Annotated in this window: 49 protein-coding genes (2 of these 49 cut by a window edge); 26 read left to right on the top strand and 23 right to left on the bottom strand. The window is 53.2% G+C overall.

The window, feature by feature from the left end; translation table 11 throughout:
• The 10 genes from VB712_RS16235 to VB712_RS16190 all read left to right on the top strand — a co-directional run.
• A protein-coding gene (locus VB712_RS16235) for a CHAT domain-containing protein (RefSeq protein WP_323256597.1) crosses the window boundary here: on the top strand, positions 1-2,207 show its 3' portion. The gene continues 349 nt to the left of window position 1, outside the view; the window shows 2,207 of its 2,556 coding nt (coding positions 350-2,556); its start codon lies off the left edge, out of view; the stop codon is at positions 2,205-2,207.
• A 10-nt stretch (positions 2,208-2,217) separates the two neighbouring features.
• A complete protein-coding gene (locus VB712_RS16230) occupies positions 2,218-2,634 on the top strand; it encodes a XisH family protein (RefSeq protein WP_323256595.1) in 417 nt (138 codons plus the stop codon).
• A complete protein-coding gene (locus tag VB712_RS16225) occupies positions 2,622-2,957 on the top strand; it encodes a XisI protein (RefSeq protein ID WP_323256593.1) in 336 nt (111 codons plus the stop codon). The genes VB712_RS16230 and VB712_RS16225 overlap by 13 nt, the downstream gene beginning before the upstream one ends.
• A 36-nt stretch (positions 2,958-2,993) precedes the next feature.
• Positions 2,994-3,344: a hypothetical protein gene (locus VB712_RS16220; protein WP_323256591.1), complete on the top strand. Its 351-nt coding sequence runs from the start codon at positions 2,994-2,996 to the stop codon at positions 3,342-3,344.
• Positions 3,341-4,873 (top strand): hypothetical protein, encoded by a 1,533-nt coding sequence (locus tag VB712_RS16215; protein WP_323256589.1) that lies wholly within the window; start codon positions 3,341-3,343, stop codon positions 4,871-4,873. Before VB712_RS16220 ends, VB712_RS16215 begins: the two co-directional genes overlap by 4 nt.
• 92 nt (positions 4,874-4,965) lie before the next feature.
• Positions 4,966-5,397, top strand: a complete 432-nt coding sequence (locus VB712_RS16210; protein ID WP_323256587.1) for a VOC family protein — start codon at positions 4,966-4,968, stop codon at positions 5,395-5,397.
• Between the two features lie 95 nt (positions 5,398-5,492).
• Positions 5,493-6,380 carry a DUF928 domain-containing protein gene (locus VB712_RS16205; RefSeq protein WP_323256585.1) on the top strand — a complete coding sequence of 296 codons (888 nt, stop codon included), beginning with the start codon at positions 5,493-5,495 and terminating at the stop codon, positions 6,378-6,380.
• A gap of 75 nt (positions 6,381-6,455) precedes the next feature.
• Positions 6,456-8,714, top strand: coding sequence for an adenylate/guanylate cyclase domain-containing protein (locus VB712_RS16200; RefSeq protein ID WP_323256583.1), 2,259 nt, complete (start codon positions 6,456-6,458; stop codon positions 8,712-8,714).
• 155 nt (positions 8,715-8,869) lie between these two features.
• Positions 8,870-9,124 (top strand): hypothetical protein, encoded by a 255-nt coding sequence (locus VB712_RS16195; RefSeq protein ID WP_323256581.1) that lies wholly within the window; start codon positions 8,870-8,872, stop codon positions 9,122-9,124.
• Between the two features lie 115 nt (positions 9,125-9,239).
• On the top strand, positions 9,240-9,506 hold the full coding sequence (locus VB712_RS16190) for a hypothetical protein (protein ID WP_323256578.1): 267 nt from the start codon (positions 9,240-9,242) through the stop codon (positions 9,504-9,506).
• A gap of 181 nt (positions 9,507-9,687) precedes the next feature.
• Here the strand turns inward: VB712_RS16190 and VB712_RS16185 are convergent, their stop codons facing one another.
• Entirely contained in the window at positions 9,688-12,390 is a 2,703-nt protein-coding gene (locus VB712_RS16185) for a DNA methyltransferase (protein WP_323256576.1), read from the bottom strand.
• A 272-nt stretch (positions 12,391-12,662) separates the two neighbouring features.
• On the opposite strand from VB712_RS16185, the gene VB712_RS16180 reads away from it, so the two are divergent.
• Positions 12,663-12,920: a DUF2281 domain-containing protein gene (locus VB712_RS16180; protein WP_323256683.1), complete on the top strand. Its 258-nt coding sequence runs from the start codon at positions 12,663-12,665 to the stop codon at positions 12,918-12,920.
• On the opposite strand, the gene VB712_RS16175 is transcribed toward VB712_RS16180, so the two are convergent.
• A complete protein-coding gene (locus VB712_RS16175; RefSeq protein WP_323256575.1) occupies positions 12,844-13,173 on the bottom strand; it encodes a hypothetical protein in 330 nt (109 codons plus the stop codon). The genes VB712_RS16180 and VB712_RS16175 overlap by 77 nt on opposite strands.
• Positions 13,174-13,356: 183 nt before the next feature.
• On the opposite strand from VB712_RS16175, the gene VB712_RS16170 reads away from it, so the two are divergent.
• Entirely contained in the window at positions 13,357-14,679 is a 1,323-nt protein-coding gene (locus VB712_RS16170; protein WP_323256573.1) for a hypothetical protein, read from the top strand.
• Here VB712_RS16170 and lipA read toward each other — a convergent pair.
• On the bottom strand, positions 14,665-15,558 hold the full coding sequence (gene lipA / locus VB712_RS16165; protein WP_323256571.1) for a lipoyl synthase: 894 nt from the start codon (positions 15,556-15,558) through the stop codon (positions 14,665-14,667). The genes VB712_RS16170 and lipA overlap by 15 nt on opposite strands.
• Before the next feature lie 213 nt (positions 15,559-15,771).
• On the opposite strand from lipA, the gene VB712_RS16160 reads away from it, so the two are divergent.
• From VB712_RS16160 to VB712_RS16150, 3 genes are all read left to right on the top strand, one after another.
• The gene (locus VB712_RS16160; RefSeq protein ID WP_323256569.1) at positions 15,772-18,009 is read left to right on the top strand and encodes a putative bifunctional diguanylate cyclase/phosphodiesterase; all 2,238 of its coding nucleotides are present in this window, start codon (positions 15,772-15,774) and stop codon (positions 18,007-18,009) included.
• Between the two features lie 88 nt (positions 18,010-18,097).
• Positions 18,098-18,214: a photosystem II reaction center protein I gene (locus VB712_RS16155; RefSeq protein ID WP_323256567.1), complete on the top strand. Its 117-nt coding sequence runs from the start codon at positions 18,098-18,100 to the stop codon at positions 18,212-18,214.
• A gap of 421 nt (positions 18,215-18,635) precedes the next feature.
• On the top strand, positions 18,636-20,915 hold the full coding sequence (locus tag VB712_RS16150) for a DUF3769 domain-containing protein (RefSeq protein WP_323256565.1): 2,280 nt from the start codon (positions 18,636-18,638) through the stop codon (positions 20,913-20,915).
• Between the two features lie 33 nt (positions 20,916-20,948).
• Here the strand turns inward: VB712_RS16150 and VB712_RS16145 are convergent, their stop codons facing one another.
• On the bottom strand, positions 20,949-21,419 hold the full coding sequence (locus VB712_RS16145) for a CRR6 family NdhI maturation factor (RefSeq protein WP_323256564.1): 471 nt from the start codon (positions 21,417-21,419) through the stop codon (positions 20,949-20,951).
• Between the two features lie 147 nt (positions 21,420-21,566).
• Between VB712_RS16145 and VB712_RS16140 the strand changes: the two genes are divergently transcribed.
• The gene (locus VB712_RS16140; RefSeq protein ID WP_323256562.1) at positions 21,567-22,520 is read left to right on the top strand and encodes a LysR family transcriptional regulator; all 954 of its coding nucleotides are present in this window, start codon (positions 21,567-21,569) and stop codon (positions 22,518-22,520) included.
• On the opposite strand, the gene VB712_RS16135 is transcribed toward VB712_RS16140, so the two are convergent.
• Positions 22,498-24,072, bottom strand: coding sequence for a tetratricopeptide repeat protein (locus VB712_RS16135; RefSeq protein ID WP_323256560.1), 1,575 nt, complete (start codon positions 24,070-24,072; stop codon positions 22,498-22,500). The two genes, VB712_RS16140 and VB712_RS16135, sit on opposite strands and share 23 nt — an antisense overlap.
• A 267-nt stretch (positions 24,073-24,339) precedes the next feature.
• Between VB712_RS16135 and VB712_RS16130 the strand changes: the two genes are divergently transcribed.
• The 3 genes from VB712_RS16130 to VB712_RS16120 all read left to right on the top strand — a co-directional run bounded on the left by VB712_RS16130 (position 24,340) and on the right by VB712_RS16120 (position 27,972).
• The gene (locus VB712_RS16130; protein WP_323256558.1) at positions 24,340-25,392 is read left to right on the top strand and encodes an anthranilate phosphoribosyltransferase family protein; all 1,053 of its coding nucleotides are present in this window, start codon (positions 24,340-24,342) and stop codon (positions 25,390-25,392) included.
• Positions 25,393-25,604: 212 nt separating this feature from the next.
• Complete coding sequence (locus tag VB712_RS16125; RefSeq protein WP_323256556.1) at positions 25,605-27,236, top strand: adenylate/guanylate cyclase domain-containing protein; 1,632 nt, start codon at positions 25,605-25,607, stop codon at positions 27,234-27,236.
• A gap of 61 nt (positions 27,237-27,297) precedes the next feature.
• Positions 27,298-27,972, top strand: a complete 675-nt coding sequence (locus VB712_RS16120) for a lysophospholipid acyltransferase family protein (RefSeq protein WP_323256555.1) — start codon at positions 27,298-27,300, stop codon at positions 27,970-27,972.
• Between the two features lie 33 nt (positions 27,973-28,005).
• Here the strand turns inward: VB712_RS16120 and VB712_RS16115 are convergent, their stop codons facing one another.
• From VB712_RS16115 to cysH, 5 genes are all read right to left on the bottom strand, one after another.
• Positions 28,006-28,656, bottom strand: a complete 651-nt coding sequence (locus VB712_RS16115) for a glycosyltransferase family A protein (protein ID WP_323256553.1) — start codon at positions 28,654-28,656, stop codon at positions 28,006-28,008.
• Positions 28,657-28,659: 3 nt separating this feature from the next.
• Positions 28,660-29,592 (bottom strand): beta-carotene hydroxylase, encoded by a 933-nt coding sequence (gene crtR, locus VB712_RS16110; protein WP_416236374.1) that lies wholly within the window; start codon positions 29,590-29,592, stop codon positions 28,660-28,662.
• Between the two features lie 163 nt (positions 29,593-29,755).
• Positions 29,756-30,592, bottom strand: a complete 837-nt coding sequence (locus VB712_RS16105) for a PEP-CTERM sorting domain-containing protein (RefSeq protein ID WP_323256549.1) — start codon at positions 30,590-30,592, stop codon at positions 29,756-29,758.
• Positions 30,593-30,770: 178 nt separating this feature from the next.
• Positions 30,771-31,679: a tRNA (adenosine(37)-N6)-dimethylallyltransferase MiaA gene (gene miaA / locus VB712_RS16100; RefSeq protein WP_323256547.1), complete on the bottom strand. Its 909-nt coding sequence runs from the start codon at positions 31,677-31,679 to the stop codon at positions 30,771-30,773.
• Between the two features lie 3 nt (positions 31,680-31,682).
• A complete protein-coding gene (gene cysH, locus VB712_RS16095; protein ID WP_323256545.1) occupies positions 31,683-32,438 on the bottom strand; it encodes a phosphoadenosine phosphosulfate reductase in 756 nt (251 codons plus the stop codon).
• Between the two features lie 606 nt (positions 32,439-33,044).
• Here cysH and ldpA point away from each other — a divergent pair.
• From ldpA to VB712_RS16070, 5 genes are all read left to right on the top strand, one after another.
• Positions 33,045-34,109, top strand: coding sequence for a circadian clock protein LdpA (gene ldpA / locus VB712_RS16090; RefSeq protein ID WP_416236368.1), 1,065 nt, complete (start codon positions 33,045-33,047; stop codon positions 34,107-34,109).
• Between the two features lie 85 nt (positions 34,110-34,194).
• Positions 34,195-35,907, top strand: coding sequence for a R3H domain-containing nucleic acid-binding protein (locus tag VB712_RS16085; protein WP_416236373.1), 1,713 nt, complete (start codon positions 34,195-34,197; stop codon positions 35,905-35,907).
• A gap of 221 nt (positions 35,908-36,128) precedes the next feature.
• Complete coding sequence (trpE, locus tag VB712_RS16080; RefSeq protein WP_323256538.1) at positions 36,129-37,646, top strand: anthranilate synthase component I; 1,518 nt, start codon at positions 36,129-36,131, stop codon at positions 37,644-37,646.
• Positions 37,647-37,736: 90 nt separating this feature from the next.
• On the top strand, positions 37,737-39,407 hold the full coding sequence (locus VB712_RS16075) for a CTP synthase (RefSeq protein WP_323256537.1): 1,671 nt from the start codon (positions 37,737-37,739) through the stop codon (positions 39,405-39,407).
• Positions 39,408-39,419: 12 nt separating this feature from the next.
• Positions 39,420-39,851: a hypothetical protein gene (locus VB712_RS16070; protein WP_323256535.1), complete on the top strand. Its 432-nt coding sequence runs from the start codon at positions 39,420-39,422 to the stop codon at positions 39,849-39,851.
• Between the two features lie 103 nt (positions 39,852-39,954).
• Here VB712_RS16070 and VB712_RS16065 read toward each other — a convergent pair whose 3' ends face one another.
• The 7 genes from VB712_RS16065 to purC form a co-directional block, all read right to left on the bottom strand.
• A complete protein-coding gene (locus VB712_RS16065; protein ID WP_323256534.1) occupies positions 39,955-41,088 on the bottom strand; it encodes an acyltransferase family protein in 1,134 nt (377 codons plus the stop codon).
• 132 nt (positions 41,089-41,220) lie between these two features.
• A complete protein-coding gene (gene lpxB, locus VB712_RS16060) occupies positions 41,221-42,384 on the bottom strand; it encodes a lipid-A-disaccharide synthase (protein ID WP_323256533.1) in 1,164 nt (387 codons plus the stop codon).
• A gap of 91 nt (positions 42,385-42,475) precedes the next feature.
• The gene (lpxA, locus tag VB712_RS16055) at positions 42,476-43,294 is read right to left on the bottom strand and encodes an acyl-ACP--UDP-N-acetylglucosamine O-acyltransferase (RefSeq protein ID WP_323256531.1); all 819 of its coding nucleotides are present in this window, start codon (positions 43,292-43,294) and stop codon (positions 42,476-42,478) included.
• On the bottom strand, positions 43,291-43,815 hold the full coding sequence (fabZ, locus tag VB712_RS16050) for a 3-hydroxyacyl-ACP dehydratase FabZ (protein WP_323256529.1): 525 nt from the start codon (positions 43,813-43,815) through the stop codon (positions 43,291-43,293). Before fabZ ends, lpxA begins: the two co-directional genes overlap by 4 nt.
• A 40-nt stretch (positions 43,816-43,855) precedes the next feature.
• Positions 43,856-44,746 carry a UDP-3-O-acyl-N-acetylglucosamine deacetylase gene (gene lpxC / locus VB712_RS16045; protein WP_323256527.1) on the bottom strand — a complete coding sequence of 297 codons (891 nt, stop codon included), beginning with the start codon at positions 44,744-44,746 and terminating at the stop codon, positions 43,856-43,858.
• 26 nt (positions 44,747-44,772) lie between these two features.
• Complete coding sequence (locus VB712_RS16040; RefSeq protein ID WP_323256525.1) at positions 44,773-47,028, bottom strand: BamA/TamA family outer membrane protein; 2,256 nt, start codon at positions 47,026-47,028, stop codon at positions 44,773-44,775.
• Positions 47,029-47,088: 60 nt separating this feature from the next.
• Positions 47,089-47,826, bottom strand: a complete 738-nt coding sequence (purC, locus tag VB712_RS16035) for a phosphoribosylaminoimidazolesuccinocarboxamide synthase (RefSeq protein WP_323256523.1) — start codon at positions 47,824-47,826, stop codon at positions 47,089-47,091.
• 251 nt (positions 47,827-48,077) lie between these two features.
• Here purC and VB712_RS16030 point away from each other — a divergent pair, with 251 nt between their 5' ends.
• Both VB712_RS16030 and glgB read left to right on the top strand, forming a co-directional pair.
• Complete coding sequence (locus tag VB712_RS16030; RefSeq protein WP_323256521.1) at positions 48,078-48,512, top strand: DUF2996 domain-containing protein; 435 nt, start codon at positions 48,078-48,080, stop codon at positions 48,510-48,512.
• 421 nt (positions 48,513-48,933) lie between these two features.
• Positions 48,934-51,270: a 1,4-alpha-glucan branching enzyme gene (gene glgB / locus VB712_RS16025; protein ID WP_323256519.1), complete on the top strand. Its 2,337-nt coding sequence runs from the start codon at positions 48,934-48,936 to the stop codon at positions 51,268-51,270.
• A 156-nt stretch (positions 51,271-51,426) separates the two neighbouring features.
• Here glgB and VB712_RS16020 read toward each other — a convergent pair whose 3' ends face one another.
• The 6 genes from VB712_RS16020 to VB712_RS15995 all read right to left on the bottom strand — a co-directional run.
• Entirely contained in the window at positions 51,427-52,584 is a 1,158-nt protein-coding gene (locus VB712_RS16020; protein WP_323256517.1) for a tetratricopeptide repeat protein, read from the bottom strand.
• Between the two features lie 98 nt (positions 52,585-52,682).
• A complete protein-coding gene (locus tag VB712_RS16015) occupies positions 52,683-53,618 on the bottom strand; it encodes a GDP-L-fucose synthase (RefSeq protein ID WP_323256515.1) in 936 nt (311 codons plus the stop codon).
• Positions 53,619-53,654: 36 nt separating this feature from the next.
• The gene (gmd, locus tag VB712_RS16010; protein WP_323256513.1) at positions 53,655-54,734 is read right to left on the bottom strand and encodes a GDP-mannose 4,6-dehydratase; all 1,080 of its coding nucleotides are present in this window, start codon (positions 54,732-54,734) and stop codon (positions 53,655-53,657) included.
• A gap of 130 nt (positions 54,735-54,864) precedes the next feature.
• Positions 54,865-55,602: a sugar transferase gene (locus VB712_RS16005; protein WP_323256510.1), complete on the bottom strand. Its 738-nt coding sequence runs from the start codon at positions 55,600-55,602 to the stop codon at positions 54,865-54,867.
• A 72-nt stretch (positions 55,603-55,674) separates the two neighbouring features.
• Positions 55,675-56,835 (bottom strand): glycosyltransferase, encoded by a 1,161-nt coding sequence (locus VB712_RS16000; protein WP_323256509.1) that lies wholly within the window; start codon positions 56,833-56,835, stop codon positions 55,675-55,677.
• 346 nt (positions 56,836-57,181) lie between these two features.
• A protein-coding gene (locus tag VB712_RS15995; RefSeq protein WP_416236372.1) for a YqeG family HAD IIIA-type phosphatase crosses the window boundary here: on the bottom strand, positions 57,182-57,671 show its 3' portion. It continues 41 nt past the right edge of the window; only the last 490 of its 531 coding nucleotides appear in the window; its start codon lies beyond the right edge, outside the window; it ends in the stop codon at positions 57,182-57,184.

Raw genomic sequence — 57,671 nt, 5'->3', positions numbered from 1 at the left:
ATAATCCCGAAGCTTGGGCAATGACCCAACATAACTTGGGAAATGCTTACTATAATCGCCTGCGGGGAGAGCGTGGGGAGAACATCGAGGAGGCGATTCGCTGTTATCAGGCGGCTTTAGAAGTGAGAACCCGCACCGCCTATCCTGAATATTGGGCGATGACCCAAAATAACTTGGGAAATGCTTACAGCAATCGCCTGCGGGGAGAGCGTGGGGAGAACATCGAGGCGGCGATTCGCTGTTATCAAGCGGCTTTAGAAGTGTATACCCGCACCGCCTATGCTGAAGATTGGGCAATGACCCAAAATAACTTGGGAACTGCTTACAGCGATCGCCTGCGGGGAGAGCGTGGGGAGAACATGGAGGAGGCGATTCGCTGTTATCAAGCGGCTTTAGAAGTGTATACCCCAGAAGCTTTCCCCCTCAAGTGCCTCCAAACTGGACGCAACCTCGGCAACCTCGCCTACGATCGCCAAAACTGGGAAATTGCGATCGAAGGCTACGACAACGCCATCCGCGCCGTCGAACAAAGCCGCGACTGGGCCACCAACCCCCAAACCAAACAACAACTGATCGCCGATGCCCTCCCCCTCTACGGCCGCATGATCGAAGCCTGCTTCCACCTCCAACGCTACGAACAAGCCCTCCTCACCGTCGAACGCAGCAAAGCCCGCACCTTCACCGAACTCCTCCACAACGCCAACCGCCTCCCCCAAAACGCCACCCCCGCCCAAATCCAACAATACGAACAACTCAACCGCGAAATCGCCGCCCTCCAATACACCCTCGACGACCAACCCCCCACCGACCCCACCAACCCCCAACCCGGCCACCGCAACCTCAACCTCCCCAACCCCGCCCCCCAAACCACCCCCCTCCTCACCCTCATCCAACAACGCAAAACCCTCCTCGCCGAAATCAACGACCCCACCTTCAACGCCTTTGAAACCGTCAAACCCCAACTCCCCGACTTCGCCCAACTTCTCAACCCCACCACCGCCATCCTCCAATGGTTCCTCCCCCAAGACCCCGACCTTGGAGCCTACGCCTTCCTGATCACCCACCAGAACAGCCAAACCCACATCCACCCCCACCGCTACAGCCCCGCCCAACGCCAAGCCCTCGACCAATTCAACCAAACCTATAACCACGACTACCGCCAAAACAGTTGGTACGAATCCCTCGATCAACGCCTCGACCACCCCGCCCAACTCCTCGACCTCCCCCAACTCCTCACCCACCGCCCCAACCCCTGCCATCACCTCATCCTCATCCCCCACCTCTACCTCCAGCTCTGCCCCCTCCACGCCCTCACCGTCCCAATCCAAACCGCCACAAATCTGGAGGGCGCAACGCTTGCGCCCCTACAGGATTGTTTTGAAAAAGGGGTACGCTATGCCCCCAGTTGCCAAATCCTCGCCTACCTCCAAAACCGCCCCCGCACCCAACCCACCGCCCCCTTCTTCGCCATCCAAAACCCCACCCAAGACCTCCACTACGCCGATGTCGAAATTGACCTGATCCGCCGCCGCTTCGACCCCGCCCACATCCTCAAACACGCCGCCGCCAATAAACCCGCCTTCGAGCAACCCACCACCCGCGCCCAACTCCACAACAGCGAGATCATCCATTTCGCCTGTCATGGCGGCTTCGACAGCACCAACCCCCTCAACTCCGCCCTGATCCTCGCTGGAGACAAACCCGCCCCCCTGGACGGCGAGCGCACCCTCACGCTCCGAGATGGCCGCCGCTTCAACATCGAACACCAATGCCTCACCGCTGCCGAAATCTACCGCAACCTCAAACTCGCCTGCCGCCTCGTCATCCTCTCCGCCTGCGAAACCGGCCGCCTCGACAGCCGCACCACCGATGAATACATCGGCCTCGCCAACGCCCTCCTCTACGCCGGAAGTAACACCGTAGTTGATACCCGTTGGTGTGTGGATGACTTCGCCACCGCCTTTCTCACCATCTGCTTTTACCAAGAACTCAACCACAATCAACCCATCCCCCAAGCCTTAAAAGTCGCCCAGACTTGGTTCCGTACCACCACAAAGGCTGATTTTCTAGACTGGTGTGCCAAAACTCTACAAATGTCCGAAAATGACATCAAGGCATGTCGGCTTGAACTGTTTGACTATGCTCAAGATCCACCCTTCGCCCCAAAACGCTACTGGGCCGCCTTCAGCGCCAGTGGACTCCCCTAGGAAACTGCCTATGCCTGCAAAAGATCAATTTCACGACATTGTTAAAGCCGCATTAATACAAATCGGCTGGACAATTACCGATGATCCCCTAACCTTAGAATTTGACAATACCGTTGTACAAATTGATTTAGCGGGGCAGCAATTAATTGGTGCAGAGCAAGGGTTAACTAAAATTGCCATCGAAGTTAAAAGTTTTCTATCCCCTTCCACGATTTATGATTTTCATTTGGCCATCGGTCAATGTATGAGTTATCGCGTCGCCCTCAAAATGAAAGATCCAGATCGCAAGCTTTATTTAGCGGTTCCTGTTTTTATTTATCAAGATTTCTTTCGTCGCCCTTTCGCACAACAAGTCATTCAAGAAGCCCAGATTAATCTATTAACCTTTGAACCAGGTCAGGAGGTCACTTTAGAATGGATAAACTAACAAAATATCGGCAAATTATTGAATCCGTTTTGCGCGAACAGGCACAAATTAAGCCCTCCTATGGTGAAATAGAAGTCTATACCGCCTTTGATTACCAACAGGATCACTATCAACTTGTTCATGTTGGCTGGAGTGGAAATCAGCGCATTTGTGGTTCCCTGATTCATATTGATGTGATTAACGATAAAATCTGGATTCAATATGATGGTACAGAAATAGGCGTAGCCAATCAATTGGTAGAATTGGGTATTCCTAAACAGGATATTGTCTTAGCCTATCATGCCCCCATTATGCGCCAGTATAATGGTTTTGCCGTTGCTTAATGAACTTGCAGAAATACCTTAACACCCGCAAAAGCCATGCCAGACTATATGCCCCCCCGCGCCGCCAAGACCGTTAATAGTTTTTTGCAGGTCTTAGCAAAACTCAAAGCAGATCCAACCCTCAATACAAAAATTCAGCAATATTTACCTGAACTTGAACAGCGTCTCACCCAGACCGCGAACGACCCTCTAGACTTAGCGATCTGTATTAAAGAGTGGTGCAGTCACCATCAAATTGATATCGCTAAATTGAAAACTCGTTTAGAAATTGGCGAAGATGATGATACGGATACTACATTAGCAGGGGAAAGCGTGGATTGTGTGATTAATAAAACGATGATTATGCAGGCCATTCAAAATAGCAAACCGGATCAGCCGTCAGCATGAATAATTTCTCATCTCCGATTTATGCGCCAAGCCTTTATTGGTTTTCCTATTATGTTTATGATGGGTTAAACATTGCCATTGACAACAATGATCCAACTGCTTCAAATGCCGAACCATCACCAGCTATTAATTTAAAATGGGTACAGGATGAGTATCAACGTATTTTAGGCGCATTTTCTTTAAATATCACGCTGGATTTGGTTAACCCACCCAGTCCCCAATCCTACAATCTTTTAGAGTCAAATTATCCCACTAAACCTAATCAAAAACGTAAGCGACAACAAAACTTTAAAACAGAAAATGGATTAAAGGGATTCATTTATCCCCAAGCCATTCATGACACCTATGCTCTGAATTTGCGGGTTGCCTTTCCAGAACAATATGGTGCTGATCAATATAGTTGTGAAGATTTACAAAAACTCAATCCTAACAATTGTTTTAAAGTAGACATTCATGATCGAGCCGAGTTTTTAGGGCAAACCCTGCTGCTGACGGTTTACTTAAACCAGGCCCCTCCCTCCAATCCTCGCGACTTGGATCAAGCAGCAAAAGATTGCTGGTATGCCTTTTTTGACATTCCACCTGCCGACATTGCTCAATTCCCTCAATTATATCGGGTCGCTTCCTGCTGCAATGGCTATCTTTATGAGTTTGGCAATCCAAGGGAAACAGTGAAGGAAAATCCCTACGGACATTTGCTTATTTTGTTCATGTTTGATCGATCCACAACTGAAACTTTAAATAAATTCTATTGGTCTCTGCCAAACTTATTGCTCTATCGCCACAAAATGAGCAACACTTTTAGACAAAGCCGTCTCTTTTATGAAAAAGCAGATAAAATCGTCAACGATCATGAGCAACAATTCAACACATTGAAACAAGGGCATTTAAAACGCAAAGATAATCAGCTTTTGACCGAAGCAGCATTGAAAAATTTAAAAGATGAAATCAAAGAGCTTTTGGGAATTTCTCTTTCCTATTCCCACCAATTGCGGAATCTCGAATATGCCCGCAATACGATCGCCATCAACCATCGGAACTACCTGGCTACCCTAGAGCAGATGGAGCAATTGGCCGCTGAAGAGAAGATGGGGCAATTGATCCCAAGACCTTTAACCGCGCTGCGGGTGTTTGGGGAAAAAGAAGCTGTTACGTTTCAAGACCAAATTACTGCCGATTTGAACTATTTCCGCCATGGATCGGGGTTGCTGGATACGGCGATTAATTCGATTCGCGGTTTGGTGGAAATTGACCAAGCGGAAAGCGATCGCGCCCGTCAAGCCCAAGAAATCGAGAGCGATCGCACGCTGCAAAACATGATCAGCGCCATCGGTGGCGGCCTAGGGGTTGCAGGCGTTACCGCCACCGCTTACCCCTACTACAAAGACCCCGAACCCACCCCCTCCCTCGGCCCCATTGCGGAAGTTGTCGGCGTGAGTTTGGGGCTGGGACTTTTGGCCGCCGCCATCCTGTTTGTTCTGCCCCAAAGCCTGCGATCGCTGCTTCACCGCAAAGACTCCAAGGACTAGGCTGGCCTCAGGGGTGGGCAATGCAACCCTTGCGCCGGTCTTGCCCCCTAGGGATAGCATCAAGAAAAGCACATCGTTGCCACCGAGGGAAAATGCTTCATCATGTTTCGATTCGCACCGCAGATATTCACCGCGCCATTGATTTCTATCAATTGCTCGGGTTTGAAGTGAGCGATCGCTTCTCCACGGGCTACACCCTCGCCTGCTGGCTCGAAGGACAACAGGGCCGCCTCGAACTGATCCAAATTCCCCAACCGGCTCCCGCCCCCGATGCCTTCGGAGATGAGCATTATGTGGGCTATTATCACCTCTCCTTTGATTTGGGGGAAACGGGGCAAACTTTGCCCCAATGGTTAAGGCAGTTTGAACAAGCATTAGGCCAGATCGGCCATAGCCTCAAAATCCTCCTCCCCCCCGAACAGCAAATGATCGGCGATCGCCTCTACGAAGTTGCCTTCATTGCCGACCTCGACGGCCTCCCCATTGAATTGATTCGCCCCCTGCCCCGTCAGCCCAACCCCTAAGCAGCAGCCGTGATCAATGAACTGTCCCAAGGCTTGTTTGCTTAAAAAATCAGCAGGTTATCCTAAGAAAACCCCATTTACCGATCACGAAAATTATGCCTTTACCCAATGCGCTCCGTCTTCTCGCCACAATACCCGCCCTCCTGAGCTTGACCCTCACCCAGGTTGCCGTTCAAGCTCGTCCTGCTTCCCTGTTGGCGGTTAACTTTCCCTCCGCCACCCCTGGCGGCGGTAGCGCTCCCCAACGCACCGCTGGCGGCGCACCCCGTCGCGGCAGTGAGGAGGAATGTGTGGCAAAATTTGCCGATCTCAATGGGGATGGGGAGGTGGAGCCGCTCACGCCCCTCACTGCTTTAATGCCCGCCAGCAACATTGGCACAAGCCTCAGCCCCGATCCCACCTTGAGTTTTTATGTGCCTCGCACCCGAGCAACAGCGGTGGAAATTGTCGTCCAAAAACGGATTCCAGTGATGACCGCTGGGGGAGCCACCCGTTATCAGTACGAAGAAGTTTATTTTAACGATGGCCTTGAGGTTCCCCCCGGTCTGACGGATGGCCCTCGGATTGTTAGTTATGGTTTGGCGGATGCCAACCTGGAGCCGGGGGCGGTGTATGAATGGAGCTTTTCGCTGTTGTGTGAAAGCAATGGAGGGGGTGAAGAGGTGGTGAGCGGTTTGCTCAGTTGTAGCGAAGCCGATGGTAGCCCCTTGGGTTGTAGTGCAACGGCGACGATTCCTGACCCCAAAACCCTGGCCCCCGCTGCCCTGGAAGCGAATGCGAGCCGCTTTGCGGCCAATGCCTATTGGAATGAGGCCTTGGCGTTTACAGCCCAGTTGCGCCCGGTGGATCGTCAACAGTGGAAAACGCTGCTAGAATCCCAAGGATTGGGGTGTTTGGCGGATGTCCCCTTTGCGGAGGAGGCGATCGCCCCCAATAGCCCCCAAGCCCAACCCCATTGGGATCCTCAATGTTTTGTCGAGTAGGCTAGATCCCCCCTGCCCCCCTTAAAAAGGGGGGTTCGAGATTAACCCCCATTGATTCCCGTTCCCCATTCCCCCATGAACCTCTCCCAACCCCTTCAGCAAAAAATCTGGCAATGGCGCGGCGTAGTCGTGGCTGTGCCTTCTGTCTCGTTGTTGGTGATTTTGCTGCGGTGGTTGGGGTTGATGCAGGGGTGGGAATTGGCGGTGTATGACCAGTTTTTGCGGCTGCGGCCGGCGGAACCGAGGGATGAACGGGTGGCGATCGTCGGCATGACGGAGCAAGATTATCGCAACCTAGGGCGGGTGATCATCCCCGATGGGATGTATGCAGAGGTGATTGAGAAGCTCAAGGCCCAGAATCCCCGCGTCATCGGTTTAGATGATTATCGGGATTTCCCCATTGAACCGGGAACAGCAGAACTGATTGAGCAGTTTGAAACCACGCCCAATCTGATCGGGATTCGGAAAGTGGCGGGGAAGAGTGAGTTAGAAACCATTGGCCCGCCGCCAGCTTTGGCGGAACGGAATCAGGTGGGGGCCAATGATGTGATTGTTGATGCTGATGGGGTGGTGCGTCGGGCCTTGATTAATATGAAAACTGAGGATACGGGCTTGATCCCGACGCTCAGTATGTTTGTGGCGGCTAAATATTTAGAGGCAGAGGGCCAGGGCATTAGCATTGTCCCCGATAGCGATGATTGGTGGCAGTTGGGGGATGTGCCACTGCGGCCCTTCCAACGCTATGACGGGGGCTATATTCGCACCGATGATGGCGGCTATCAGATCCTCCTGAATTACCGGGGCGGTGTGCGGGCCTTTGATTGGCTCTCGTTTTCCGATGTGTTGGAAGGGCGGATGCCGGAGGGTTGGGCGACGGATCGGGTGATCTTTTTGGGGGCGATTGGCGATAGTGCGCGGGATCTGTTTATGACCCCCTATGGCAATAGTTTAGTGGGTTCGCCGCAACCGATGCCGGGGGTGGAGGTTCACGCCCACATGGCGAGCCAGTTACTCAGTGCGGCGTTGGATGGCCGGCCCTTGATTCGCAGTGCTTCTGAGCCGGTGGAAATGGCTTGGATTGTGCTGTGGACGGCGGTGGGGGCGGTGACTGTGTGGTTGCTGCGTCATACGGATCAGAATCGGTGGGGGGCGGTGAGAATGTGGGGGGTTTGTGGGGGGGCGATCGCCCTCCTCGTCGGAACCAGTTATCTTGCTTTGGTCTATGCCTGGTGGATTCCGGTGGTTCCCCCGTTCTTGGGTTTCCTGGGGGCTGCGGTGAGTATTACCGCCTATGTGGCCCGCACAGCGGGGGAAATTCGCCGCACGTTTGGCCGCTATCTCACCGCTGAGGTGGTGGCGAGTCTTTTGGAAAGTCCTGAAGGGTTAAAAATGGGGGGGGAGCGACGCAAAATTACGATCCTCACGTCGGATCTGCGGGGCTTTACGGCCCTTTCGGAACGGTTGCCCCCTGAGGAGGTGGTGAAAATTCTCAATTTTTACCTGAGTTATATGGCGGACATTATTAGCCAATATCAGGGGACGATTGATGAATTTATGGGGGATGGGATTTTGGTGTTGTTTGGTGCGCCGACGCAGCGGGAGGATGATCCCCAGCGGGCGATCGCCTGTGGGATTGCGATGCAGCGATCAATGGCGGAAATTAACCAACAGATTGAGGCTTGGGGGTTGCCGAAGTTAGAGATGGGGATTGGCATCAATACCGGCGAGGTGGTGGTGGGCAATATTGGCTCGGAGAAGCGCACGAAGTACGGCGTGGTGGGTTCTCAGGTGAATTTAACCTATCGCATTGAGTCCTACACGACGGGGGGCCAATTGTTAATTTCTGAATCGACGCTTCAGGGGGCCAATGCAGAGATCCACATTGATGATCAAATGGAGGTGATGCCGAAGGGGGTGAAAAATCCGATTACGATCTATGCGGTGGGAGGGATTGGTGCGCCTTACCATTTAGAATTACCGAGGGAGGTGGAGCATTATTTCCCGTTAGCAAAACCGTTAACGGTGCAATACACGATTCTGGATGGCAAGCATATCAGCACGACGCAAACTGCTGGGGAGTTATGGCAAATTTCGGAGAAGGGGGCGGTGATTCGGCTTGCAACCGATGCGGTTTGTCCTGAGCCTTTGAATAATCTCAAGTTGGCGGTGTTGGATTTACCGGATAATCCGGCGGGGAGTGATGATATTTACGGGAAGGTGATTCAATCTCCAAAGGCAGAGCCGGGTAGTTTTTATCTCTTATTCACGGCTCGCCCTCCGGCGGTTTTAACGGTTTTTGAGAGGATGTATAAATTCGCCAAAATGGACGCATAAACCATCAATTTTGTGATCCCATTACAGCCTGCCAATTGCTTAACACATTGCCCTCACCCTAAATCCCTCTCCCAGAGCGGGAGAGGGACTTTGAAAACCAATCAGATGATTTCTGAACAAGCTGTAGTTCTTTTTATGAATAGGAAAAACTCATCATGCTAAAGACGTTTAAGGCTTTTTTACAAAATGGGCGTTTAGAATGGATTGAGGATCACCCTAGTCTTGAGAATGAACGGTTGCAGGTCTATGTCACCCTTTTAGAGGGTGATACTGAGCCGGTGCTGAAAACAGGTGGTCAAAAGATGGCGGAACTTCTCCAGCAGCTTGCCGCTACTTATGAAGGCGATGGGATTGATCCGGTTCAGTGGCAACAGGAAATGAGATGCGATCGCTCATTACCGGGACGATAACCAATGCTTTCCGTACTCTTTGGACATGGTTTGTCATAAGGGAAAAATGGTAGGGGTGGCGGACTAATCGTTAAAAGCTTACTATAGAGCAGTAAATAGGTTCCGTTGAGTCACCATGATTAAGGTCTTTAAAGAAGGAAATGTAACTGTTCCTATGTTTGTTTGTGACATTTGCAACAAGCCGATCACAGATGGAGAAATGGCGGTCGCCGTTTTTCAAAACTTACCTCTATTAGATGGAATTGAAACTGCGGAAGTTTTGCACGCTCACAAAGGACGTTGCCATGATGTAGCCGAAAAGCGATTAGGTAAGACAGCAGGTTTTGACGAATTAACTAATCACTGCCGCTATTTACTTAACAACGCATCAATCAAATTATGATGCTGGTAGGTATAGCAGTAGTTAATATTGTTAGGACGTTTCAGAAATCCGAAACCCTCTCTCCTGGTGGGCATTGCCCACCCTACGCGATATCCTAAATTGAATGGATAGGCTATCAATTTTGTTATCCCATTAATCGGTTGTAGGGGCGAAAAATTTTTCGCCCTCCGGCAGGCTTACGCTATTTCGGGGGGCGATCGCCTGCCCATGGCCCAATGATGGGTTCTTTGCGTTGTTCTTTGGCGGCGAGTTCTAGATTGAGGGTGAGGAGTTTTTCGAGGATGTCGTCGTTGGGGGTGAAGCCGTAGGCTTTCATGACGAGGTTATCGAGTTTTTGATGATGTTTTGAGAGTTTGCTGGTGGGTTCGTGGAAATAGTTGTTATACAGGGTGGTGATGCCACAGTTTTCTTTTTCCATGCGATCGCTCCGATATTCGTGGAGGGCGATCGCTGCTTGGCGGATTTGTTCGGTTAGTTTGGGGGGGGCGGTTTGGGGAAAGGGGAAGGTTTCAAAGCAGGTGTTAGGGGTGTAGCGGGTTCGGTCTTCTAGGGTAGAGCTTTGGGCTTTGACCCATTGGCGGTGTATGCCTGAAGTGAGAATGCCAAGAATATAAAAATCATCAGATGCTACTACTGTTGTAGAATTATTAGGAATCCAATCTTTTTCAACTGGCAAACCTATGAACCATTTTGAGTGTGATGGGATTGCAAAATAGTGAGATAGTGGCGCGATTGCTTTCCGCATAGCCGGCCGCTTCTCTCCAAACTTCCACCAATTTTTACGAGTTATAGTTCTACGATTATGATCACGTTTTGGCTTTACATGAATTTTAATATACTCAAACGGAGCTTTATAAAACCTTGCATCTTCTATCAACATATCATTAAAATCAATAATCATGCGTTTAGGATAGCCATTAATGCAATCTGTTAAATCACTAGCTGAAACTGAAAGCTTCAAAACTTCTCGATTTTTTAAATCATCATCTATCCAAGTTTGTGCAAGTTTCGGATTAATATAAAAACCTTTTCCAACCGGAATTATTCCTTGAAAAGAAAAATTTTGATTGCTGTTGAGTCGTATTGCTCCTGTTACGTCAATCAGATCAGTCAATGATGTATTGATGCACTTGACAATTTCCTGATTAAGTCGATACTCTGCTGGCTTTTGCTTCACCCAATTTACTAAACTCACATGAACGGATGCGGCTCCACTCCATTCTTGAGTTGAAATTGCATTATGAATATAACCACCATTAGCAGCAATGTATTCTAGAGATGCGGCCCGGCTTTTCCCTTGACTAATCGAATTTGTACCAACTAATCCTGCACGACCATCCACAGTTATATGATCATGGGCTAATTGAAACCAATATGAACAAAAATCCACAGAATCTTTAATTTTTGGAAATTGCTTAAACACTCGATTAATGTATTCATCACCTAACGTTATACGAACATTTTTACCTCCTAAAAAAGGCGGATTGCCAATCACTGCATCCGCCGCTGGCCAATCCGTAAACAACGCATCTGCACAAACAATATTTTCATCCAACTGACTCAACGGTAAAGCATCCTCATTCATCCCCCACTCATCAATCGCCACCTTCCGCGCAATCATCAACGTCACCCGCGCCAACTCCACCCCAAACGGATTAATATCCATCCCATAAAACTGCAACGGAGAAACCAACCCTTCACCAAGCTCACCCCCATACTCCCGCATCTTCTGCCCCAACTCAAACTCAATCCGCTTCATCTCCTGATACGCCATATAGAGAAAATTCCCCGAACCACAAGCCGGATCAAGAACACGATAATTGGAAAGAGCGATCGCAATCCTCTCCAACTCCGCCAAACTATTCGCCTCCTCAATCTGCTCCTCCCAAAAACGGTTAATCGTCGGGCCAACAATCTTCATAATGTCCCCCTCCGATGTGAAGTGCATCCCGTGGGCGTGACGCTCCACCTTATCCGCCGTATTCTCAAAAATACTCCCAAAAATAGCCGGTCTTACCTTACTCCAATCCTCCTGAGCCGAAGCATAAAGCAGAGCTAACTCCCGCTCCTCCAACTCAATGGGATGAATCGTCGCAAATAACCCACCATTAAAATAATTTACCCCCCGATAACGTCCCGCAGGAGTGATACCAGGACGACTCATTTCATTAAATAATCCACCAATAATATCGTAAGAACTACCACCATTCTGACAATCCTGCACACAAGAAATAAACAAATTAGGCGGCAATAAACCCCGATCTTCCGCAAACATCGCCATCACACATTGCAACACAAACCGCTGCGCCGTCAGCCGATCAAACTGCTGCGTTCGCTCCCCCCGTTCCGCCAAAGCATTGAACAATTCACCCATCCGTTGCCCTGCTTTAGCAGTGACAGCCACTTGGTTATTGTCAAAGATAGGGGCCAATCCCTGGCCATATTCCATAAATGTGAATGCCCCAAGCCGGTTGGGCAACTCCACCAATGGCACACGAGCCATCGGTTCATTCACCTGCTGCTCAAAATCGTAAATCCAAAACTCATCAAAATTGCAAAGAATCACATAACGGGGGCGATCCGGAACCAAATTAAACCAATATTCACGGGCTTGGGCAAAATGTTCCTTAAGATCCACCCCCCGGCTCTTCATCTCAATCAACACCTTCGGCTTCCAAACCAAATCTGCAAACCCAGTGTTTCCGCGTTTGCTCCCAGAGGCGATCGCCTCCTCATAATGCGCCCCCGCCTCCATCGCCCCCTCATGGCCAAACGCCCGAAAAAAGCGGTCTAAAAACGTTTGCGCCTCACTGCGCTCCCGTCCCGTAATGCGGTCTTCGCAAAATTTAACAAACTTCTGAAGCGATTCAGGTGTAGCGGTCATGACAATTCCCGTGAGTAACTTTTGCTGAAAAAACAATTCCCTCAGCGTACACCATACACCATCAACCCTGCCATAAAATTTAATGCCCTCCGAGAACCAAAACCCTCAGCACCCCAGAACTCACCAACACCGGAGCGATCGCCCTCCTCACCAACCAACCCAATCTGATATCTGCCATTGAAACCTGGTTAGAGGAGATTTGATCAACCAAGAAACCGGGTTTCTGAAATTTTAAGTTAAAATATCCTTACCTATTTGAAAACTGCCAATTAATAGTAACGAACCATGTTACTCTAGAAATAGCCATCCAAAAAATTCAAAAATTGCCCCCTGAACAATGGCAAAAATTACTTGAATTCATAGAATTCTTAGAATACCAATCTAGCCATCAGCCAACAGCACCGAAAACCCTAAAAACCCCTGAAGTTTCATTCACAGAAGCAGCGAAAGAATTTATTGGCTGCCTCGATAGTGACCTAGAAGATCTATCCCATAATGCTCAATATCTAGAAAGATTAGGTCAAGAATGAGATCAAATATCATCGTAGATACTGGGGTTTTAATTGCCTTTCTCTTGCCCAAGGTTATCGAGTTTTTGATGATGTTTTGAGAGTTTGCTGGTGGGTTCGTGGAAATAGTTGTTAAGGCAGTGGGCTGTTGATAAGCCGGGGGAGCGTTGCCCTCAACGACAGGGCGAATTTTGGCCGCAAAGATTTCGCTGGTCAGTTCCCCGGCTTGAATTTCCGGTCTAGGCTGGCAGTAGTCAAAAATAGAGGGCAACATGGGACAGTTCCTTTAAGCCTTCAGGGATAAGCACTGGGCGATCGCCCCAATCATCCCCTCTAGCCTAGCGAAGAATTCCCCCATCCTCCAAAATATCCCCACCGTTCCCCGTTGCCCATTCCCCGTTCCCCATCCCCCATCCCTTTGATCTACGATAGAACTATCCCCCCATCACAACGGCCCATGGCAACCCCCACCGCCCTCCTTGAGGCGATTCCCCAACTGGATTACCGTGTCACCCCTGGAGATGTGGCCACCAAAACCGGCTTAGATCTCCAGGTAGCCCAGCAGAGTTTAGTCACCCTCGCCGCCGATGCGGGCGGCCATCTGCAAGTGAGTGAAAGCGGGGATATTGCCTATGTTTTCCCCCCCAACTTTCGCACCATTCAACGCAATAAATATTGGCAAATTCGCGCCCAGGAAATAGCGGGGAAAATTTGGCGGGGGATTTTTTACCTGATCCGCATTTCCTTTGGGATTTTATTGATCCTTTCTGTTGTGATCATTGCGATCGCTATCCTGGCGATGATCATCGCGATCAGTTACAGCAGCCGCAGTAGTAGCGATAATCGTGGTGGGAGCAGCATTTCTTTTCCTCGGATCATGGTGATTCCCAATTTTGGGCGGCTGTTTAGTCCCTCCTATTACCATCGTTCATCCCGGCCAGGCAGGCGCAAAAGCAAGCCGGTGCAACAACGGGGAGAGATGAGTTTTTTAGAATCGGTGTTTTCTTTTTTGTTTGGCGATGGTGATCCCAATGATGATTTAGAAGAGCGACGGTGGCGCACAATTGGCCAGATCATTCGTCAGCATCGCGGCGCGGTGGTGGCGGAGCAGATCGCCCCCTATTGGGATCGCGTCGATGAGGATGAAGATTTTATGTTGTCGGTGTTGGCGCGGTTTAATGGTTATCCGGAAGTCTCTGAATTGGGCGCACTGGTGTACTATTTCCCGGATTTGCAGGTGACGGCTCAGGAGGAAGGAGAAGATCATTATTGGGAGGAATCCCAATATCTGCGCGAAGAGCCTTGGCAGTTTAGCCGCGCCACGCAAGGTCAACAGACCTTGGCCCTAGGGTTGGGTTTGCTCAATTTGGGGGGGGCGTTGGGCTTGGGCTATCTGCTCCTCTCCCAACGGGCGATCGCCTTTGAGCTATTTGTGCGCACGTTGGGGATTGCCTGGCCAGCGGTTTGGGGGATCTATGGGGTGTTGTTCGCCTACGGCCTAGGCTTTTTACTGATTCCGGGGGTGCGCTCCCTCTGGCTCAAGGCCCGCAATCCGAAGCTAGAACAACGCAATCAGGAGCGGTGCGATCGCGCCCAACGGCTCACCAACCCCAGCCCTGAACTCACGGCCAAATTGCAATATGCCCAAACCTTTGCCACCCAAAAGGTATTAGGCCGTGAGAACCTGATCTACACCACCGAAACGGATTTGTTAGATCAGGAATTGAGCCAGAGCGATCGCATTGATGCAGAATGGCGCAAACGCCTAGAAGGTGAGTGAGCCAACCCGCTGGCGGGGGTATTGGGCCATCAACCGCTGCACCTCCCCCGCATGGTAAGAACTGCGGGTGAGGGGAGAAGACACCACCTGTAAAAAGCCCAAGGATTCCCCATCGACCCGCCAAGCCTCAAACTGGGCCGGCGTGACAAACTCCACCACGCCCAAATGCTTTTGACTGGGTTGCAAATATTGGCCAATGGTGAGGATATCGCAATCCACAGCCCGTAGATCCGCCATCACTGCCCGCACTTCAGCATCACTTTCCCCTAAACCCACCATAATCCCCGATTTCGTATAGCTCCAGGGGGCGCGGGCGCGGGTTTGGCGCAACAGTTCAAGGGAGCGGTGATAATCCCCTTGGGGGCGGACACGGCGATAAAAACGGGGGATCGTTTCGGTGTTGTGGTTCAACACTTCCGGGCCAGCATCGAGGATGGTTTGCAACGCTTCCCAGTTGCCACAGAGATCAGGAATTAAAACCTCAATGGTGGTGTGGGGGGAAACCTGACGCACCGCCTCAATACAGCGGAAAAACTGCGATGCACCCCCATCGGGCAAATCATCCCGATTCACCGCCGTAATCACCACATGGCTTAATTTCAGCCGGGCCACCGCTGCCCCCAGACGTTCCGGCTCTGTGGGATCGAGGGCTTGGGGTTTTTTCTCAAAATCAATATCACAGTAGGGACAAGCCCGCGTACAGGCCGGCCCCATGATCAAAAACGTGGCGGTTCCGGCTTGGAAGCATTCACCAATGTTCGGGCAGGAGGCCTCCTCACAAACGGTATTGAGGGCTAAATCCCGCAAAATGTCTTTTACCGTCCCCACCCGTTCCCATTGGGGCGCTTTGACCCGTAACCATTCCGGTTTGACGACCACGTTAATTCACCTATTTTTCGCGTAACGGCAGTCTTTATCCTATCAAGAAGGGGTGGAATGGGGGCTGTCTCCCCACCCTGAAGCTTCCTTTGCGGTGAAGAATCGCAAGGAACTAGATTAAGATTGGAACCAAAAGGTTAGCGTTAAACTTACCCTTGGATTGCCCGCCTGCCATTCCCTATGCTCCATAGCCGCCGTGATCATCAGCACACCTTGCTACGCCTGATTGGGGGATACCTCGGTTTGGGAATGGTGGCGATCGCAATCATCTTAGCCCTTTCACCCCTTCCCCTCGATTTTCAACATCTATTTCTGGGCTGGGGGATTATTGGCGCGAGTGGGGCGTTAGGCTATGGGCTAATGGGTCGATGGGTGCAGCAATTGAATCAACAACAGAACTATATTGACTATCTCTTTGGGGAAAATCCCTTTCCCGTTTGGGTCTGTCATCGAGACACAGAGCAATTTTTAGCGGTCAACCGGGCCGCCATGGCCACCTATGGCTATAGTGAGGCGGAGTTTCTCCAACTGCGGTTAGGGGATCTCAATGGCGATCGGTATAGCGCGGATGGATACGCGAACGCGGATCATCCCCCCCAGCTTTACCACCGCACCCGCACCGGCCAAGAACTCACCGTTGAACTCACCCAAATTGCCTGTTACTACCAAAATCAGCCCGCCCAACTGATGATCGTCCAGGATGTGACGGTACAGCAACAAACCGCCCTCGCCTTGCAAAATCAAAAAGTCCAGTACCGGATTTTGGCCAACAATGTCCCCAGTAGTGTGGTGTTACTCTTTGATCGCGATCTCTACTGCACCTTTGCCGCCGGGACAGATCTGCAAAGTTTTTCGCGGGATCACCACAGTTTAGAGGGGCGCACCCTCGCCGAAGCCCTCCCCCCGGAGATCCAAGCCTGCTTTGAACCGCTCCATCACCGCGCCCTTGAGGGGGAATCCTTTACGCTGGAATTACCCCTCCACGATCGCATTTATTTAATGTCCCTCCTCCCCATCTACGATGCTCGCGGGGAAGTCAGCCAAGCCATGAGCATTGCCCAAGACATTACCGAACGCAAACGCCTTGAAGCCCAACTCCACCGCTCCGCCTTTTACGATCCCGTCACCCAGTTACCCAATAAAACTTGGTTTTTAGAGCATCTCCAATTGCAGTTAACCTGTTGCCAAGCGGGGAAAACGGGGTTCTTTAGTGTCTTTTTCCTGGAATTGGAACGGTTCAACAGTGTGAAATATAGCCTGGGTCACAGTTGGGCGGTGCAGATGATGGTGGCCACCGCCGAGCGGTTGGTGAGTTGCCTGAATTTAGCCGATCCGGTGGCGCGGGTGGGGGATCACTCCCTCGCCCTATTGTTAACGAACCTTTACACCCCTTTAGATGCAACGGCGATCGCCGAATATATCCACCAACAACTTAACCAACCCCTCGAAATCGACAGCCAAGAATTATTCTCCAGTGTCGCCATTGGCATTGCCGTCATTGACACCCCAGATCGGACGGAACAGTCCCCGGAGGATGTGCTCCAAGCCGCAGATACAGCGATGAACTACGCCCGCACCCAGGAAGGGGTCAACCATGCCATCTTTGCCCCCCAAATGTCCGAAGCAGCGGCAGCGCGATTTGTGTTAGAGGCGGATTTACGGGGGGCGATCCAATCCCAAGCCTTTGAGGTGCATTATCAGCCGATTATTGCCCTGGAAAATTTGAAACTGATCGGGTTTGAAGCCTTGATGCGGTGGCAACATCCCCGCCATGGCTGGATTGATCCCAGTCGGTTTATTCCGGTGGCGGAGGAAACGGGGTTAATGGGGTTGATTGATTGGTGGATTTTGGGGGAGGCCTGTCGTCAATTGGCCCAATGGCAAAAACAATGGCATGGCCCCCAACCGTTACTCTTGAGTGTGAATGTGTCGGGGGCATTGTTGAATCAATTTGGCCTGCGCGATCGCCTCCGTCAAGTGATCCTCACCAACCATATTCCCAGGGGCAGCCTCAAGCTGGAAATTACCGAGCCGGTGTTAATGCAACACCCCAGCGCCATTCAAACCATCCTCGACCCGATCCATAATTTGGGGATTAAATTAGCCGTTGATGATTTTGGCACGGGCTATTCCTGTCTCGAATCCCTGTACCATCTGCCCATCGACACCATCAAAATTGACCCTTCCTTTATTCGCGATATGGAGCATAACGCCGATCATCTCGAAATGATTCGGATGATGCTCAACCTGGCCCAAAGCCTCAATATTGAAGTCACCGCCGAGGGGATTGAAACCCCAGGGCAATTGGCGGGCTTGCGATCGCTCGCCTGTCGTTATGGCCAGGGGTATCTCTTCCATGCCCCGGTGCCGGCGGCTCAGGTGTTGGGGTTAATCGAGCGCGATCGCCTCTGGGGTTGGCAGAGCGATAACTCCCCCTTTCCGGTAGAATGATGCTAATAATTCTGGCATTTTGCAAAGATGCCAACCCGCTGCCCTTGGGCAGTTTGCTTTTGCCCTTTTAACATCCGGAGTATTATCCATGGTCGCGCTCAAAATCGTTGTTTTTGCCGTTGTTGCCTTCTTCGTCAGCCTCTTTGTCTTTGGCTTCCTGTCTGGGGATCCCTCCCGCACCCCTAGCCGCAACAACATGGAATAAAGTTTCCTGTTAGGAACCTGCATTCGGGGGTAATGGCGCAACCGTTGCCCCTTTTTTGTGTCTTTGATGGGGCATGGGGGCAGGAAAGTAAAATTTTCGCCCTGACAGAATGTTGATCATCTCACCGGATTGGCTAACCTAGACCTGCAAAATAAAGCAGGGTGTTAAGACCCCTGGCAACGTTTTGCCATTTGCGATCGCCCACGGATCGGAAATCCGCTTGTAGCGCTGATCTGTGTAGGGGCGCGAATTTTTTCGCCCCTACAGCACCGACAGCTTCGCAGGATCTGATTCAGCAGATTGCAGATTATCCGCGATCGCGAACTTATCGCCCAAGGTCAACATCATCTAACCTGGGGTTGCCTGATTTTTCTGGTATTCTGCCCCCATTGCCTCCTTGATGCGGTTATTGTAAATCTCTATGCCTCAACCGAGTGTCCCCCCGCCATCGCCCTATCTTCCCCCCAGCCCCATCGCGGCCGAGGTTCAGCCCCTTGACGGGCCAACGGTTGAAGCCACCCCAGCGGTAAGCTTGACAGTGACCCCCGACATTGCGCCCCCCGCTTTCATTGCGCCAAACCCCCTAGACACGGCTCCCTTGCCAGCCATTGCCCTCGAAACGGCTCCTCGCCTTGATGAATTTTTGACCCCTGGGGAAAATACCACCGGGGGGGCGCAAAATCTTTCCCCCGCTTCACCCCCCATCCCCCCTTCCCCTCCGACCCATTTGCGCGTCCAAGCCCGGGATGGGGAAACCGTTGAATTTGAGATCACCGCCCCGGAGGCTGATCCCGAATTAGGCTCTGATCCCGCGCCGGCCCCCATCCCCCAAACCAAGCCCAGCCCCGATCCCCTCGATGTGGTGGAGATTAACGCCGATCATCAGGAATATGATCAAGTGCGGCAAATTGTCACGGCGACGGGGAATGTGATTGTGCGGTTTGCGCGGGGCGTGCTGACGGGCGATCGCCTGCGCGTCAATCTCCGCAATCGGGTCATTGTGGGGGATGGGGATGTGGTGATGCGTCGGGGTGAGCAGGTGTTTCGCGGTGAAGCCTTTGAGTACCAAATGGTGCAGGATCAGGGCGTGATCTACCAAGCCCAAGGGGAAGTCAACCAACGCACCTCAGCCCGAGATTGGGAACTGACCCGCGAAACGGCGGCCCAACTGGCCGATCGCCCCTTGAGCGATCGCCTCATCTCCCAGCAACCGATCCAAGGGGTAGAGCCTGATGGCAGCTTAGACTTCACCGTTGGCGGCGGTGGTGGCGGCGTGATTGGGGCTATCCCTGGGGTGCGGGGCAGTGTCGATCGGTTCCGGTTTGAAGCGGAGCGGGTGGAGTTTGATTCCCAAGGTTGGCAGGCCCAAAATGTCCGCCTCACCAATGACCCCTTTTCCCCTCCAGAGTTAGAAATCCAGGCGGAACAAGCCACATTTTCCGCCCTCACCCCCTATAGCGATGAACTACGGATTCAAAAAGGCCGCTTGGTGTTTGATCAGGGTTTTTCCCTGCCCACGTTCCCGAATCGGGTTGTTTTTGACCGTCGCGAACAGGCCAACCAGTTTGGTTTGTTTAACATTGGTTTAGATGACAGTGAGCGGGGGGGGTTGTTTATTGAGCGGCAATTTACGCTGTTTAATAATGGCCAATTTCGTTGGACAGTAACACCCCAATATTTTGTCCAGCGGGCGATTTTTGATGAGGGTTTTGTGGATCCCGATTCCTTTGGGGTACGCACGACAGTGACGGGTCAGTTCGATGAGCGCACAACGCTCACCGGCTCGGCGGCCCTCACCAGTTTAGATTTCGGTAAGCTGGATTCCCGCCTGCGGGCCAGTGTGCGGGCGAACCATTTAATCGGCCCCCTTGAGCGGCCCCATCGGTTAGCGTTGGAATATAGCTATCGCGATCGCCTCTTTAACGGCTCCCTTGGTTTCCAAACAGTGCAGAGCAATATCGGTCTGGTGATCACCTCCCCCACCTATACCCTTTGGGATACGGGGATCACCCTCAGCTACCAAGGGGGCATCCAAACGATCAACGCCGACACCGATCGCCCGGAACTGATCCGCCCCAATCGCAACAATAGCCGCACGATCCTCACCCGCACCCAAACCGCCGCCTTTTTGGGTAAAGCCTTCCCGCTCTGGCAGGGGAAAGCTTTACCGGCCACGCCGGATCTGGGGTTACGGTACACGAGTCGCCCGGTACAGCCTTTTGTGAGTTTGAGTACCGGCTTAAATGGGGTATCAAGTTTTTATAGCAATGGCGATCGCCAACAATCCATCAGTGGCGGTGTCACGCTCCAAGGGCAATTTGGTCAATTTTCCCGCCCTTGGCTGGATTACACCGGCTTTAATATTGGCTATGGCCAAACCGTCTTTGGCGGCCAATCTCCATTCCTTTTTGATCGCATTGCCGATGCCAAAACCCTCTCTTTTGGCATCACCCAACAGATCTATGGCCCCTTCCGCATTGGCATCCAAAGCTCGATCAACCTCGACACCAGCCAAGAGATCAGCACCAATTACACCCTCGAATACAGTCGCCGCACCCATAGCGTTGCCATCATCTATAACCCGGTAGTCGGTTTGGGGGCGTTTACGTTACGGGTGGGGAGTTTCAACTGGATTGGCTCCGGCGATCCCTTTGGGGGCAGCGGCGTGCGGCCCGTAACCGATGGCGTGGTGGGGGATTAATCCGCCCCCGGGATTGAGAATGAGCGGTACAGCCTACAACTGCGCCAAAAACTGATCCTCAAGACCATAGCCCAGCGTTTGCGTCATCGCTTGGAGCTTGCCATAGTTTTTAACCCCTTTACCCTCTAGCCAATGGTGGATCGTGAAAATTTTCGTCGTGATAAAAATTTCCAACGCCTCCGGATTGAATTGAATCCCCTCTGTGCGACTGAACTGATGGGGAACCAACATCGCCGTATAACGGGCCAACTCCTGCGACCAATCCACACAAAACGGCAACCAAGGATAACGGGCATCCAAACGGAGAAACCACAGCCGGATTTCCGGGATTTCCGACAACTCACGGGGATCGGTGGGGTCGCGGGGAAAGTCAATGGTGAAGCGGATTTGATTGTGGTAGGGTTCGGGATTGGGAGCGGTGAGGATAGGGGCGATCGCCTCCACCGCCGGAGACAGATCCAACTGGGTTAAATGGGCAAGATTAAGGGCGATCGTTATGGTCATGGGGGAATCCTCGGAAACAAACCTATAATTGATCATCCCATAGGCCGCCTCCTTGAGAGCGCACCCATCTCCCCCACCGTATCTTGATGGACATTTTGGGGAGAAAAAAGTCGCTATGCTCTCTCTAATGCTGGCTTTGGGATCAAAATGCGCATTGAGCAAATACAAGGATTTTTAGCCGTAGTCAAGACGGGGAATTTTGGCCAGGCGGCGCGGGAATGTGGCATTACTCAATCGACGATGAGCCGCCAAATCCAAGCCCTCGAAACCGAAGTCGGGTTGCCCCTCTTTCACCGGAGCAATCAGGTTAAGCTCACCCTCGCAGGGGAACGGTTTTTGCCCAGGGCGCGGCGGATTGAGCAGGAATGGCGCAATATTCTCAATGAGTTGGGGGAGTTGCGGGAGGGGAAACAATCGGAACTCTGTGTGGCGGCGATCCATTCCGTTTGCTCCACGTTAATCCCCCCCGTTGTCCAACAGTTTTATCGCACCTATCCAGCGGTGCAGTTGCGGGTAACGGCCTTGGGGAGCGATCGCGCCCTCAAGGTGTTGCGGGATAATCTCGTCGATTTGGCGATCGTTATGCACAACCGCTTCCTCACCACGGGAGCGGAGATGGTCGTCGATCCCCTCTATGAGGAATCGATTCAGGTCTTGATGGCGAAAACCCATCCCTTAGCAGCCTATGGGGAAATTCCCTGGTTAGAATTGGTGCGGTATCCCCAAGTGGTGTTTAAGGATGGCTATGGGATGCAGCGGTTGGTACAGGAGCGGTTTGGGGAGTTGGGGGTGGAATTGAAAGCGGTGTTAGAACTGAATACCCTCGATGCCTTTCGGGGGGTGGTACGCCAAGGGGAATTAATTGCCCTCTTGCCCCAGTCGGCGTTATGGGATGTGGAGCAGGATCCGACATTGGCGGTGCGGGGAATCGGCGAGCTTACCCCCCATCTCCGCAAAGAGGAGCGGCTCCTCACCCGTCAAGTCGTCTGTGTCACCACCCAAGACCGCCTTGATATTCCCCCCATTGCCTATTTCCGCCAATTGGTGCAACAGTTTGCCCCGGTTTGTCGTGCGGCCCTCAACCCATCGGTGGAGGTTTAATGGTTGGCCGATACTTGGCCCCTGATTTTTCCTCCCCCCCATGCGGCGCCTGCAAATCCGGGTGTTGACGGAGAATTTGGACTTGACGGAGGAGATCATCACGACGCACCGGGTCAACGGTGGCCCACTGCTCTAGGACGGCAATTTGGGGGATTAAGAGGGGGATACTTTCGTAAGTGGTGAAGGCCTGTTCATAGGCAGCGGCGGCGGCGTTGTTGTCCCCTTGGCGGCGATACACCTCCCCCATGGCGGCCCACACCACCGCTTGATCAGCAAGATGGTTCGTGGCAAAGAGGACTGCGGCTTCCTCGTAGGTGGTTAAGGCGGTGCGGTAGGTGGCGAGGGCTGCTGTATATTGTCCCGCCTCTCGTTGGAGAGTGCCTAGCCGTTGGAGGGCGGTGGCGGTGTTTTCGGGCAGGTGCATGGCTTGGGTGATGGCGATCGCCTTTTCCTGGTAAGGAATCGCCCGCTCCGGTTGCCTTGCTTGGGTGTAGATTTTCACCACCTGACCAATAATTGTGAGGGGATCATAGCCCGTATTGTAGGATTGCTCTGCTATGGTTAACGCTTCCGTAAAATAGGCTTCCGCCCGTTCCCCTTGATCCAAATCCAGATAAAACTTGCCCAATTCCACGATCGCCAACCCTAAACCCAACGGCCCCACATTGGGGGAATCACTCCAATACCGGCGGGGATCACCTTCAGCGGCAATCAGTTCCGCCCGTTGCGCCTTAGCATCCTCAGCAATGGGGGCCAGATTATCTAAAGTCATGATCTGATACATCACCCTGAGGCGCGGCTCCATTACCGTAGCCGCTAGGCTGAGGGCTTCCTGATAGCGGGCTTGGGCTTGGGTGGGATGGCCTTGGGCCTGATGAATGAGGGCGATCGCATTCAACACCGGCAACTCCTCACCCCCACTCTCCACAGCCTGATATTGGGCTACTGCCTGCTCATAGGTGGCTAGGGCTGCGGTGAGTTGCCCTTGACGGTGTTGGAGGATCCCTTGATGAAACAGGGTAGTAGCGGTGGAGAAGGGATCGGCAGGTTGCTTCAGTGTGGCGGTATAGAGATCAGCAGCGGCTTGCCATTCCCCTTGGTTTTGATAAACGGCCCCTAAGGCTTGGGCCAGTTGATGGATGCGGTGGGGGGAAATTTGGGGCGTGATACGGTGGATTGCTTGGGCTTGGCGGTAATAGCGGAGGGCGAGGTCAGTTTGGCCTTGGTGATAGAATTGGGCGGCTAAACCTTCGGTAAATTCCACGGCTTCTTGATAATCCCGGCGCAGCACCATCCCATCAATTTCGTGATCATAGATGCGGAGGCCATCCTCCACAAGCCCAACGGTGATCAGAAATTGCGCCCAGAGAATCCGTTGCGCAAAGGGGGTGGTGATGTCGGGGAAGATTTGAGCCTGAAGTGGGGGGCGTTGCTCCCCTTGGGCGCGTAATGGCCACAGCAGCAATCCCAGCCCCAACAGCCCCGTCAGGAGCGCCCGTGATAGCGCACCGATGGCCACCCCCGAAACCTGCCGCTTCCTCATCTGTGCCATCCCCTTAACCTTCCTTTTTGCTTGGGGTGGGGGCAAAAAATTTTTTGCCCCTACAGGATTAATCTACTCTACAACCAGATTTTGGAATATCGCGATCCTTAATCAATCCTGGAGTTAGCCCTCACCCCCAACCCCTCTCCCAAGTTTGGGAGAGGGGAGTCGGACGCTTCAACAAAATTATCGCGAATTGCGATACCACCGGATTTTTCATTGAATTTTCATCGGATTTGGGGTTAGGATGACAGCTTGGTTTTACTGGCATTGTCTATGAGCGCATCCTCTTTCCGTCCTCTCCTCCAAAAGATCGGTAGTGGCCCCCACACCAGCCGCGATTTAACCCGCAGTGAAGCAGCGGCAGCGGCGGAAATGATGCTCAATGGTGAGGCGACACCGGCCCAAATTGGCGCATTTCTCATTGCCCATCGGATTAAACGCCCCACCGCTGAAGAGTTGGCGGGGATTCTCGATACCTATGAGCAATGGTGTCCCCCTCTGCCGGATTTGGGGTTAGGGCGGCCGGTGGTGGTGTTGGGCAATCCCTACGATGGGCGATCGCGCACGGCTCCCCTCGTCATCCTCACAGCGTTGATCCTTTCAGCGGCCGGTGTGCCGGTGTTGCTCCATGGGGGCGATCGCCTCCCCACGAAATACGGGCTACCGTTGATCACGATCTGGCAAGGTTTGGGGCTGGATTTCACGACGTTAGACCGTTCCCAAGTCTCAACGCTGTTGCAAACCACAAACCTCACTTTTTTCTACACGCCCCGCCATTTCCCGGCCCTCGAACCGATCAACGCATACCGGGATCAAATCGGCAAACGCCCCCCTTTAGCCACGGTGGAATTGATCTGGCTGCCCTATGCTGGCCCGGCTCATCTGGTGGCGGGCTTTGTCCATCCCCCCACGGAGCAATTTATTCAGGGTGCTTTGGCGTTGCGGGGGGTGAAGGATTATACGTTGGTGAAGGGTTTGGAGGGCAGTTGTGATCTACCGCGCGATCGCACGGCCATTATCAGTTATAGCGATGCTGAACAGTCGGAACCCCAACGGCTAAAGCTCCACAGTCGGGATTATGATTTGGGGGGGAAGGAGGTTCCGTTGGTGACGGAGGCGGATGTGGTGGGGGGCATTTTGGCGACGTTGAAGGGGGAGCAGGGGGATTATCAACAGGGGGCGATCTGGAATGGCGGGTTTTATCTCTGGCGCTGTGGGGTTTGTCCCTCTTTAACCGCAGGCTTGGCCACAGCCCAAGACCTCCTCACCAACGGCTCCGCCGCCGCCCAATTGGCTCAGATCCGCAACGCTGCGGTATGGCCATGATTCCCACAATGCTCACAAGTTTCCCGGCGGGCAATATTTTCAGAATGCCAAAAACCCTTATCAATAGGGTGTTTAAGATACTTTTCGAGGACCAAGCCTGAAGCCATTGGGTTAGGATCATGACCGGATCCGCAATCCTCCGGCTCTAACGGGAGGTTTCCCGTAAGATTAAAAGAGCAATACTCTCCCCCTCTTTTGTTGGTGGTTGATCTATGGCGGAACTCAAACTCCGTATCCATGTTGAAGGTAGCCCAGAACGAGTTCTCAACCTCACCCACGGGGAGTTGGTGATCGGTCGTTTGCCGGAATGCGATCTCTGTTTACCTTTCTCTGAAGTATCCCGCCACCATAGTCGGATTTATCAAGACCGCGATGGCCGGTGGATGATTGAAGATTTAGGCAGCACCAATGGCACTGTTGTCAATCAAATGCTGATCCAAGGGCCCCAGGCCCTCCAAAACAATGATGCTATTCAGGTGGGCAACACCTTTCTGATGGCTTACATCAGTCAGTTAATCACGGCAAAACGGACGCAAAACATTGCCAGCGGGCGGACAATCCTACGCAGCGCGGAGGAATTGCAACAGCAATGGCTCCAAATGGATCTATCCGATGAAACCTTCACCACCCAACAGCGGATGATCGCCCGTCTGCAATATCTGGTGGAAATTTCCAAGGGCCTCAGTTCAGCGGAATCCATTGATGCCATTTTTGAAAAAGTCCAGACGATTATTTTCAAGGAACTGAATGAAATTCAGCGGTTAGCGCTGCTGGTGGATGTGGAGGGCAATGGCACATTGCGCCTCGTTGATGCGGCGGCCCGCTATGCCGTCAACCCCTCCGAAACCCATAGCCAAAGCTGGATTAGTCGCAGTATTTGTAAGCGGGTTTTTGATGAAAAGGTGGCGATTAAAACCGTTGATGCCCAGGAGGATCAACGGTTTGAAGGGGAGAATAGTATTTTAGCGAAGGGGATTCGTGGCGCTCTAGCCGTGCCGCTGTGGGATAAAAATCAGGTGGTGGGGGTGCTCTATGCCGATGCCAGTTTACGGCTGAAGGAATCAGTGGATGCGGCGGAAGATGAGGAAGACCTCAGTTTTTTCTCGACGTTGGCGAATTTGGTGGCCTACAGTGTGCAGCGGTGGCTGTTGCGGCGCAAACTTCAGGGGGAAGAGCGGATCCGTCAACAGTTGGAGCGGTATCATTCTCCGGCGGTGGTGCAGCAATTAATTTCCGTGGGGGCGGTGGATCATGGCCGAATCAAGCCCATTGAAGCAGAGATTAGTATTATTTTTGCCGATATTGTTGGCTTTAGTGCGATGTCGGAGCGGATGACCCCAACGCAAATTGCTCAGATGCTCGATCGCTTTTTTGAGGAGATGTTGCAGTTTGTCTTTGCCATGGGGGGGACGCTGGATAAATTTATTGGCGATTGCATTATGGCGTTTTTTGGCGCACCGGAACCTCAGGAGGATCACGCCGATCGCGCCGTGCGGGCGGCCCTGGGAATGCTCAAGCGTTTGGATCAACTCAATGCGGTCAATACCTGGGAGCAACCCTTAGAACTCCATGTGGCCATTAACAGCGGTAAGGCAGTGGTGGGGGATGTGGGCAGTTCCCAGCGGGTGGACTATACGGTATTGGGGGCAACGGTAAATTTAGCTGCCCGAATGGAGGGGATTTGTCCCCCCAGTGAATGCGTGATTTCTGGGGATACCTACCACCAGCTTTCCAAATCAGAGGGCTTTTTTTTACTGGGCGATCGCACCTTCAAAGGCATTAACCGCCCCGTCCCCGTCTACCAAACCCGCCGCCGTAAACCCACCATTCAACGGCCCCTCTAGCCCGATTCCCTCCTATGCGACAATAGGGGCTGATCTTCCCCCTTCCCACTTCCCAACCCCTATGCCTTCCGTCGAAACTACCTCTGATGCCCTAGAAACACGGCGCGATCGCGAACCCCTCATCAGCCTAGCCCTCTATTCCGGGTTGAAATGGTCAATCATTGCCCCCGTGTTTAACACCTATTTCCGAGGACGCATCCACAATGTTGAGCGCGTCCCCCGTTCTGGCCCCCTGATCGTTGTAGCTAACCATGCCAGCCATTTTGATCCCCCCCTCCTTGCCACGGCATTACAGCGGCCCGTGGCCTTTATGGCCAAGGAAGAACTGTTTAAAATTCCAGTATTTGGGCCAGGAATTGCCCTCTATGGAGCCTATCCCGTCAATCGTAAATCCGCTGACCGCAGCGCCATCAAATCCGCCATCAAATCCAGTCATCAAGGCTGGGCTGTGGGCATTTTCGTTCAAGGTACACGCACCCCTGACGGTCGCGTCACAGAACCCAAACTCGGGGCGGCGATGTTAGCGGCCAAACTCAATGCCCCCTTGTTGCCAGCTAGTCTTTGGGGCACAGAAAAAATTCTCGTTAAAGGCTCTGCTTGGCCCCAGTCGGTTCCTGTGACAATCCGTGTCGGCGAAGTTCTGCCGCCGCCGGCCTCAAGCAAGCGGGCAGATTTGGAAGCGACGACGGCGTTATGTACGGAAAAAATCAATGCGCTCCATGGGTTAGGGCGGTAGGAGTCAGGGGGCGAAAAATTTAATTTTTCGCCCCTACATTTCCCGGAGGGCAGCGTTGGTGATGCTGTTGGCGGTGCGGATGTAGCGGTAGGTTTGGGGCTGGGTGATTTTGGCAACCTGGAATTGTTGGGCGGCCCGTTCCCATAAATCTGTATCCTCCCCATAGTTTAAATTTTGGAAACCCCCTAAGGCCATAAACACCTGACGTTTCCCGAAAAACGTGGCTCCCGTCACACAATCATAGAGATTAATTTTTTGCCCCGGTTGATAGTAATCTGCCACCCATTCATCCCCCTCAACTCTAAAACCGCCGCTGATTAAATCTACTTCGGGATGTGCGTTTAAATAGCTGAGGCGTGAACTGAGGTGATGGGGAAGATAGCGATCGTCACTATCAATAAAGGTAATATATTGCCCCCAAGCGGATTGAATCCCGGCATTGCGGGAAAATCCGGTTTTACGATTCTGGTGTTTTTGGTAGCGGATGCGGGCATTTTTTTGGAGAAAGGTGTTGGCGATCGCAAAGGATTCATCCTCACTGCCATCATCAATGATTAACAATTCCCAATCAGTAAAATCCTGAGCCAAAACACTTTGTATGCAATCGGTTAAATAGGCAGCGCGGTTATAGGTGGGGAGAATAATTGAAACGGTGGGAATGGGGGCAAAAGCAAGGGATTCCATGGGTTAAGGCTCAGGGATAACGGGGTTTTCTAGAGGTGCAGACTTGGCTTTCCGTTGCAGCCAATGGGGGAGGCGAATCCCGATCAACACATCATAAATAAACCCCCAAAAATCCCGCTGACTCTCCAAAATCCCCAAGGAAAGGGGGCTACCCTTCGCCTCTAGCATCGGCTTGGTGAGTTGGTAGGCGGCTTCGTATTTATACCAAGGGATCGAGGGCCAAAGGTGATGAACGAGATGGTAATTTTGGCCTAAAATGAGCAAATTCAAGAGGGGACTGGCATAGACGCGGGCATTTTTCCAGCGATCGCGCTCCTCAAAAGGGCGATGGGGCAAATAGTCAAAAAATAACCCCAGGGCAATCCCCACAAAACCAGCGGGCATAAACCAATAGGTGACGATATAGGAGAAAAAATCGTATTGCAGAGATAGCCAAACAATCCCCAATAAAAACGCCCGACTCAAAAACCATTCCAACAATTCATACTTGCGCCACAGCCGCCGCTGAAAGAAAAACATCTCATGGTAAAAAAAGCGCGGGGCAATTAACCACAGTGGCCCGCCGGTAGAAACCCAATGGTCGGGATCATTTTCGGGGTCATTCACATGGGCATGGTGTTGGAGGTGAACGCGGGTAAAGACGGGATAGGCGAACCCCAAGATTAAGGCGCTGATATGGCCCAGGGTGGCGTTAACAATGCGGTTGGCGTGGGCCCCATTGTGACAGGCATCATGGATAATTGACCCGGAAACATGGAGGGCGAGGAGCGTGCAACAAAAACAGAGCCAATGGGGCCAACCCCAGAGCCAAAACCCACAGTTTGCGCCAATCATCAGGGCGATCGCCCCCCCACAGAGCCACACATCCAAATTCATGCCCCCCGGTGCTTTCAGCAATTCACGGGGTACAGTAATGGCGATCGGTGCAGTGGGCAATGTGACAGGGGCGGGCATGGTGGCTTGATGAAGAAGCTTAAAGTTGTTTTGCGTATTGTATCCCCCTTTGTGGAGTCTGGGATGCGCCTGCAATGACAAAAGCCCCCAAGCGGGGGCCTTTGGTTGTGGCTTGTGGGAGAGCCAGCGGATTGCCAATCAGGATCTATTCTACTTCCGTCGCGCTAGAGCGGCGTTTGAGGAATGTAGACCCCAATGCGCCAATGCCTAACAAGGCCAAGAGCGTACCGGGTTCGGGAACAGCTTTGGCAACGGTCATATCATCAAAGGCAAACTGATCCCCTGGCACGCCATTCATCCGAAACTTAATCTGATCAAACCGTTGGTTATTGTTGCCCAATAACCCGAAATAAAATGCCGAGCCGTCAGTGCTCCCATTAATCCCTTGGGTGAAGGGAATATCAATTAAACTCAGGGCCTCACCATTGAGGAACAGTTCTAAAGCCACCGTCCCGCCATAATCCCCAAGATCATAACCATAGAACCCAAAACCTCCCACAGCTTGATCAAAATTCACCGTAAAATCAGCAACAGCATTGGTCAGCCAATATTGGCTCCCGGAAGCAGCATTGCGTCCTAGAGCAATTTCCCGCACAATGTCCTTTTTAATAGCTTCATTGGTATCGGGATCATTCAATAAATCGGTGTTAATGGTGCGGATTGAGGAATTGGGGCCGCCGCCGCTGAGGGTAGCAGTGGCAATGTCACCAAAGACGAGATCTAAATCTGCGGGGGTGAAGATGGCAAAACTTTCAAAATCTTCTGTGGCTGAACCATTGGTGAGGGCGGCGAGGAAAGCCGCTTCGGCGGCCCGGGCGTTGGTGATATCACTAAACAGCAGCCCTTCGCCCGGATTAGGGTTAATATCTTCACCAAAAAAGAGTTGGTAAGCACGGGCCGGGGCGGTTAACGTTGCCGTTACTAAGGTTGCGCCCAAGAGGCTCAGGATGGCTTTATTGTGAAACATAAGAGTTTGAACCATGAATTCAATGTGATGATTGGGGGAGGATGCTGATGCAACTCCACCTCTAGGGTAATCATTAACTTTGAATTCGACAATACTCTGATGGGAGAATTTTAAGTTTTTCCCTATTTTGTCGGTCTTTTCTCATCATTTTTGCTATGATTGTGATTTTATTTGGTCATATTTGTGATATTCATCACCATTTGCTCAAGTGATGTTGCGATCGCCACGCCTCCACCGTTTCCCATGCCTGTGCGACTAAATTTTCCGCTTCCATATCAAACCAATGGATGTGGGGGTTGGCTCGGAACCAGGTGCGCTGGCGTTTGGCGAATTGGGCAGTATGGCGGATGATCAGATCCTTTGTAGTTTCAAGGGCGATCGCCCCTTGTAAATATTGGCAAATTTCCCCATAACCCAAGGTTTTCAGCAAAGGGAGATCAAACCCGTAGCGATCGCCTAATCCCTGCACCTCCGCCACCAATCCCGCCGCAATCATCGCCTCCACCCGTTGGGCAATGCGGGCTTTGAGGCGATCGCCATCTAACCCCAGATACAACACCGGATAGGGGGGCGGGCATTCCCCCTGTTGCGCGGACATCCGCCGCCCCGTCACATAAAACACCTCTAGAGCGCGGATCGTGCGCGTACTATCGTTGGGGTGAATTTTCGCACTGGCCAGGGGATCAACCTGTTGCAACAGCGGATAACAATGGCCTTGGCCCAAGGTTTGGAGTTGGGCGCGGAGTTCCGTCTGGGGAGGGACGCGGGGGATTTTCAGGCCCTGGGCGATCGCCTTAATATACAGCCCCGTTCCCCCCACCAAGAGGGGAATATCATCCCGTTGGGCCAAAATGGCTTGGGCCTGGCTTTGATAGTCCGCTAGGGTCAGCGTTTCCGTCGGCTCGCAAATATCAATCAGGTCGTGAGGAATCAAGGCCAACTCCGCCGCCGTCGGTTTCGCCGTGCCAATATTCAACTCCCGATAGACTTGGCGGGAATCCGCACTGAGGATGATCGTGTTTAACCGGGTGGCTAAATCCAGAGCCAGACGAGTTTTTCCGCTGGCGGTCGGGCCACAGAGGACAATTAACCCCGCAACCATTACCTACAGCGCACTGGAATCTAAACTATCCGCCTCGCCAGGGGTTTGGGGCAGATGGAGGCCACATTCTTGCTTCACACCATGGAATCGCGTATCCCGTTCGTGGTCATCGTCCGCCATCAAGGGACGGCTCGAATGCCAATCACCCACGGTGGTATAGCCCAGATCAAAAAAGGGGTGATAGGGGAGGTTGTGCTGGCTGAGATAGGTGTAAATATCCTTGGCGTTCCAGGTCAGGATCGGGAGAATTTTGTAGAGATCGCCTTGGCGATTGAAGAAGCCTAAGGTGCGGCGGTGCTGAGTTTGATCACTGCGGAGACCGGCGAGCCAAGCCGTGGCTTGCAGTTCCCGCAATGCCCGTTGCATTGGCTCCACTTTGCGCAGTTGATCATATTGGTTGAGGGCTTCAACGGTTTTCTTTTCCCAGAGCTTGCCGTAGAGGGCCTCCATGCGGGCGGGGGTAAGGTTGGATTGATAAACCTTGAGGTTGAGATCGAGGCGTTGACTCAGTTCGTCGGCAAAGCGGTAGGTTTCCGCTGGGAGGTAGCCGGTATCAATCCAAATCACGGGAATATTGGGAATAATTCGGGTGACGAGGTGGAGCATCACCGCCGCTTGAATGCCAAAACTGGTACTCATCACCAGGCCACTGCCAAAGGTTTGATGACTCCAGGTTACGAGGTCGGCAGCGGTGGCCCGTTCAAATTGGGCATTGAGATGATCAAGATTGAGGTCGGGCGATGCAACAGCAAAGGTCATAAGCAGTTAGGGGGATGGTCAAGGCTGAGGATTTGGGGCGCGGGATTCGCTTGAGGGGACAGATCCCATGGAGCGCATGGATCGCCCTGAGGCAGCGGCGGGCGAGGCGAATCTGAGGATTTTCAGATGGAATTCTAAATTCATCCCAGTGTACAACGATTCTCCAACTTGCCACTAGGGGGAAAACCGTCGTCACTGGATTGCCATCGGGAATCCGATTCCAGAGGCGGTTCCCCCCAGTCCGTCGAGGATTGCAATCCCCGCCTCAGAGCGAAAACCTGTTAAAACGGGTTCCACCCTAAGCTCTAGCCCCCTTGCGCGATGAGCCAAGGAATTCAGTTCTTGGCGGATCAGGGTTCGGCAAAGGCATCCCCACGCCTCTTGAATTTTGCCTGACCGGATTTCCTCTCCTCTGAACATCGCAATGGGGAGGCGATCGCCTTTTGCCAAAACTCGCTATACTACAAAAATGTTACATCTCCACTCCCCGCAGCCATGACCCTAACTGAAGCGTGATTGCTCCCCCCATCCCCCCAGATATAGCAGTGCCACCCCATGACCCAAAAAAAGTAACAATTTTGGCAACGAAACCTTTAGCATAAGAGTGTGATTCAACCCCATTCGCCTTTGCATTCCTTAACCTCTGGGCATTGGTTTAAGCTGATCTGTGGTGCAAGTTTCCAAGACTTGCCCACCATCCGCAACTTAACCCTTGCCTACAGTTTAGCCGGTGCAGATTGTATTGATGTGGCCGCCGATCCGGCGGTGATTGCCGTTGCCCGTGAGGGGTTGGCGGTGGCCAGTCAGTTAGAGCCAACCGCTGCACCCTTACTGATGGCCAGCCTCAACGATGGCGTTGACCCCCATTTTCGTAAAGCCGAATTTGATCCCCACCGTTGCCCCCCGGATTGCCCGCGCCCCTGCGCTCAGATCTGCCCCACAGAGGCGATTCCCGCAACCCCGGCAACGGGGGTAATCGATGCCCGTTGCTATGGTTGCGGCCGTTGCCTGCCCATTTGCCCCCTGGGATTGATTGAGGAGCGGGCCTATGTTTCCGCGCCGGAATTGGTGGTTCCGCAACTGTTTGCCGCTGGCATTGATGCCTTGGAAATTCATACCCATTGCGGCAATGAGGAGGGGTTTGCACGACTATGGCGGGCAATTCAACCTTGGGGTCATCGCCTCCAATTGCTGGCCATCAGTTTCCCCGATCACCCCGATCTGATCCCCTACCTCCAAACCCTCACAAGGATTTTAGACCCCCTCCCCTGTCCCCTCCTCTGGCAAACCGATGGCCGTCCCATGAGTGGCGACATTGGCAAAGGCACGACCCACGCCGCCATTGCCTTAGCCCAAAAAGTCCTAGGGGCCAACTTGCCCGGCTTTATCCAATTGGCGGGGGGAACCAATGGGGCAACGGTGCCGAAGTTGCAGCAGTTGGGGCTGCTGTCGGGTCAGCCTTCCCCCATTGCTGGGGTGGGTTACGGGAGCTATGCCCGGCGGCTATTGGCCGGCCCCCTCGAAGCGGTAATGAGTCGATGCCCTCCCCACCTCGAAGCCCATCCCCATCTGCTGCGGGCTGCCATCGCCCAGGCCGTCACGTTAATTCGGCCCCTCAAGGTGGGTCAATCCTCCCGCGCTAGTCCCCCAAGGAACCCCTTCCCGGCTTAGTCCCCTGTTTGATGATCGTTCACCCCTATAACCCATCGTGTCTTTAACCCCTTTACCTGGATCGAATGCGCCCCACGGGGCAGCCCTGACCGCCACGACCCGCACGGAAATCACGGATAACTTGGATCAACTGTTGCAAATTTTCCCGCCCCAATTGGGGGAGGCGATCGCCCAACACCCCGAAAAGGACACGATGATTGAGGTGGTGATGGATTTAGGCCGCCTGCCGGAGGCCCGCTTTCCCACGGGGGCGCAGTTTTTAGGCGATCGCCCCATTACCCGCGAAGATTTGGCCTATAGCGTCCAAAATGTCGGCCTCTTTAGTGGCGATAACCGTGCGGGGATTGAGCGCACCTTGCATCGGATCAGCGCGATCCGCAACCGCCAAGGAGATATTATCGGCCTCACCTGCCGGGTGGGGCGGGCGGTGTTTGGCACGATTGGCTTAATTCATGATCTGGTGGAAACGGGCCAATCGATCCTGTTATTGGGTCGGCCAGGGGTGGGCAAAACCACCGCCCTCCGGGAAATCACTCGTGTTTTAGCCGATGATCTGCAAAAACGAGTGGTAATTATCGACACCTCCAACGAAATTGCCGGGGATGGCGATATTCCCCACCCCGCCATTGGTCGGGCGCGGCGGATGCAGGTGGCCCATCCGGAATTGCAGCATCAGGTGATGATTGAGGCGGTGGAAAACCATACGCCGGAAGTGATTGTCATTGATGAAATTGGCACGGAATTGGAAGCATTGGCGGCCCGTACCATTGCCGAGCGGGGCGTGCAGTTGGTGGGGACAGCCCACGGCAACCAGATCGAAAACCTGATTAAAAATCCCACCCTTTCCGATTTGATTGGCGGCATTCAAGCGGTGACATTGGGGGATGATGAGGCCCGCCGTCGCGGTTCCCAAAAAACCGTCCTGGAGCGGAAAGCACCTCCCACGTTTGAAATTGCCGTGGAAATGTGGGAGCGGCAACGGTGGGCGATTCATACCGATGTGGCCACGACGGTGGATCAACGGTTGCGGGGTCTTGAACCGCAGCCGGAGGTGCGGATGGTCAACGGTGAAGGGGAGGTGGAAATTGTTCAGGCCGCCGTTGTTCCCCAACCCAAACGGCCCAAAACCCCCGTTAATCCCCCCATTCAACTCCAGGGCTGGCGGTCTTCCGGGCGGATGCAGCCGGTTCCCACTACCCCCACAACGGCCTTTGATCAACTCTTGGAGCAGTCCCTCGATTTTGAGGAGGAATTTGGCGAAAAAGAGCGGTTTCCTGGCCCCAATGGCGAGGAATTTCCTGTTTATGTCTATTCCTATGGGATTGGGCGATCGCAACTTGAGGAAGCCATTGAACGGCTGAATGTGCCGGTGGTGATTACCCGGGATATGACCGGGGCGGATGTGGTGTTGGCGTTGCGATCGCAGGTGAAAAACCATACGAAATTGCGCCAAATTGCCAAGGCCCGCCAAGTGCCGATCCATGTGGTCAAAGCCAGCACATTACCCCAAATCACCAAAGCATTGCGGCGAATGCTCGATATGGATGATTACGATTCACCGGAAGCGATGGATCTGCGCCTGTTCAGCCACAATGGCAGCGATGACGAACTGGAAGCCCTCGAAGAGGCGCGGCTTGCTGTCGAGCAGATCGTCATCCCCAAGGGTCAGCCGGTGGAATTACTGCCCCGTTCCTCGAAGGTGCGCAAAATGCAGCACGAATTGGTCGAACACTACCGCCTCCAATCCGACAGTTTTGGCGAAGAACCCAACCGCCGCCTGCGGATCTATCCCGCTTAGTTGCCCTCATCCCCCAGCCCCTTCTCCCAAACAGGGCAAAGGGGAGCCGCATTCAAAGTCCCTCCCAACAGGGCGAAGAGGAACCCAATTCAAAGTCCCTCTCCCAATTTTGGGAGAGGGATTTAGGGTGAGGGCATAGGGGAAAAGCAAAGGATTCTCTCCTTCGTGTTTTACACTTGGAAAGAGGCATTTTGTGCGTTTTCCCCTCCTTTCTGGCGACAATGATCTTTCCTGAACTGTCTGAATTTCAAGCTCTGGCCCAACGGGGCAACTTTATTCCTGTCTATCAGGAATGGGTAGCGGATCTCGAAACGCCGGTTTCTGCTTGGTATAAGGTCTGTGGGGGACAGCCCTATAGTTTTCTCTTGGAATCCGTGGAAGGGGGGGAAAGTATTGGCCGCTATAGCTTTTTAGGCTGTGATCCCGTTTGGGTGCTTTCCACCCAAGGAGAGCAGACCCGCCAAACCCATCGCGATGGCACAATTCAGGACTACGAAGGCAACCCCTTTGATATTCTTACCCAATGCCTCGCCCCCTACCAGCCGGTAACATTGCCGGAATTGCCCCCTGGCATTGGCGGCCTGTTTGGTTTTTGGGGCTATGAGCTAATTCATTGGATTGAACCCCGCGTCCCCATCCATCCCCCCCAGCCGGAGGATCTCCCCGATGGGGTGTGGATGCAGGTGGATAATTTGATTATTTTTGATCAGGTGAAGCGGAAGATTTGGGCGATCGCCTATGCCGATCTGCGCGATCCGGAAGTGAATCTAGAGGCAGCCTATCAAGCCGCCTGCGATCGCATCACCAAACTCGTTTTAAAACTGCAACTCCCCCTCCCCATCGAAGCCAGGGCGATCGAACTGGCCAGCAGCAACAGCCCCGAACTCCCCTACACCAGCAACACCACCCCCGAACAATTCTGCGCCAACGTCGAAACCGCGAAAAACTACATCCACGCGGGAGATATTTTTCAAGTCGTCCTCTCCCAACGGCTCCAAACCCCCTACCACGGCGAACCCTTCAACCTCTACCGCTCCCTCCGCTTGGTCAACCCTTCCCCCTACATGGCCTATTTCCAGTTTGAGGACTGGCAAATCATCGGCTCCAGTCCGGAGGTGATGGTGAAGGCGGAAAAAGGCCCCGATGGCAAAACCCAAGCCATTGTCCGCCCCATTGCCGGAACGCGACGCAGAGGCAAAACCCATCAAGAGGATCTCGCCCTAGAGCAGGATTTGCTTGCAGATCCCAAGGAAATTGCCGAGCACGTTATGTTGGTGGATCTGGGGCGTAACGACCTGGGCCGGGTCTGCCGGTGGGGAACAGTGCAGGTTAACGAGTTGATGGTGATTGAACGCTATTCCCATGTGATGCACATTGTCAGTAATGTGGTGGGGGAATTAGCCGAAGATCAAACCGCTTGGGATCTGCTCAAAGCCACATTCCCCGCCGGAACCGTCAGCGGTGCGCCGAAAATTCGCGCCATGGAAATTATTCACGAACTGGAACCGGAAAGGCGCGGCCCCTATTCGGGGGTTTACGGTTACTACGATTTTGAGGGGCAATTGAATAGTGCGATCGCCATCCGTACCATGGTCGTGCGGCCCCAAGGGGTAGATCAGCACCTCGTTGCCGTCCAAGCGGGCGCGGGCCTCGTTGCCGATTCCGTCCCCGCATCGGAATATCAAGAAACCCTCAACAAAGCTAAGGGCCTCCTCGAAGCGATCCGTTGTCTGCGTTAGACCCCCCACAGGGGGGAGAGCCGGCTATGGCACAATGGACAAGATCACAAACATGAACCGATCACGCTAAAATCGCCCAATTAAATTTTTATGTCTAAATTCGTATTTGTCACCGGAGGTGTGGTCTCCAGCATTGGTAAAGGCATTGTGGCAGCGAGCTTAGGTCGCCTGCTCAAATCTCGCCACTATTCCGTTTCGATCCTCAAGCTCGACCCCTATATCAACGTCGATCCGGGAACCATGAGTCCCTTTCAACATGGGGAAGTGTTTGTCACTGAAGATGGAGCCGAAACGGATTTAGACCTGGGCCACTATGAACGGTTTACCGATACCTCCATGTCCCGCTTTAACAGCGTCACCCAAGGCTCCGTCTTTCAATCGGTGTTAAACAAAGAGCGGCGAGGAGATTACCACGGCGGCACGGTGCAAGTGATTCCCCACATTACCAACGAAATTAAAGAACGGATCCGGCGAGTGGAGAAAAACACCCATTCTGATGTGGTGATTACGGAAATTGGCGGCACGGTGGGGGATATTGAATCTCAACCTTTCCTGGAGGCGATTCGCCAGTTCCGTAAAGATGTGGGCCGCAAAAATGTCATCTATATGCACGTCACGCTTTTGCCCTGGATTGCTGCCGCTGGGGAAATGAAAACGAAACCGACGCAACATTCCGTTAAAGAACTGCGCTCCATCGGCATTCAGCCGGATATCCTCGTTTGCCGCACTGAGCGCCCCATTGAGCGGACGATGAAGGAAAAGATTTCCGAATTTTGTGATGTGCCGGTGGAATCAGTGATTACCGCCCAGGATGCCAGCAGTATCTATGAAGTGCCGCTGATTTTGGAGCGGGAGGGCCTGGCCCGACAAAGTTTAGACCTCCTCCACATGGAGCAGCGGGAACCGGATTTAAAACAATGGCAAACCCTCGTTGAGCGGATGCAAGCCCCCACCCATCATTTAGAGGTGGCGCTGGTGGGGAAATATGTCAAACTTAGTGATGCCTATTTATCGGTGGTGGAGGCCTTGGGCCATGCGGCGATCGCCGCCGAAAGTGCCGTGAAAATCCGCTGGATCAGTGCCGAAGACATCGAAACCAAAGGGGCCGCCCATTACCTCCGCGATGTCCATGCCCTGATTGTTCCCGGTGGGTTTGGGATTCGGGGGGTGGATGGGAAAGTGCAAGCGATTCAATACGCCCGCGAACAACAGATTCCCTTCCTCGGCCTCTGTTTAGGGATGCAATGCGCGATCATCGACTGGGGGCGGCATATTGCCCACCTGGAGGGAGCCAACAGTGCCGAATTCGATGAAACCACCCATAATCCCGTGATTAACCTCCTCCCGGAACAACAGGATGTGGTAGATCTGGGGGGAACAATGCGCCTGGGTCTGTATCCCTGCCGCGTTGCCCCCAACACGATCGCCGCCCGTCTTTACGGCCAAGAGGTGATCTACGAACGTCACCGCCACCGCTACGAATTTAATAACGCCTATCGCAACTTGTTTTTAGAAACCGGCTATGTGATCAGCGGCACGTCACCGGATAGTCGTTTGGTGGAAATGATTGAATACCCAGAGCATCCATTTTTTGTGGCCACGCAATTCCACCCCGAATTTAGCTCCCGTCCCAGTCGTCCCCATCCCCTCTTTCGGGGTGTGATCCATGCAGCCCTCGATCGCGCCACCCCAGGAACTGCGAAAACCAGCTACGGGCTACCCAAAACCCCAGAACCAGTGGTGGAATTATCAAATCCCTAGGAGTTTAAAACGGTGGCAGATTGGGTCAAAATTCCTGAACATCGGCAGATTTATCTGGTAGATCTTGAACAAATCACTGCGTTTATCCATGGACGCAATGGCCGGCTCAGTTTTTGGTTGCCCAATTCTGCGATTCCGATTGTCCTCACCCAGGCCAGCAATCCGGACACCTATGCCCGCATTGCGGCCTATACGGAACACCTGTTAAACACCACTGAGCCGCAACAGTGGTTCAATCTCGACTACGACCGGAGCACCTATGTGGTCAATCTGGCACGGGTGAGTAGTTTTTGCTATGGGCCAGGGCGAAAGGTGACGTTTTGGCTACCGGATGCGGGGTTGCCGGTGATTCTCACGCCCCAAAGTAATGGCCCGGATTATCAGGCGGTTTGTGATTTTGTGGAAGGCTACACCGGCTATGTTTTAGGGGCGGAAGAGGGTTGAGGAGGCTGTAGGGGCGAAAAATCTTTCGCCCTTCCCCTCCCGTAGGGGCGAAAAATCTTTCGCCCCTCTATAATTTTTTCGCCCCTCTATGGTCTTCTCGGCCTTAAAGTTTAAGAAACCAACCCCGACGATAGCAGCCGTAGAGAATGACAAACCAGAGGAGGATATTGGCGATCGCAAACAAGAGCGACCCATTCAACAACCCCGCCCAACTGGCAAACAGGTTTTCATACAACCAACGGTAAAGATTGGGGGCCTCCTCACCACTGCCGATTTTAATGAAGTTCATCAACCGCACCACAATCCCCGAACCAACAAACAGAGCGATCGCATTTAACCCCATCACCCGCAGGGGAAAACTCCACCGTTGCCACCCCCGCACCTCGATCAGTTCATAGCAACCCGCGAGGAGCAACAACGACCAGCCGCCACTATAAAGTACATAGGAACTCGTCCAGAGGGCCTTATTAATCGGGAACAACAGCCCCCACAATCCTCCTAAAATCACCGCCATTAACCCAAACATCGCCAAGCCTAAACTGGTGCGAGAACTGCGGGGTTGATCCCGCAGCCAGTCCCCCGTGAAATAGCCCCCCAAAAGCGTCACCATCGCCGGAATGGTACTGAGTAGACCTTCTGGGTCAAAGTTGGGGGTGTAGAGGTGGGTGGGGGGGAAGAGCGTGCGATCGAGATAGCCGACGAGGTTGCCCTCTGGGGAAAGATCGCCAATGCCAAATCCTGGGACAGGAACGAAGCTGATTAGGCCCCAATAGAGTAACAACAGGCCCCCAGCGGTGAGCCAGAGCCAGCGGCGTTGGAGGTGGAGGACAAGGAGCGAACCGCCGAGGTAGGCAAGGCTGATCCGTTGCAGCACGCCGAAAATGCGCAGATTGGCAAAATCGGGGCTGGGCCAATTGCGGAGGATGAGGCTGAGGCTATTCAGCCCTAAACCGATGAGGAAGAGGAGGGCGCAACGGCGGGCAAGGCGCAGATAGACGGCCCGGTTCAGCGTTGCCCCTTCCTGATATTTGTGCAATGAAAAGGCCATAGCCACCCCCGCGATAAAGAGGAAGGCGGGAAAGACTAAATCCGTCGGCGTGAAGCCGTGCCATTCCGCATGGAGGAGGGGGGGATAGACGTGGCTCCAACTGCCGGGAGTATTGACGAGGATCATGCTGGCGATCGCCCCTCCCCGAAAAACATCAAGGGAGGTGAGCCGATTCGTAGGGACAGTCATAGGCCAAGGGGGAACTGTGAAGAATCTGGAGGGGCGAAAAATCTTTCGCCCTCTTTTGTGTAGGGGCGAAAAATCTTTCGCCCTTCTTTGCCGTAGGGACGAAAAACCTTTCGCCCTTCTTTAGGCTCCTCTTTAGGGTTGGGGGATCAGATCTAAAATACCGGCAGCGGTGCGATCGCACACTCCCAATTCTCCCATTTGCGATCGCATCCGGCCATAATCTTGATTCATCTGCTCCCGCCGTTGGGGTTGATTGAGGAGAGCCAGGCTTGCTTGGACAATTTTCTCCGGTGTGGCGTTTTCCTGGATCAATTCCGGCACGATGTTTTCCATCAGCAGCAGATTGGCGGGGCTGACGTAGGGAATCTTGAGGTTAAAGATGGTGCGGGCCACCCATATTGTTAGCCAGGTCATGCGATAGACCACGACTTGGGGGACTTTTAACAGGGCTAATTCGAGGGAAACTGTGCCGGATTTGGTAATGGCTAAGTCAGCGGCAGCGAGAACTGTCAGGGAATTGCCCTCGACAATTTCCGCTTTTAAATCATATTGGGCGATCGCCCCCTCCAAGGCGGGACGAAACGCAGGGACAGAAACGGGAATCCAAAACTTTACCCCCGGTTGAGCCTGTTGGATGCCCTGGGCAGCGGCGGCAATGATCGGCCAGAGGGTTTTAATTTCCTGAGGGCGGGAGGCGGGAACAAGGGCAATGGCCGTTTGTGCGGCGGGAATGCCCAACTGGTCACGGGCAGCAGCCCGACTGGGGGCAGCGGTCATCCGATCCAAGAGGGGATGGCCCACCCAGGTCACATTCCCCCCCAAATTGCCAAAGTAGCGGGCTTCTTCGGGAAAAATGGCAAAAATGCGATCGCACAAGTTCACCAACATTTCCGCCTTACCGGGAAAGGGATTCCAGACCCAAAGTTGAGGGGCAATGTAATAGACCACGGGGGTTTGTGGAAACAGGCGTTTACAGTAGGCCCCCAGCCCCGAATTAAAGCCTTCGTAGTCGATGAGGATGAGCAGATCGGGCGGATGGTTTTTGATGTGCTGCTCCGCCTTGCGCCGCGCCTTGACAGCGGGTAACACCACCGGCAACGATTCCAAAATGCCAAACCCGGAAATTGCCGTCGTATGGGCCACCAAATCCACGCCAGCGGCGGCCATGCGATCGCCCCCTAACCCCACCATTTCCAGAGCCAAACCCCGTTTTTGAGCCTGACGGGCCAAGGCAGCGGCCAGCAAGGCCCCCTGTAAATCCCCGGAAACTTCCCCGGTACTGATAAAAATCCGCATGAATTCACAAAATTGAACGTTACCAATGAAGGGAGAAAAGAGGAGAGAGAAAAGAGAAGTTTACCGTTTTCCCTCACGACTCACTACAGCCCTAGCGCTTGCCGGGAATTAAGCCCCGGCGCTTTTCCCCAAAGGAGGCCATTAAAAAGCGGTGCAAATGGGCTAAATGGGGATCATCACTGAGGGTTTCCAGTTGTTGTACTGCGTGGGTAAGTTGGACATCGGAACGATAGAGGAGGCGAAAGGCTTTTTTCAGAAGGGCCAATTCCTCTGGATTCAGACCCGCCCGGCGTAACCCCACCAGGTTGAGCGATCGCACCCGCGCTGGATTTCCCTCCACCAACATATAGGGGGGGACATCCCGGTCAATCCGACTCATCCCCCCCAACATCGCCATTTTCCCCACACGCACAAATTGATGAATGCCCAAAATCCCACCAATCACCACCCGTGACTCCAACTCCACATGGCCCGCTAGAGCAACCCCATTAGCAATGACAATATTGTCCGAAAGGATGCAATTATGGGCCACATGGACATAGGCCATGAGCAAATTATGATCACCGATGACCGTCTCTTCCCCATCATTGGTAGCGCGGTTAATCGTCACATATTCCCGAATGCGGTTATAGTTCCCAATCCGCACCCGGCTTTTCCCCCCTTGGTATTTCAGGTCTTGGGGTTCTAAACCAATGGCCGAACCGGGAAAAATGTGGTTGCCCACTCCAATTTCGGTGGGCCCCTCAATCACAACATGGGCCCCGATCGTGGTTTCTGCCCCCACCGTCACGCCGGCCCCAATAACGGTATAGGGGCCCACGGTGACAGTGGGATGAAGGCGAGCGTCCGGGTCAATAACCGATGTAGGGTGAATTAAGGGTTTCAAGGAAATAGCTCCGGCAAGATTCATTCCACCAAGGAGAACAGCATTTCACCTTCAACAGCAAGCTCACCATCGACTTCAGCACGGCCGTGCATTTTGCCAAACCGACCGGAGCGGAAGCGTAAGAGTTCCACCGTCATGACGAGGCGATCGCCTGGCACCACCGGCCGACGAAACCGCACTTTATCAATCCCCGCAAATACAAAGAGGCTTTTTTCCTGCCCTGGCATTTGTTTGAGAATAATCCCCCCCACCTGCGCCATGGCTTCCACCATCAGCACCCCTGGCATCATTGGCCGTCCCGGAAAATGCCCTTGGAAAAACTGCTCGTTCATCGTCACGTTCTTAATGCCCACAGCCTGTTTGCCCGGTAAATACTGAATAATCCGGTCAACCAAAGCGAAGGGATAACGATGGGGCAAGATGGCTTGAATTTCAGCAATCCCCATCACCATTTCCGGAGCAGCCGGAACATTGGCGGGCGTGGGGTTGTCAGGATGGTCTAACGCAGCAGTTTGCGCCTCAGTTCGATCAGTTACTATGGTCATCGGCTTAGTGATAGTCGGTTCGCAAGATCATGCATGCACGTTATGGGCAAACCCCAATACCTATCGGGATTGTAGACGAGCCGCCTTTGCTTTGCGCTTGGGCAAGGGCCTGAGCAAATTGAATATGAAGGTGGTGACTCGCTTTATACGCCACGATATGGGCGTAGGGGAAAGCTCCCAATAAACTTAAGTCTCCTACTAGATCTAAAAGTTTATGACGGACTGGCTCATTTGCAAATCTTAATGGGGGATTTAACCAGCGCTCTCGGTTACAGACGAGGGCATTGTCAAGGCTTCCCCCTTTGATCAAGCCTAGGTTACGCAACTGTTCAATTTGATCCGCGAAGCCGAAGGTGCGGGCCGGGGCGATGGTGGTGGCAAAGTCATCGCGCCCCGGTTGCCAACTGTGCCATTGTTGGCCGATGGGGGCGTAGGGGTAATCTACGCCGTAGGAAAATTGGAGGCCGGGGGCGGGGATGGCGGTGACAAAGGCATCCCTCTGTTGTACGGTGATCGGTGCTTGGAGCATCAGCGGCTGGGGGGTGGGGCCCTCTAGGGGTTGTGTGCCGACGGAGGCGATCGCCTCCACCCAATTTTGGGCAGAACCATCCAACAGGGGAATCTCCGGGCCATCCACCTCAATCCGGAGGGCGGTAATCCCAGCGGTAGCGATAGCAGCGAGGAGATGCTCCACCGTGCGGATCGTCGCTTCCCCGGCCCGTAGCTCCGTTGAAAGGGTAGTTTCCCCCACTTGGGGGAGGGTAGCGGCGATTTCTGGCGCACCGGGGAGATCCACCCGGACAAAATAGCGGCCCTGCTCCGGCAGCGCCGGTAACAATCGCACCGTGGTCGTTTGGCCCGAATGAAGCCCAATCCCCTGGCGAGTGACGGCTTGGGCAAGGGTTTGGGCGGGGCCCGTAAGCTGTTGCATGGTGATCTTCCCTAGGGCTAAAGGGTCTAGAACCGTTGTCCAATGCCAAAATGGAGACGACTATCCCCTTGGTCATTTAAGCCATAATCTAACCGAATCGGCCCCAAGGGGGATTGAATCCGCAGGCCCAAGCCATAGCCGAAGCCAGAACCGGGTTTATTGCGCACTCCGGCGGGATTACCCGGTACATCAGTCCCAGTCCCCAGATCCGTGGCATAGTCCACAAAGGCCGCCCCGCCGATAAACGACAAAATCGGAAAGCGGTATTCCGCCGTGGCTTGGATGTAGGAGCGACCACTGCCCACATCCCCTTCACGGTAGCCCCGCACCGAGTTGGCTCCCCCCATGCTAAAGGCTTCGTAGGGGGGCAAATCCCCAACAATCGTGCCGCCTTGGATGTTAAAGGCGAGGGCTTGGGGGGCATCGGGGTCATTGGTAAAATTGAGCCAATCCACCGGGTAGTAGGTGCTGTAGCTGGCCCGGAGGCGGTTAAAGAGGATATTGCCAGAGCCGATGGGAATGGTTTGCTCCATGCCGAGACGGAGGAGGGAGCCGGAGGTGGGATCGGTGGTGTTATTGCGCAGATCCCGCACGGCCCCAAATCGCAGGGCCATGATGGTATCTTTGCCGTTTTCCGTGAAGGAGAGCAGGTTCCCCAAGGCATCCCTAGGGCTAAGGTCGCCGTTGGCATCCCGGAGGGAGATGCCTTGATAGCTGAACCCAGCGGATAACGTCCATTCCGGTGTTTCAAAGGGGTCGGCGAGGGGACGGGTGAAATCAATACCGCCGCCGGTCCGCAAAACGCGGGGGCGATCGCCATTGGGCAAGCGCACCTCCGGATTCCCTTCGTCAAAAATTAAAGAAATTGACCGTTGGCGGAAGGCGTTCACCGTGTAGGAGGTGCGGTAGGGATCCCCAGCAATCCAGGGGTCGGTAAAGTTGAGATCAAACAACAATTCTCGCGTCCCCAATTGCAATTCTCCACCAACGGTGTGGTTATTGCCCCCTAAATTGCGCTGTTGATAGCTAAAGGTGCCAAAAAAGCCACTGGCGGAACTGAACCCCGCCCCAGCGGCTACAGAGCCGGTATTCGCCTCTTGGACATTGACATTGAGGATCACCTGGGAGGGATCGCTGCCGGGTTCAAAGGATAACCCCACATCCTCAAACAGCCCCAAACCAAAAATCCGTTGGAGATCCTGTTGGGCAATGGTGCGGCTAAATACACCGCCGGGCTTGAGTTGCATTTCGCGGGTGATGATGAATTCGCGGGTGCGGCCTTTGGTTTCTTCCTGCTCTTCATCGAGGAACCGTACCCGAATCGCTTCAATTTGCCCTTCGGCCACCGTTAAAACAACGCGACCATCCCCATAAATTTCTGGGTTCCCCACCACTTGGGCCAGGTCGTAACCATTGTCTTGATACCACTGGTTAACGCGAGTGATGCCTTCTTGGAGTTCGCGCAGGTTGAGGACTTTGCCGGTGCTATCACCAAAGATGTCATCTAACACGGCTTGGGGAATGCGGCGATCGCCCTCCGCCACCTCCGGAATGCGTTGAATCGTCACTGAGCGCACCACCGGGTTCACTTCCACATTAAACGTCACCCGCACCCCCAAGGGCGTATCTTCGGGGGCTTGGGTGACATTGCTAAAGAAGCCGGTTTCAAAGATGGCATTCACATCCGCTTGCAGTTGGCTGCGGCTCGTGTTCAACCCTGGACGGGTGTTAATCGTGTTGTAAACGAGGGTTTCCAGTTCTGGGGTGAGGCCCGGGCCCGCCACCACCACCTCCGAAACCAAAACCTGGGCTTCGGGGGGGGCAGCGGGTTGGGCTTGGCGGATGGGTTCAGTCGGTTGGTTGGATTCGGTGGGTTGGTTCTCCGGTTCCGGCAGGGGGGGTTCACCCTGGGCAAGGCTGAAATCCGCTGCCTTGGTTACGGTGGGGGGCAGGGTAATGTTTTCCGTGACCACCGGGAGGGTTGTGGGGGCTGGTTCAATGGGCAGGAGCGCGGGCGACAATGCCTCCAAGGGAATGGCTGTGGCGGTGGTGTTGAAATCGGCAACGGTGCTCGGGGCCCAGGGGGAACGAGTTTCTGGGGTGGTTCCTGACCAAGCCGGTTCAATCACGTCCTTAGGGCTAGATTTCACAGCTTTGTCCCAGGTGGGGGCAGCCGTGATCGGGTTGACCCTATCAAAATCGGTCTGGCTCCAAGCGGGGGGAGCCAATGGAACCGTGACGGAGGTCGCCAACAGCGTTAACACAACATGAGAGAGGCGCATATGAGTTTGATTGAGCACGTCCACACACCAACGAATAAAAAATACAGTCAACGAAACAGTTTAAACCGCAGCGCCAGACGTGACCGCCTTCAGCACCCGTTCTCGGATCGTTTCGTAGGCCGCTTCCACTTGACCAAGGTCATGGCGAAATCGGTCTTTGTCCAGCACCCGCCGTTCCGGATCGCTTTCCCCTTGATCCCAGAGCCGACAGGTATCGGGACTGATTTCGTCCGCTAATCGGATCTGGTTTTGGGCATCTAATCCGAACTCCAGTTTAAAATCCACCAGCGTAATGCCGCAGCGATTAAAGAATGCGGTTAAATGCTGATTAATTTGGAGGGCGTAGTGTTGAATGGTTGAGACTTGTTCTGGGGTGGCAAGTTCCATCAACTGGAGGCGATCGCCCGTCAAGAGGGGATCCCCTAAGTCGTCATTTTTATAATAAAACTCCACCAAGGGCCGCGAGAGCACCTGGCCCACGGGCAGCCCCGTTTCCCGCGCCAAACTCCCCGCCACCACATTGCGCACCACCACCTCCAAGGGGATAATTTGCACCGCCCGCACCCGCATTTCTGTCGGACTGACGGTTTCGAGGTAATGGGTGGGAATGCCTTGGTCTGCCAAATATGCCAAGAGAGCAGCGGTAATCGTGCAGTTGATTGCGCCTTTACCGGTAATCGTGCCACGTTTTTGAGCATTAAAGGCGGTGGCATCGTCTTTAAAGCAACTCAGCAAGACCGCCGGATCATCCGTGGTATAGAGAATTTTTGCTTTCCCTTCATAGAGTTTTGTGGGCATAGATTCACAGGCAAAAAAAGAACGACTTCAGGGCGGGAGGCGCACCAGGGATGCACAGCCAAGGGTCAGGGCTTGACAATCTTGCCCATGAACGACAAGAAAAACCCTCTACCCCTAACCCCAATTAATTTAGCAGAGTCTCCCCGGAGTACCCTAACATCTCGGCCGGTTCTCTCACCTCACCCCTTGATCCACCGGGAACGTTTTTCCCTACAATAGGATGGAAATCCTGCCGTTGCGATCGCCCCATTATGACTGAAACCGATAAAGCCAAAGCCCCCGCCGCCAAAGCCAAAAAGGAAAAGCCCCCCGCCCCAGAAGACAAACCCTTCACCGCATTCATGGAGCAGGATTTCCTCCCCAGCCTTAAAACCGCCTTTATCGAAGCCGGGTTAACAGATATGGATCTCGCCTTTGTGAAAAAACCCGTTGATCTCACCGGCTTCACCGACTCCAACGCCTATTGGCAAGTTGAAGGGCAATGGCAAAAGGGCGATCGCCGCTTTAACCTCTACTGGTTCGATGAAAGCCTCACCGGGCAAAAAGGCTTCTCCGCCACCACCTACGGCAGCCAACCCAGCACCCTCGAATCCTTCATGATCGACGAGCGCAAAATCACCCTCGACCTCATCGTCCTCTACACACTCCAACGCATCAACAGCGAAAAATGGCTGGGGCGCAATTAACCCCCTGAACGGGATCCCCCCTGCCCCCCTTAACAAGGGGGGTTCTGCATTTCAGCCCCCGCTCCTCCTGAACGGGATCCCCCCTGCCCCCCTTAACAAGGGGGGTTTTGCATTTCAGCCCCCGCTCCTCCTGAACGGGATCCCCCCTGCCCCTTAACAAGGGGGGTTCTGCATTTCAGCCCCCTTTTTAAGGGGGCCGGCGCAGCCGGGGGGATCTCCTGCGATGGCGCGGCCCATCCCCCCAGACCAACCCTTGAGTGGTTAGTCTCAGCGACCCGTCACGAAACTTAGCTGAGAAAAAGGCCAAAAGTGCGAAATATTAAAATATATTAAACTTAACCCAACCGGAGTTGTCGGGAGCGCGTTCCGCCGGGAATCGCACTTGCAGTCTTTCGTTATCCAACCACGATAAAAGTTCAATATGATTGCCCCAGAACAAGTTAACAAGATTGTTTGGAATCAACACCACGACCCCTTTGAGGTGCTTGGCCCCCATCCCCTGGAACAAAACGGCATTGTCAAAAGCTGGGTTGTCCGCGCCTACCTGCCCAACGCCGAAAAAGTGTGGGTCGTTTGTCCCGGCGACCATAAAGAACACCTGATGCAAGCAGTGCATCACCCCAACTTCTTCGAGTGCAAAATTGAAACCCCCGAACTGGCCAACTACCAACTCCGGATTCAAGAGGGCAAACACGAACGGGTGATCTATGATCCCTACGCCTTCCGCTCCCCCCAACTCACGGATTTTGATCTCCACCTCTTTGCCGAAGGCAACCACCACCGCATTTATGAAAAAATGGGGGCGCACGTCTTCGAGATCGACGGCGTACAAGGGGTTTATTTTGCCGTTTGGGCCCCCAATGCCCGCAACGTCTCAATTATTGGTGAATTTAACAACTGGGATGGCCGCCTCCATCAAATGCGCAAACGGGGCAATGGCACCTGGGATTTATTTATTCCCGAAGTGAGCAACGGCACAAAATATAAATACGAGGTCAAAAACTGGGAAGGCCACATCTACGAAAAATCCGACCCCTACGGTTTTTATCAAGAAGTCCGGCCCCAAAGTGCTTCGATTGTCTCCAATTTGGATCAGTACGAATGGCATGATGCGGATTGGTTGGAAAAACGCCGCCACACGGAACAGTTAAAACAGCCGATCTCCGTTTATGAAATGCACATGGGGTCTTGGCTCCATGAGGCCATTGATTACCCCGCCCAATATTGCAGCGGCGAAGGCCCCGCCATCCAAGCCAACGACTACAAACCCGGCGCTCGCTACCTCACCTATTACGAAATGGCGGAGCGGATCATTCCCTATGTGAAGGAATTGGGCTATACCCATATTGAACTCTTGCCCGTGGCGGAGCATCCCTACGATGGTTCTTGGGGTTATCAGGTAACGGGTTATTATGCCCCCACCTCCCGCTATGGCCCCCCGGAAGATTTTATGTACTTTGTGGATAAATGCCATGAAAACGGCATTGGGGTGATTGTCGATTGGGTTCCCGGCCACTTCCCGAAAGATAGCCATGGTTTGGCCTTTTTTGATGGTTCCCACCTTTACGAATATGCTGACCCGCGCATTGGGGAGCATAAGGAATGGGGAACGTTGGTGTTTAACTATGGCCGCAATGAGGTGCGTAACTTCCTTGTTTCTAACGTCCTGTTCTGGTTTGATAAGTACCACATTGACGGGATTCGCGTTGATGCGGTGGCTTCGATGCTTTATCGCAATTATTTCCGTAAGGATGGGGAATGGACGGCCAATGAGTACGGCGGCCATGAGCATTTAGAGGCGCGGGAATTTATTTGTCAGTTCAATAGTGTGCTGTTTAGCTACTATCCGGGGGCCTTATCTATTGCTGAGGAATCAACGGATTGGCCGATGGTGTCTTGGCCCACCTATGTGGGGGGGTTGGGCTTTAACCTGAAGTGGAATATGGGCTGGATGCACGATATGCTGGATTATTTCAGCATGGATCCCTGGTTCCGCCAATTCCATCAAAATAATATTACGTTCAGTATGTGGTACAACCACAGCGAGAACTATATGCTCGCCCTCTCCCATGATGAGGTGGTGCATTGTAAGAGCAATATGGTGGGTAAGATGCCGGGGGATGAGTGGCAAAAATTTGCCAACGTGCGATCGCTCTTTGCCTATATGTTTGCCCACCCTGGCAAGAAAACCATGTTTATGAGCATGGAGTTTGGCCAATGGAGTGAGTGGAATATCTGGGGGGATCTGGAATGGCATTTGCTCCAGCACCAATCCCATCAGCAACTCAAGCAGTTCTTTATTGACATCAATGCCCTCTATCAGCGGGAACCGGCGCTCTACGAAAAAGACTACGAGCAGGAAGGGTTCCAATGGATCGACTGTAGCGACAATAATCATAGTGTGGTGTCATTTCTGCGTCGCAGCAATGATCCGGATAATTACATTGTGGCGGTGTGTAATTTTACGCCCCAACCCCATAGCCATTACCGGGTTGGTGTGCCGGAACTGGGTTTCTACACGGAAATTTTCAATAGTGATGCGGGCCAGTACGGCGGCAGCAATATGGGGAATTTAGGGGGTAAATGGGCGGAAGAATGGGGCTACCACAATCAGCCCTATTCCATCGACCTCTGTTTGCCGCCGTTGGGGGTGTTGATGTTCCGCATTGACCGGCCCAAAACAGCGGCGGCCTTTGCGCCAGCGGTGGAGGAAACGGTGGATATTGTCGCCGCCGTCACCACGGAACGGTTGAAATAGGATCATTCCCCTGAAGTGATTAAAACCCCCTGATATTCAGGGGGTTTTATGGCATGATTCCCATTTTCCAAATTTGCCAGTCTAGAAACCGGGTTTCTGTGAGGATGCTAGGGCAAAATGAGCAGATGCAAGAAACCCGGTTTCTGTTGACCCCCCTTAATTAAAGGGCCGGAAGGGATCGTTGGGACGGTTGCCCCCTAACAGGGATTCAATGGTTTTGGCTCCGAGTTGATTCCCCTGCCGTTGGTAAAGCTCCAGGGCGGTTTGCCAGGCAGAAACGGCTTCGGGGCGGCGATCGCGATATTCCAATGCCAGCCCTAAACGGTGATAGCCCTTCGGATCTTCCGGGGCCAGTTGGGTAACGCGGCGATAGGCAACGATCGCCGGTAAATAGGCCTGTCGCTGAAACAGAATATCGCCAATTTCCAATTGCCCCTGGGGCGTATCGGGGGCCATGGCCACCGCCCGATAGAAAATATTTTGGGCTTCATCAATGTTGCCCTGCTCCTGCAAAAGGTTGCCAATTTGCACCTGAACCATCGGGTTACGGGGATCAATGCGGGCCGCTTGGTTAAAGGCTTGCAACGCCGCTTCCTGGTTCGTCGTCATGCCAATCAGGAAGATCCCCAACTGCATCCAAAGGTTGCCGTTATAGGGATGGCGTTGGGTGGCTTGTTGGAGCAAATTAATCGCCTCCTGGGGACGATCCTGCTCCAGCAGGGCAGTGGCCATCATGCCATAAACCCCCCCATCTTTCGGATCCAACTGAGCCGCCTGTTGATAGACCTGATAAGCCTCCCGGTGGCGACCTTGACGCATCAACACCACCCCTAAGCCTAAATAGCTATCAATGTGGTTGCGGTTGTGCTGAAGGGCGCGGCGATAGGTTTGCTCTGCATCGCTGTTGCGGCTCAGTTGGGCCTGGGAAAAGGCCAAGGCATAGAGAAAATGGATATTATCCGGGTCGAGGATAAGGGCATATTCGTAGGCTTGTACCGCTGCGGTGTAGTTGCCCTGTAACGTATGCAAGTAGCCAATGCCGGAGTAAATTCTCGGGTTGGTGCGGTCAATATAAACCGCTTCCTGGTAAATATCTAAAGCCCGCTGAAAATCCCCCGCATCGACAAAATCCCGCCCCTGCCGGAGGAGATTATCCAACTGCTCTGAGCGGTTGGCCCCCTGTCCCCAACTGGGGAGGGGGGTTGTTGTGATCATGACGGTGAGGAGAACTGAGGCGATCAGTACGCTATGGCGGATCGCCCCCCGCCATCGATAACGTCGATATTCATTGATCCGATTCTGTGAATGCTTCATTTTCCCCCCTGGAGATAGAGCCACCAAACTCTTCCCATCACCAAAACCTATCGTTAACGGTAACTCTGAACAGAAGGCGATCGGCGATCGCCCTCTCCCTAAGCCTGTTGCCGATACCAATTAATTGTATTCTCTAAACCCTGCTTAAAATCCATCTCGGCCACAAAACCAAACTTTTCTTTGGCCCGTTGGGTATCGAGGCAACGGCGGGGTTGGCCATTGGGCTGCTCCGTCTGCCAAACAATTTCGCCGGTAAAGCCCATTAATTCACAGATCAACTCCACCAAATCCCGGATCGAAATCTCATAACCTGTTCCCAGGTTCACCGGCTCCGCTTCATCATAACCTTGGGTGGCCATGACAATCCCCCGGGCCGCATCGGTGGAATAGAGAAACTCCCGCGTTGGGCTACCATCGCCCCACACCGGCAGGGTTTGATCCCCCCGTTGCTGGGCCTCATGGACTTTGTGAATTAGGGCCGGGATAACATGGGAACTGGCGGGGTTGAAATTATCTTCAGGGCCATAAAGATTCACCGGCAAGAGATAAATGCCATTAAAGCCATACTGTTGGCGATAGGCCGCCAATTGCACCAACAGGGCTTTTTTCGCCACACCGTAGGGGGCATTGGTTTCCTCCGGGTAGCCATTCCACAGATCATCTTCTTTGAAGGGAACCGGCGTAAATTTGGGATAGGCGCAGATCGTCCCCACACAGACAAACTTTTCCACCCCGGCTTGCTGGGCAGCGTGGATCAATTGCGCCCCCATCATGAGGTTGTCATAGAACAATTCCGCTGGTTTTTCTCGGTTGAGACCAATCCCCCCCACATGGGCGGCGAGGTGAATGACAATATCCTGATCCTGTACCGCTGCTTGGCAGGCGGCCATCTCACAGAGGTTGTAATCGCGCGATCGCACCACTGTAATCTTCTCCCCCTGCGCCCCGGCCGCTTGCAATTGCGCCACCACCTGCTTACCTAAAAATCCTGCCCCCCCCGTCACGAGGATGCGCTTCTCTGCTAATGGAATCATACCGGGCCTCCTGATCACGCCTTACTAAGTTTGTGGTTAATCCACCGTCATACTGGTATGGCGCACATAGGCCATATCCGCTTGTAATTGCTCGGAAGTTGTTCCTCCAGGGGATGCTAACCCCAAGGCCATGAGATCCGCATCTACCATCAGTTGCACTAATTCCGCAAACGTCACCGAAGGTTGCCACCCTAACTGGGTTTTCGCCTTGGTACAATCCCCGATCAACAATTCCACCTCCGTGGGCCGTAGATAGCGGGGGTCAAATTTGACATAATCTTCCCAATTGAGATTGACATAACCAAAAGCAATATTGAGAAACTCTCGAATTGAATGGGTTTCATTCATCGAGATCACATAATCATCGGGCTGATCCTGTTGCAACATCAGCCACATGGCCTTGACATAATCCTTGGCATAACCCCAATCCCGTTTTGAGTCTAAATTGCCCAAATAAAGATCCTGTTGTTGACCAGCGAGGATACGGGCGATCGCCCGGGTAATCTTCCGCGTCACAAAGGTTTCCCCCCGTCGCGGCGACTCATGGTTAAACAAAATGCCATTGCAGGCAAAGAGATCATAGGATTCGCGATAGTTAATCGTTTGCCAATGGGCATAGACCTTCGCGCAGGCGTAGGGACTACGGGGATAAAAGGGGGTTTCCTCCGTTTGGGGAACCGCTTGCACTTTGCCAAACATTTCCGAGGAACCCGCTTGATAAAAGCGGACTTGATTGCCGGTGCGCTGCTGATAATCCCGCACCGCTTCCAAAATCCGCAACGTGCCTAACCCCACCGCATCAGCGGTATATTCCGGCGCATCAAAGCTGACCCGCACATGGGACTGGGCCCCCAAGTTATAAATTTCCTGGGGTTCAATCGCCTCGATAATCCGGCGCAGGGTCGTGCCATCGGTGAGATCACCATAATGGAGAAAGAACTTCGCCCCCTCACTATGGGGATCAACATAGATATGATCAATGCGATCGGTGTTAAACGTGGATGTGCGCCGAATAATCCCGTGGACTTCGTAGCCCTTGTCAAGGAGCAGTTCACTCAGATAGGAGCCATCTTGACCTGTAATACCTGTAATCAGGGCTTTTTTCAGTTGCGTCATGCTTGAATATTCCTTAGCAGCGTTCCGGTGGCAGTGATTTCCACAATGGCATCACCTTAGGTTAAAACAGAGGGAGCCGGTGTGATCTGTACCCACAAGCGGAGAGAACCGTGGGGTTGGGGGTGACATCCTAATATGCGCCACTATTGCGGGGAAATAAAACCACACCAATGGTTTTAGCAATAATGAAGAGATCGAGCCACCAACTGTGGTGGCCAGCATAGTACACATCAATTTGCACCCGGCGATGGTAGGGAATATCATTGCGGCCCGAAACCTGCCACAGGCCAGTAATGCCGGGTTTAATCGTTAGTACTTTGGCCATATAGCGGCCATAGCGGGGCAATTCTTCCGGCACTAAGGGGCGGGGGCCCACCACACTCATATCCCCCCAGAGGACATTCCAAAATTGCGGCAATTCATCCAAGCTGGTGAGCCGCAGAAATTTACCAATGGGGGTAATGCGGGGATCTTGACGGATCTTGTAGTCGGATTCAAATTCTTCTTGGAGTCGGGGACAGCTTGAAACCATGTCCGCAAGCAGGGCATCTGCATTGTGAACCATGGTGCGAAATTTGATACACCGAAAGGGCTGATAATCTTTACCAATGCGCTCTTGACTGTAGAACACCGGCCCGGGTGAAGTGATGGCGATCGCCAGGGCCAGGATCAGGTACAAGGGTGAAAGGGTAATTAAAATTGTGGCCGCAAAGAGGACATCAAAAATGCGCTTGGCAACGATGCTTTCAATGGGGCGGGCGATCGCTCGCGGTGAGCGGGCCCGGTTTTTCTTCGTCAGGGATTGATGGCTTCTAGCCACTAATCCACGAATTAGCTTGACGGAAACCAATTGGCTTTCGGCGGTCATTGTACTCCTTCACATCACACCACATAACAATTGCGATCGCTAAGTTGCCCTAGCGATATCCAACCATTCCCCTCACAAGGGATGGACCGGCCCCGTCAAAGACTGGGCTGACCAATCGGCATAGCAACGCTCCAGAAACTGAAGATAGCGTTGCTGAAAAACTGTCGCCGCAAATTTTTGGGCTTGCTGATGACAGGATTCTGGTCGAATTTTGCCACAGATTTCTTCAAAAATTCTAACGGTTTTGACCAGAGCCGCTGGATCTTGGGGCTGAAATAATAAGCCAGTACCAGTTCTGGGGTCTTGACGAACATCTCGCACCGTTTCTAAGGCCCCACCGGCTCCGTAGGCGATTACGGGGGTTCCGCAGGCTTGGGCTTCAACGGGGGCGATCCCAAAGTCCTCGCAAGCGGCATAAACAAAGGCTTTGGCCTGGGCCATGTGGGTGGCAACAACAGCATGAGATTGATTCCCGATTAGTTGGACATTGTTGCGGGCGATCGCCCGCAAGGGGGACAATTCTGGGCCATCGCCAATCACAATCAAGGGGAGTTGAAGTTCATTGAAAGCCTCAATGATCAATTTTACGCGCTTATAACTCACTAACCGGCACACGGTCAGGTAAAAATCTGCCTTTTGGGGTTCGTAGATAAAGCGATCCAGGGCAACGGGGGGATAGATCACTTCAGCGGGGCGGCGGTAGCAGCGCCAAATCCGTTGGGCGGTGTGGTGGGAGTTGGCGATGAAGTAATCGACGCGGTTGGCACTGAGGACATCCCATTGGCGCAGATAGTGCAAAATCATGCGGGTGAATAGCCCCGGTAGGCCCTGACCGAGGCGACTGCTATTGAGATAGTCAAAGGTGAGATCCCAGGCGTAGCGCATCGGCGTGTGGCAATAGCAGAGGTGGAGTTGTTGGGAATGGGTGAGGATGCCCTTGGCGACGGCATGGGAGGAGGAGAGGATGACCTCGTAGCCGCTGAGGTTGAGTTGCTCAATGGCGAGGGGAAAGAGGGGCAGGTATTGTTGAATTTTGCGGGCAGCTTGGGGAAAATGTTGTAAAAAAGTCGTGCCGATCGCCCGGCCATAGAGATAACTATCTGGATTGCGGGATTCAAAATCAATCAGGGCGTAGAGGTCTGCCTCCACCGTTTGCAAAATTTCCCGCACCACCAACTCTGATCCCCCCGTTGCTTGGGGTGTTAACCATTCATGAACCAGAGCCATTTTCATGGGCGATCGCCGCAAAACACTAAGTTAAGAATTATGAAGGAAAACCAGACAACAAGCAAGACCGCCTCACCGTTAACGCCGAGATTTACGGGGAGGGGGTAACGCCAAACTCAGGCATAGAAGGGAAGGTTCTGGGGGATGGAGAGTGCTGAAACCCTTGGCTGTCAAAAGAATGAGCGCTAGCTCTGTACTTTAACTCACAGGGCTAGCGCTCATTCAAAATTATCTTCGCTTGTATCGTTAAGGTCTTTATATCGGCTGACCTCATTTCCAACTTGAATAAAGAGATTGCCAGAAAATCCAGACAATATTTTATTTTTTAAGGTTTTCTTCACAATTTGTCATCTCAGCGGGAATTGTCCCCTGGATGATGGAGCGTGACACCGAGCTTACGACTGAGCCACACCTCAAAATTGCGGATCGGATAGAACTGCGCCGCCCCCGGATCCACCATCGGTTCAACGAGAATGGTAAAAAGTCCGAGGCGATTCCCCGCTAAGGCATCGGTAAAGAGGCGATCGCCCACCATCGCCACCGTAGTCGGGGGGAGATCCATCGCCGCGATCGCTTCACGCAATTTTCGGCGCGACGGCTTCCGCGCCCCCAAGATATAGGGCAGGTTCAAGGATTGAGCAATACCACCAATGCGGGACTGACTGAGATTATTACTCACCAACCAGAGAGCAACCTGGGGCCGGATCGACTCCACCCAAGCCACCACCGGCTCCGAAACCATCTGTTCCCGCAGGGGAACCAACGTTTCATCCACATCCAAGATCAACCCCTTGAGGTCATGGTGGGCGATCAGCGCCGGAGTCAGATCGAGAATCGTTCCC

Source organism: Spirulina sp. CCNP1310 (genome assembly GCF_034932185.1).
GTDB lineage: Bacteria > Cyanobacteriota > Cyanobacteriia > Cyanobacteriales > Spirulinaceae > Spirulina.
The sequence above is the reverse complement of the archived record's forward strand: the minus strand, read 5'-3'. Positions and strand labels throughout refer to the sequence as shown.

Coding starts and splice junctions, on each gene's coding strand:
- miaA (WP_323256547.1), bottom strand. CDS start 31,679: ATGGTTGCGGGGTTAATTGTCCTCTGTGGCCCGACCGCCAGCGGAAAA.
- VB712_RS16175 (WP_323256575.1), bottom strand. CDS start 13,173: ATGTTGCCCTCTATTTTTGACTACTGCCAGCCTAGACCGGAAATTCAA.
- VB712_RS16125 (WP_323256556.1), top strand. CDS start 25,605: ATGGCGGAACTCAAACTCCGTATCCATGTTGAAGGTAGCCCAGAACGA.
- VB712_RS16200 (WP_323256583.1), top strand. CDS start 6,456: ATGAACCTCTCCCAACCCCTTCAGCAAAAAATCTGGCAATGGCGCGGC.
- lpxC (WP_323256527.1), bottom strand. CDS start 44,746: ATGCAACAGCTTACGGGCCCCGCCCAAACCCTTGCCCAAGCCGTCACT.
- VB712_RS16140 (WP_323256562.1), top strand. CDS start 21,567: ATGCGCATTGAGCAAATACAAGGATTTTTAGCCGTAGTCAAGACGGGG.
- fabZ (WP_323256529.1), bottom strand. CDS start 43,815: ATGACCATAGTAACTGATCGAACTGAGGCGCAAACTGCTGCGTTAGAC.
- VB712_RS16000 (WP_323256509.1), bottom strand. CDS start 56,835: ATGAAAATGGCTCTGGTTCATGAATGGTTAACACCCCAAGCAACGGGG.
- purC (WP_323256523.1), bottom strand. CDS start 47,826: ATGCCCACAAAACTCTATGAAGGGAAAGCAAAAATTCTCTATACCACG.
- VB712_RS16030 (WP_323256521.1), top strand. CDS start 48,078: ATGACTGAAACCGATAAAGCCAAAGCCCCCGCCGCCAAAGCCAAAAAG.
- VB712_RS16185 (WP_323256576.1), bottom strand. CDS start 12,390: ATGACCGCTACACCTGAATCGCTTCAGAAGTTTGTTAAATTTTGCGAA.
- VB712_RS16230 (WP_323256595.1), top strand. CDS start 2,218: ATGCCTGCAAAAGATCAATTTCACGACATTGTTAAAGCCGCATTAATA.
- cysH (WP_323256545.1), bottom strand. CDS start 32,438: ATGACCTTTGCTGTTGCATCGCCCGACCTCAATCTTGATCATCTCAAT.
- VB712_RS16075 (WP_323256537.1), top strand. CDS start 37,737: ATGTCTAAATTCGTATTTGTCACCGGAGGTGTGGTCTCCAGCATTGGT.
- VB712_RS16220 (WP_323256591.1), top strand. CDS start 2,994: ATGCCAGACTATATGCCCCCCCGCGCCGCCAAGACCGTTAATAGTTTT.
- VB712_RS16210 (WP_323256587.1), top strand. CDS start 4,966: ATGCTTCATCATGTTTCGATTCGCACCGCAGATATTCACCGCGCCATT.
- VB712_RS16225 (WP_323256593.1), top strand. CDS start 2,622: ATGGATAAACTAACAAAATATCGGCAAATTATTGAATCCGTTTTGCGC.
- VB712_RS16150 (WP_323256565.1), top strand. CDS start 18,636: ATGCCTCAACCGAGTGTCCCCCCGCCATCGCCCTATCTTCCCCCCAGC.
- VB712_RS16130 (WP_323256558.1), top strand. CDS start 24,340: ATGAGCGCATCCTCTTTCCGTCCTCTCCTCCAAAAGATCGGTAGTGGC.
- VB712_RS16205 (WP_323256585.1), top strand. CDS start 5,493: ATGCCTTTACCCAATGCGCTCCGTCTTCTCGCCACAATACCCGCCCTC.
- VB712_RS16105 (WP_323256549.1), bottom strand. CDS start 30,592: ATGGTTCAAACTCTTATGTTTCACAATAAAGCCATCCTGAGCCTCTTG.
- VB712_RS16170 (WP_323256573.1), top strand. CDS start 13,357: ATGGCAACCCCCACCGCCCTCCTTGAGGCGATTCCCCAACTGGATTAC.
- VB712_RS16020 (WP_323256517.1), bottom strand. CDS start 52,584: ATGAAGCATTCACAGAATCGGATCAATGAATATCGACGTTATCGATGG.
- VB712_RS16145 (WP_323256564.1), bottom strand. CDS start 21,419: ATGACCATAACGATCGCCCTTAATCTTGCCCATTTAACCCAGTTGGAT.
- VB712_RS16190 (WP_323256578.1), top strand. CDS start 9,240: ATGATTAAGGTCTTTAAAGAAGGAAATGTAACTGTTCCTATGTTTGTT.
- glgB (WP_323256519.1), top strand. CDS start 48,934: ATGATTGCCCCAGAACAAGTTAACAAGATTGTTTGGAATCAACACCAC.
- lpxB (WP_323256533.1), bottom strand. CDS start 42,384: ATGCGGATTTTTATCAGTACCGGGGAAGTTTCCGGGGATTTACAGGGG.
- VB712_RS16155 (WP_323256567.1), top strand. CDS start 18,098: ATGGTCGCGCTCAAAATCGTTGTTTTTGCCGTTGTTGCCTTCTTCGTC.
- VB712_RS16120 (WP_323256555.1), top strand. CDS start 27,298: ATGCCTTCCGTCGAAACTACCTCTGATGCCCTAGAAACACGGCGCGAT.
- VB712_RS16215 (WP_323256589.1), top strand. CDS start 3,341: ATGAATAATTTCTCATCTCCGATTTATGCGCCAAGCCTTTATTGGTTT.
- VB712_RS16065 (WP_323256534.1), bottom strand. CDS start 41,088: ATGACTGTCCCTACGAATCGGCTCACCTCCCTTGATGTTTTTCGGGGA.
- VB712_RS16040 (WP_323256525.1), bottom strand. CDS start 47,028: ATGCGCCTCTCTCATGTTGTGTTAACGCTGTTGGCGACCTCCGTCACG.
- VB712_RS16195 (WP_323256581.1), top strand. CDS start 8,870: ATGCTAAAGACGTTTAAGGCTTTTTTACAAAATGGGCGTTTAGAATGG.
- lpxA (WP_323256531.1), bottom strand. CDS start 43,294: ATGAATCTTGCCGGAGCTATTTCCTTGAAACCCTTAATTCACCCTACA.
- trpE (WP_323256538.1), top strand. CDS start 36,129: ATGATCTTTCCTGAACTGTCTGAATTTCAAGCTCTGGCCCAACGGGGC.
- VB712_RS16135 (WP_323256560.1), bottom strand. CDS start 24,072: ATGGCACAGATGAGGAAGCGGCAGGTTTCGGGGGTGGCCATCGGTGCG.
- VB712_RS16115 (WP_323256553.1), bottom strand. CDS start 28,656: ATGGAATCCCTTGCTTTTGCCCCCATTCCCACCGTTTCAATTATTCTC.
- VB712_RS16005 (WP_323256510.1), bottom strand. CDS start 55,602: ATGACCGCCGAAAGCCAATTGGTTTCCGTCAAGCTAATTCGTGGATTA.
- gmd (WP_323256513.1), bottom strand. CDS start 54,734: ATGACGCAACTGAAAAAAGCCCTGATTACAGGTATTACAGGTCAAGAT.
- VB712_RS16015 (WP_323256515.1), bottom strand. CDS start 53,618: ATGATTCCATTAGCAGAGAAGCGCATCCTCGTGACGGGGGGGGCAGGA.